Here is a 51,465-nt window from a genome sequence, read left to right on the forward strand (position 1 = left end):
GTGGTGCCGTTCGCGTCGACACGGCCGCCCCGCGCCTGACCCGACTCGACCTTGCCGATGGCGGCGAGGAGCTGCCAGGGCATGTTGCATCCGGGTTTGGAGCCGCGCAGCTCGTCCGCGGCCTTCTTGTAGGCGTCGAGGACGGTGGCGGGTATGCCCGCCTCGGTCCCGCCCGGCGAGGTGGGCGTGGGCGTGCCGGTGGTCGGCGACGGGCTGGGGTTGGGGCTGTTCAGCGGCGGCAGGTCCGTGTAGTACGGCGAGTCGCCGGTGGCGTCGCCCCCGGACGTGGCGTCCGGCGCGGTGGCGGCTCCGGCGGCTGACTGTCTGTCCGGGTTCTCGGCCGTCGCTCCTGGAGCCTGGGACGCGGACAGAGCCGCGACCGCCACCGCGGCCACGGCGGTGGTCGCCGCCCCTTTGCGCAGCCGACTGCCGAAATGCGCCGCCATAGAGTGAACCCTCCCGTGGACGCCCGAGCGCCCGTCTCAGTCTTTCCGCTCTTTCCACTCGCCCGTTGTGACGGTTGACCCGTGACTGTGGTTGCCCCCGTTGCGCTTTTCCACTCGTGCCGTGATGTCCCGCACCGTGCGTCCCGGCACGGTGACCCAGGTGACACTACGACAACTTCCTTTCAGGGGGCACCCGGTCGTGCCCGGTTTTCACCGGTTGGCCATGTGCCGTTGGCCCGGGGTGCGCTCCCGCATACTCGGCGGCACGATCACCGGGGGAACCGCCCGGTAATGTCCGACCTGGGGGGCCGAGTTGCCGTTCACTCTCAGCCATGCGGCGGCCGTACTGCCCGCTGTCCGCGGTGACGGGTCCGGCCGGGGCCGGCTGGTGCCTGCGGCGCTGGTGGCGGGTTCGTTCTCCCCCGACATGACCTACTACGCGGCGGGGGTCCTGCCCGGGGCGATGCGCTTCGGGGCCGTCACGCACTCCTTCGCCGGTGTGGTCACCGTCGACGTGCCGGTGTCCTGGGCCCTGGTGGGGCTGTGGCTGCTTCTGCGCGAACCGCTGGTGGCGCTGCTTCCGCCCGGCCGCCGGGGACGGTGGGCGGCGCTGCTGCGGTGCGGGGCGCCACGCGCGCGTGTACGGCCCGCTTCTGCCGCCTGGTGGTACGTCTCCGCGGTGCTCGGCGCGTCGACACACGTCGTGTGGGACGCGTTCACCCACCACGACCGGTGGGGCGTGCGGCTCTTCCCCGTTCTCGCCCGGTCACTGGCGGGGGTGCCGCTGTACCAGTACCTCCAGTACGGCTGTTCCCTCGTGGGCGCACTCGTGATCGCGGCATGGGTGGGACGTGCTGCAGGCCGGGCGGCCGGCAGCGAACCTGCCGGGGTCGCGCTGTTGTCGGTGCGGGACCGCTGGTGGGCGGCCGCGGCGATCGGCGGCGGCGCGGCCGCCGGGGCCGTGCAGCGGGCACTGCGGTGGTGGGAGTACCGGGGTGCCACCGCCGGCCTCCGGCAGTGGGTGCCGACGCTGTGCTTCGGGCTGGGCGCGGGGCTGGTGGCGGGGCTGCTGCTGTACGCCGTGGCGGTCAGGGTGTGGCGCCCGGCCCGGACTCCCGGCGGGAGCGGCGGGACCGGCGCGCGGCGGGCCGGGGCGGCCACTCGGTGAGCGGCACCACGAAGACGCTCATGGTGCGCGCGGGGCGGAGCCTCGGGAGCCGCGCCAGGAGCAGTGCCAGGTGGCCGCGGCCGAGGTAGGCCGCCGCCCTGCTCGCCCGGGAGAGCCGGCCGGTGATCCGGCGTCCGAACGCCGCCGCCGTCGTGCGAACGGCCCTGGCCGGATCGGCGGGGATGCGGGCGGTGCTCGCCCCAACCGAGAACACCGGAACCAGCGGGGACGGCGTGCCCGGAGCCGCGGCGGCACCAGGCCGGTTCGGGGGCCGTGCGCGGGCCGTCCGGCGGTGGGGCGTGCGTATACCCATGACCGCATCCTGACGGGCGGGGGCGGTGGCGGCGTTCTGGCAGGACCACATGGGTGACGAGTCCCTGCCCGCGGGGCCATGAAGGGTCCTGCGGGGCTTGGGCGGGGGTTGTGCGCCGGGGCCCCGGGCCGGGCTCTTGCCGGTCCGGGACCGCCGGGACCGCGCCGTCGCGGTTGCTCGCCGTCGCCGCCGGATGCCTCCCGCCGCGACGACGAACAACCACCGCGGAAGTGGCTAGTGAGCCGCCGACTCCCAGTCCGGTCCGACGCCGACCGAGACGTCCAGAGGGGCCCGCAGCTGAACCGCCCCCGCCATTTCGCGGCGGACGATCTCCTCCGTGACCTCCCGCTCCCCCGGAGCCACCTCCAGGACGATTTCGTCGTGGACCTGCAGGAGCATGCGGGACTTCAGCTCCGCCTCGCGCAGCGCCCGGTCCACGTTCAGCATGGCGATCTTGACGATGTCCGCCGCCGTGCCCTGGATCGGCGCGTTCAGGGCCATGCGCTCGGCCGCCTCGCGCCGCTGCCGGTTGTCGCTGTTGAGGTCGGGCAGGTAACGGCGGCGCCCGAAGAGGGTCGCCGTGTAGCCCGTCGCCCGGGCCTCGTCGACCGCCCGGCGCAGGTAGTCCCGTACGCCGCCGAAGCGCTCGAAGTAGGCGTCCATCAGGGCGCGGGCCTCGGCGGCCTCGATGTTCAGCTGCTGGGACAGTCCGAAGGCCGACAGCCCGTACGCCAGACCGTACGACATCGCCTTGATCTTGCGGCGCATCTCCGCGTCCACCGCCGAGCGGTCCACCGCGAACACCTGGGAGGCGGCCGTGGTGTGCAGGTCCTCGCCCGAGGTGAACGCCTCGATCAGGCCCGTGTCCTCCGAGAGGTGGGCCATCACGCGCAGTTCGATCTGGCTGTAGTCCGCCGTCATCAGGGACTCGAAGCCCTCACCGACGACGAAACCGCGTCGGATCGCCCGGCCCTCGTCCGTACGGACCGGGATGTTCTGCAGATTCGGGTCCGTGGAGGACAGCCGGCCGGTCGCGGCCACCGTCTGGTTGAAGCTGGTGTGGATGCGGCCGTCACCCGCGATCGTCTTGATCAGGCCCTCGACCGTGACCCGCAGCTTCGCCTGCTCGCGGTGCCGGAGCATGATCACCGGCAGTTCGTTGTCGGTCTGGGTCGCCAGCCACGCCAGGGCGTCGGCGTCCGTGGTGTAGCCGGTCTTCGTCTTCTTCGTCTTCGGCAGGGCCAGCTCGCCGAAGAGAACTTCCTGGAGCTGCTTGGGCGACCCCAGGTTGAACTCGTGGCCCGCGGCCGCGTGCGCCTCCTTCACCGCCTGCTGCACCGCACCGGCGAACATCTGCTCCATGGCTTCGAGGTGGGTGCGGTCGGCCGCGATGCCGTGCCGCTCCATGCGTGCCAGGAGCGCGGAGGTGGGCAGCTCCACGTCCCGCAGGAGGTCCGCCGCGCCCACCTCCTCGAGCCGGGCCTCGAAGGCCTCGCCGAGGTCGAGGACCGCCCGGGCCTGGATCATCAGGGCTTCGGCCTCCGCGCCGTCGTCCGCGCCGAAGGCCAGCTGTCCGTCGGCCGCCGCGGCGGGGGCCAGTTCCCTGTGCAGGTACTCCAGGGACAGCGCGTCCAGGTCGAACGAGCGGCGGCCGGGCTTGACCAGGTAGGCGGCGAGCGCGGTGTCCATGGTCACGCCCTCGACGGACCAGCCGTGCTCGGCGAAGACGCGCATGGCGCCCTTGGCGTTGTGCAGGACCTTGGGGCGGTCCGCGGCGGCGAGCCAGGCCGCGAAGGCGTTCTCGTCGGCCTCGTCCAGCTCGGCGGGGTCGAACCAGGCGGCGGCGCCGTCGGCGGCGGCGGCGAGCGCGACCTCGGCGACCGAGCCCGTGCCCAGCGCCCAGGTGCCGACGGTGGCGACGCCGAGCCGCTGCGTGCCGTGCTCGGCGAGCCACTGAGCGAGCTCACCCGTGCCGAGGACCGTGCCGTCCAGCTGCACGCCGTCCGTCGCGATGGGAGTGGCCTCGGCCTCCTGGGCGCCGGGGTCGACGGCGAAGAGCCGTTCACGCAGGGACGGGTTGCGGATCTCCAGGGTGTCCAGGACCAATGTGACGGCCTTGCGGTCGTACGGTGCCCGCTCCAGGTCGCCGACCCCCTTGGGCAGCTCGACCTGCCGCTCCAGCTCGGTCAGCCGGCGGTTGAGCTTGACCGCCTCCAGGTGGTCGCGGAGGTTCTGCCCGGCCTTGCCCTTGACCTCGTCGACGCGCTCGACCAGCTCCGCGAACGAACCGAACTGGTTGATCCACTTCGCGGCGGTCTTCTCGCCCACGCCGGGGATGCCGGGCAGGTTGTCCGACGGATCGCCGCGCAGCGCCGCGAAGTCGGGGTACTGGGCGGGCGTCAATCCGTACTTCTCGAAAACCTTCTCCGGGGTGAACCGGGTGAGCTCGGAGACGCCCTTCGTGGGATACAGCACCGTCGTGTGCTCGGAGACCAGCTGGAAGGAGTCGCGGTCACCGGTGACGATCAGCACCTCGAAGCCCTCGGCCTCGGCCTGGGTGGCGAGGGTCGCGATGACGTCGTCCGCCTCGAACCCCTCCATGGCGAAACGCGGTGCGTGCATCGCGTCGAGCAGCTCGCCGATCAGCTCGACCTGGCCCTTGAACTCGTCCGGGGTCTTGGAGCGGTTCGCCTTGTACTCCGTGAACTCCTCGGAGCGCCAGGTCTTGCGGGAGACGTCGAACGCCACCGCGAAGTGCGTGGGCGCCTCGTCACGCAGGGTGTTGGCCAGCATCGACGCGAAGCCGTAGATCGCGTTCGTCGGCTGGCCGGTCGCGGTCGTGAAGTTCTCCGCGGGCAGCGCGAAGAACGCGCGGTAGGCCAGCGAGTGCCCGTCCATGAGCATCAGCCGGGGCCGGGAACCGCCGGAGGTCTTGTCGGTCGTCTTCGATGCTGTTTCTGCCACGCCCCGATCCTGCCACGCCCCACTGACAGCGGGGGATCCGCGCCCGCTCTGGCCGGGGCAGGGAGGGGGCCGGCGGGGAGCAGGCGCGAGGGAACGCGGCCGGGGACGGAGCGGGGCGGGCCACGAGCAGGAGCGACGGCCACCAGGCCCCGGAGTCGCGCGGTCCACGGAACCGGCTGCCGGGGCCCGAAGCCCGTCGTGGGCCGGCCCGGGCGGGTGCCCGGTTCCCGGGGCGTCGGTCCTGTTCGGCCCCGCCCGCCCGCAGGCGTTGTCGGCACCGCGTGCGAGGATCGGTCGGGCATGGCACATACACAGTCGAAGGGGAGGGTGCGATGGCGACGAAGCCGCCCACGGGGGATCCGGTCCAGGACGCACCTCAGGTCGAGGAGCCGAAGCACGCGGCGGCGGGGCTGCCCGCCATCGGGCACACCCTGCGCATCGCCCAGCAGCAGATGGGTGTCAGGCGCACCGCGCTGACGCTTCTGCGGGTCAACCAGAAGAACGGCTTCGACTGCCCGGGCTGTGCCTGGCCCGAGCCCGACCACCGGCACAAGGCGGAGTTCTGCGAGAACGGCGCGAAGGCGGTGGCGGAGGAGGCGACCCTGCGCCGGGTCACCCCGGAGTTCTTCGCCGGGCACCCGGTCGCCGATCTCGCCCGGCGCAGCGGCTACTGGCTCGGCCAGCAGGGCCGGCTCACGCATCCGATGTACCTCCCCGAGGGCGGGGAGCACTACGAGCCGGTCAGCTGGGAGCGCGCCTTCGACATCATCGCCGAGGAGATCACCGCTCTCGCCTCCCCCGACGAGGCCGTCTTCTACACCTCGGGCCGCACCAGCAACGAGGCGGCGTTCCTGTACCAGCTCTTCGCACGCGAGCTGGGCACCAACAACCTGCCCGACTGCTCGAACATGTGCCACGAGTCGTCGGGCTCGGCACTGAACGAGACCATCGGCATCGGCAAGGGCAGCGTCCTGCTGGAGGACCTGTACAAGGCCGACCTGATCATCGTCGCCGGCCAGAACCCCGGCACCAACCACCCCCGTATGCTCTCCGCGCTGGAGCGGGCCAAGGCGAACGGCGCGCGGATCATCAGCGTCAACCCGCTGCCCGAGGCGGGCCTGGAGCGCTTCAAGAACCCGCAGACCCCCCAGGGCATGCTCAGGGGCGCCGCCCTCACCGACCTGTTCCTGCAGATCCGCATCGGCGGCGACCAGGCCCTCTTCCGCCTCCTCAACAAGCTGATCCTTCAGACGGAGGGTGCCGTCGACGAGGCCTTCGTCCGCGAACACACCCATGGCTACGAGGAGTTCGCCGAGGCCGCCCGCGCCGCCGACTGGGACGAGACGCTCACCGCGACCGGCCTCACGCGCGCGGAGATCGAGCAGGCCCTAGGCATGGTCCTGGCCTCCGAGCGGACCATCGTCTGCTGGGCGATGGGCCTCACCCAGCACAAGCACTCCGTGCCGACCATCCGCGAGGTGGTCAACTTCCTCCTTCTGCGCGGCAACATCGGCCGCCCGGGCGCGGGCGTGTGCCCGGTCCGCGGCCACTCCAACGTGCAGGGCGACCGCACGATGGGCATCTTCGAACGGCCCGCCCCGGCCTTCCTGGACGCCCTGGAGAAGGAGTTCGGCTTCGCACCCCCGCGCGAGCACGGCTACGACGTCGTGCGTGCCATTCGCGCGCTGCGCGACGGCGAGGCGAAGGTCTTCTTCGCCATGGGCGGCAACTTCGTCTCCGCCTCCCCCGACACCGAGGTCACCGAGGCGGCCATGCGGCGGGCCCGGCTGACCGTGCACGTGTCGACGAAGCTCAACCGCTCGCACGTGGTCACGGGCGCGCGCGCCCTGATCCTGCCGACCCTCGGCCGCACCGAGCGGGACGAGCAGGCCGCCGGCGAGCAGTTCGTCACGGTCGAGGACTCCATGGGCATGGTGCACGCCTCCCGGGGCCGTCTGGAGCCGGCGAGCCGGCACCTGCTGTCCGAGCCGGCGATCGTGTGCCGTCTCGCGCGCCGTGTGCTCGGTGCGGACAGCAGGGTGCCGTGGGAGGAGTTCGAGAAGGACTACGCCGCGATCCGCGACCGCATCGCGCGCGTGGTCCCCGGCTTCGACGACTTCAACACCCGGGTGGCCCGTCCCAGCGGCTTCGCCCTGCCGCACGCGCCGCGCGACGAGCGCCGCTTCCCGACGGCGACGGGCAAGGCGAACTTCACGGCCGCCGCGGTGGAGTACCCGGCGCTGCCCGAGGGCCGGCTGCTGCTCCAGACGCTGCGCTCGCACGACCAGTACAACACCACCATCTACGGGCTCGACGACCGCTACCGGGGCATCCGCAACGGCCGCCGCGTGGTCATGATCAACCCCGAGGACGCGCGCAGGCTGGACGTGGCCGACGGGTCGTACGTCGACCTGGTCAGCGAGTGGCAGGACGGCGTGGAGCGGCGGGCGCCCGGCTTCCGGGTGGTGCACTACCCGACGGCGCGGGGCTGCGCGGCGGCCTACTACCCGGAGACCAACGTCCTGGTCCCGCTGGACGCCACCGCGGACACCAGCAACACCCCGGCCAGCAAGTCCGTCGTGGTGCGTCTGGAACAATCGACGACCGACTGAGCGTTTGCTCAGCCGACAGACAGGTTCACGACGAACGGAGCCGGCCCGATGGGCGAGCAGCAGTACGTGAAGTTCCCGCAGGAGGTCATCGACGAGTACGCGGCGCTCGGCGTCGACCTGCAGGCCCTGTTCTCCGCCGGACACCTCGGCACCCGGATGGGTGTGCAGATCACGGAGGCCTCGGCGGACCGGGTCGTGGGAACGATGCCGGTGGAGGGCAACACCCAGCCGTACGGGCTGCTGCACGGGGGCGCGTCCGCGGTACTGGCGGAAACCCTCGGCTCGGTCGGCTCGATGCTGCACGGCGGCAGCTCGAAGATCGCGGTCGGCGTCGACCTGAACTGCACGCACCACCGCGGGGCGCGCTCCGGCCTCGTCACCGGCGTGGCCACACCCGTGCACCGGGGCCGGACGACGGCGACGTACGAGATCGTGATCAGCGACGAGGAAGGCCGTCGGGTGTGCACCGCGCGGCTGACCTGTCTCCTGCGGGACGCCCCGGCGGCGGGAGAGCGCGGCGTCGGCTGAGCGATCATCCGGGCTGCTCACCGGGCGGACCGAGAATTACGCCGCACGAGAGGCCGTAGGCGCGAAGTCCGCACGCTGTGGGGCGAGTTGACGGTAACACCGGTGACCGACCCGACCAGCCGCACAGATCACCACCAAGATCCCTTTCCGGCCCCCCGACGTCCGACTGTTCGAGCATTCACCCCGAAATGCGAACCTGCCCTTTCTTGGCGTAACGCTGCGTAACGCGCGCGCAATGCAAGGACCTTGACTCCCTCCACGGCGGCACGCCGCCCCGAAAGTCTCCCGGTCTGCCCCGGCACCCCACACCGGGGCAGACCCGCCGGTCAGGGTCACGGCCAACCGGAAGTGCGCTTTCTCAACATGTGGACCCCAGGGAAACTCGGCCAAAAAGGCTGAAAAACGACCTCCGCCCACCACGCCGTCCACATCGTCATAACAAGAAAGTCACAAGCCAGCGCACACCAATGCCCAGGTCTGCACCCCGGGCTTAGAGTCACGGCCAGTCACCGCTCCACCGGGAGTTCGGTACCGGCACCGCAAACCCGTCCCCGCAGGGACGGACGTGCCTGCGGAAAGGACTGATTGTGCGACAGCGTTCTCTGGTGATTCTCACCTCCGTACTGACCACCGGGGCTCTGACTCTCACCGCCTGCGGCTCCCGCGACGACAACAGCAAGAGCGGCGACAGCGGCAACACCACCGTCGTCATCGGCGTCGACGCCCCGCTCACCGGTCAGAACTCCGCCACCGGCCTCGGCATCCAGTACGGCGCACAGATCGCCGTCGACGACGCCAACAAGAACAAGACCGTCCCCGGCGTCACCTTCAAGATCAAGGCCCTGGACGACAAGGCGGTCCCCGCCACCGGCCAGCAGAACGCCTCCCAGTTCGTCGGCGAGAAGGACGTCCTCGGCGTCGTCGGCCCCCTCAACTCCGGTGTGGCCACCCAGATGCAGCAGACCCTCGCCAGCGCCAACCTGGTCGAGATCTCCCCCTCCAACACCGCTCCCGAGCTGACCCAGGGCAAGAACTGGCAGACCAAGAAGGTCCGCCCGTTCAAGTCGTACTTCCGCACCGCCACCACCGACGCCCTCCAGGGCGCCTTCGCCGCGGACTACGCCTACAACGGCCTCAAGAAGAAGAAGGCCTTCGTCGTCGACGACAAGCAGACCTACGGCGCCGGCCTCTCCAAGATCTTCAAGGAGCAGTTCGCCAAGCAGGGCGGCAAGGTCATCGGAACCGACCACGTCAACACCGGCGACCGCGACTTCTCCACCCTGGTCACCAAGATCAAGAACTCGGGTGCCGACGTGCTCTACTACGGCGGCCAGTACGACGAGTCCGAGGTGCTGACCAAGCAGCTCAAGGCGGGCGGCGCCAACATCCCGCTGTTCGGCGGCGACGGCATGTTCACCCCGACCTACATCAAGACCGCCGGCAAGGCCGCCGAGGGCGACCTCGTCACCTCCATCGGCGTCCCCGTCGACACCCTGCCCGCCGCCAAGACCTTCGTCGACACCTACAAGGCCAAGAAGTACCCCGGCGACTACGGCACCTACGGCTCGTACGCCTACGACGCCACCACCGCCATCATCAAGGCCGTCGGCCAGGTGGCGAAGGACGGCAAGATCCCCGACGACGCCCGCGCCCAGGTCGTCGACGCCGTCCAGAAGAGCTCGTTCGACGGCATCTCCGGCAAGATCTCCTTCGACGAGTTCGGCGACACCACCAACAAGCAGCTGACCGTCTACCAGGTCAAGAACGGCGAGTGGAAGTCCGTCAAGAGCGGCGTCGCCAACCCGAAGTAGCCGAACCGAACACTCCGCATCACCAGGGCCGCGCGGCGCAGACCACCGTCACCGCGCGGCCCGCCTTCTACCCTTCCACTCTCCCCACCACATGGAGGCCATGCGGTGAACACCCTGCCGCAGCAGCTGGCCAACGGGCTGTTCCTCGGCTCGATGTACGGTCTGATCGCCATCGGCTACACGATGGTGTACGGCATCGTCCAGCTCATCAACTTCGCCCACGGCGAGATCTTCATGACCGGAGGCTTCGGCGCACTCACGGTCTTCCTCGCCCTCCCGGACGGCATATCCATGTGGATAGCGCTGCCCCTGATGCTCCTCGGCGGAGCACTGGTCTCCGTCCTCATCGCGGTCGGCGCCGAACGCTTCGCCTACCGGCCACTTCGCGGAGCACCACGCCTCGCGCCCCTCATCACCGCCATCGGCCTCTCGCTCGCCCTCCAGCAGGCGGTCTTCAACTGGTACAACTACCACGGCGACGCCAAGTCCGCCCGCGTCTTCCCCCAGCTCCCCTTCGGGCCCTACCACCTGGGCTCCATCACCATCCAGAGCGGTGACATCTTCCTGATCGTCGCCGCCCCCATCTGCATGGCCGTCCTCGCCTTCTTCGTCCGCCTCTCCCGCACGGGCCGCGCCATGCAGGCCACCGCGCAGGACCCGGACACCGCACAGCTGATGGGCATCGACACCAACCGCATCATCGTCATCGCCTTCGCCATCGGCGGCTTCTTCGCCGCCGTCGCCGGCGTCTCCTACGGCCTCAAATACGGCTCCGTCGCCTACGACATGGGCTTCATCGCCGGCCTCAAGGCCTTCACCGCAGCCGTCCTCGGCGGCATCGGCAACATCTACGGCGCGATGCTCGGCGGCATCGTCCTCGGCCTCGCCGAGGCCTTGGCCACCGCCTACATCTCCGACATCCCCGGCATGCAGCAGCTCGGCGGACAGGGCTGGGCGGCCGTATGGGCCTTCGTCCTCCTCATCCTCGTACTCCTCTTCAGGCCACAAGGCCTGCTCGGCGAACGCGTCGCGGACAGGGCGTGAGCAGCATGACCGACACCACCACGTCCCCCGCGGCAACCGAACAGGGCCCCATCCCGCTCCCCGCGTCCGCCGCCCGCCTGCTCATCGCCATCGGCGCCATCGGCACCATCGCCAGCACCTTCATGAGCTGGACCTGGACCCCCGACTTCCCCGGCGACCTCACCGTCTACGGCTACCCCGCGGGACTCCAGATCCTCGCCCTCGTCGGCGGCGCCCTCACCCTGCTCTACGGGCTGACACTGTGGAACATCCGCGGACTGCGCTGGCTCAACCCCGGGAACACCACCAGCCCCGTCCTGCTGACGACCCTGGCGGCATTCGCCGTCTGCTGGTTCACCGGCATCGCCATCGCCGTCGACCTCGGCGGCCTCGTCAACCTCGACCCCGGCGCCTACGTCGCCATGGCCGCCTCCGCACTCCCGGTGATCGGCGCACTCGCACTCCCCCACCCCGCCCCCGGCACCGGCTTCCGCGGCTACCTCACCAAGCCCGACCAGCCGCGCCCCGCACCCCTCAGCCCACTCGCCGAACGCGGTTTCATCACCGCCGGCATCGCCCTCGCACTGATCGCCTTCACCTACGGCATCGGCATCGACAACGACGCCAGCGAAACCTTCATCGGCTACCTCCTCCTCTTCGTCTTCGCCGCCTGGGGCCTCATGCACTCCGGGCTCCTGGACCGCTTCTCCACACTCGCGGCCAAGCACAAGTCCTTCGCCGCCGCCCTCGCGTTCGTCGCCGCCGTGATCTTCCCCTTCACCCAGAGCGACGACCACAACGCCAACGTCGGCGTCAACATCCTCATCTTCGCCACCGTCGCCCTCGGCCTGAACATCGTCGTCGGCCTCACCGGCCTGCTCGACCTCGGTTACGTCGCCTTCCTCGGCGTGGGCGCCTACGCCGCCGCCCTGGTCTCCGGCTCCGAGTACTCCCGGTTCTCCGGCGTGCACTTCCCCTTCTGGGCCGCCGCCCTCACCGGCATGGCCGCCTCCCTGGTCTTCGGCGTCCTCATCGGCGCCCCGACTCTGCGACTGCGCGGCGACTACCTGGCCATCGTGACACTCGGCTTCGGTGAAATCTTCCGCATCACCGTCAACAACCTCGACGGCGACTCCGGACCCAACATCACCCGAGGCCCCAACGGCATCACCCAGATCCCCGACCTCACCATCTTCGGGTTCAAACTCGGCGAACCACACGACATCGCCGGCTTCACCCTCGGCCGGTTCGCCAACTACCTGTTCCTGATGCTCATCGTCACCGCCATCGTCGTCCTCGTCTTCACCCGCGCCGCCGACTCCCGCATCGGCCGCTCCTGGATCGCCATCCGCGAAGACGAGACCGCCGCCACCGCCATGGGCATCAACGGCTTCCGGGTCAAACTCGTCGCCTTCGCCCTCGGCGCCTCCCTCGCCGGCCTCGCCGGCACCGTCATGGCGCACGTCAACTACAGCGTCAACCCCCAGCCCTACCAGTTCGCCGGCGCCGCCCCGCCCAACTCCGCCTTCCTCCTCGCCGCCGTCGTCCTCGGCGGCATGGGCACCGTCAGCGGCCCCCTGCTCGGCGCCAGCGTCCTCTACCTGGTCCCCGAAAAGCTCCAGTTCCTCCAGAACTACGAACTCTTCGCCTTCGGCCTCGCACTCATCCTGCTCATGCGCTTCCGCCCGGAAGGCATCATCGCCAACCGCCGCCGCCAACTCGAATTCCACGAGACCGGCCAGCTCGACGTACCCGAACAGAAAACACTGACCGACGAACCGGCCGCCACCAAGGCAGGGGCGTAAGAACGATGACCACCACGTCCACACCTGTACTCGAAGCCCGTGACGTCACCATGCGCTTCGGCGGCCTCACCGCCGTCCGCTCCGTCGACTTCACGGTCAACAGCGGCGAGATCGTCGGCCTCATCGGGCCCAACGGCGCCGGCAAGACCACCTTCTTCAACTGCCTCACCGGCCTCTACGTCCCCACCGAGGGAACGGTCTCCTACAAGGGCACCGTGCTGCCCCCCAAGCCCCACCTCGTGACAAAGGCGGGCATGGCCCGCACCTTCCAGAACATCCGGCTCTTCGCCAACATGACCGTCCTCGAGAACGTCCTCGTAGGACGTCACACGCGGACCAAGGAAGGCCTCTGGTCGGCACTGCTGCGCGGCCCCGGGTTCAAGAAGGCCGAGAAGGAGTCCGAAGCACGGGCCATGGAACTCCTCGAGTTCATCGGCCTCGCCCACAAGCGCGACCACCTCGCACGCAACCTCCCCTACGGCGAACAGCGCAAGCTGGAGATCGCCCGCGCACTCGCCTCCGAGCCCGGCCTGCTCCTGCTCGACGAGCCGACGGCCGGCATGAACCCGCAGGAGACCCGGGCCACCGAAGACCTCGTCTTCGCCATCCGGGACAAGGGCATCGCCGTCCTCGTCATCGAGCACGACATGCGCTTCATCTTCAACCTCTGCGACCGCGTCGCCGTCCTCGTCCAGGGCGAGAAACTCGTCGAAGGCACCTCCGACGTCGTCCAGGCCGACGAACGCGTCGTCGCCGCCTACCTCGGCGAACCCTTCGAAGGCGACCCCGGCGAAGCCGAGGCAGCCGAGGTCGAGGCCGCCGAAGCCGCCGCCGGAACAACACCGGCCGACACCCAGACCGACGCCGACGCGGAGAGCACCACCAGCACCACCAAGGGAGAAACCCAGTGACCGCACTGCTCGAGGTCGAGGACCTCAGGGTCTCCTACGGCAAGATCGAAGCCGTCAAGGGCATCTCGTTCAGCGTCGAAGCCGGCCAGGTCGTCACCCTCATCGGCACCAACGGCGCCGGCAAGACCACGACCCTGCGCACACTGTCAGGCCTGCTCAAGCCCACCTCCGGCAAGATCGTCTTCGAGGGCAAACCACTCACCGGCGTCCCCGCACACAAGATCGTCGCACTCGGACTCGCCCACTCCCCCGAAGGCCGCCACATCTTCCCGCGGCTGACCATCGCCGAGAACCTCCAGCTCGGCGCCTTCCTCCGCAAGGACAAGGACGGCATCGAGAAGGACATCCAGCGCGCCTACGACCTCTTCCCCATCCTGGGCGAACGACGCAAGCAGGCAGCAGGCACCCTCTCGGGCGGCGAACAGCAGATGCTCGCCATGGGCCGCGCCCTGATGTCCCAGCCGAAACTGCTGATGCTGGACGAACCCTCGATGGGCCTCTCCCCCATCATGATGCAGAAGATCATGGCCACCATCGCCGAGCTGAAATCCCAGGGCACGACCATCCTGCTCGTCGAACAGAACGCCCAGGCCGCACTGTCGCTCGCCGACCAGGGCCACGTCATGGAAGTCGGCAGCATCGTCCTCTCGGGCAACGGGCAGGACCTCCTGCACGACGAATCCGTCCGCAAGGCCTACCTCGGCGAGGACTGACCCGACCGAGGCACCCAGCCCGCACGCCCGTATATACGACGAGGCCCGCGCCCGATTCTCCGGGGCGCGGGCCTCGCCGCATCTCCTACGGCGACCGGTCAGCCCTTGGACGCCTTCTTCTCGTCACTGTCCGCGATGACCGCCTCCGCGACCTGCTGCATCGACATCCGGCGATCCATCGACGTCTTCTGGATCCAACGGAACGCCGCCGGCTCCGTCAGCCCGTACTCCGTCTGGAGGATCGACTTCGCCCGGTCGACCAGCTTGCGGGTCTCCAGACGCTGCGTGAGGTCGGCGACCTCCTGCTCCAGCTGCTTGAGCTCGTTGAACCGCGAAACGGCCATCTCGATCGCCGGCACGACATCGCTCTTGCTGAACGGCTTCACCAGATACGCCATCGCACCGGCGTCCCGGGCCCGCTCCACCAGATCCCGCTGGGAGAAGGCGGTGAGCATCAGCACCGGCGCGATGGACTCCTCGGCGATCTTCTCCGCCGCCGAGATGCCGTCCAGCTTCGGCATCTTCACGTCCAGGATGACCAGGTCCGGCCTGTGCTCACGGGCCAGCTCCACGGCCTGCTCACCGTCACCGGCCTCACCTACGACGGAGTAGCCCTCCTCCTCCAGCATCTCTTTCAGATCGAGCCGGATCAGGGCCTCGTCCTCGGCGATGACGACACGGGTCGTCAGCGGAGGCACGTGCGACTTGTCGTCATCGGGCACGTCTACGGGCTGGGGCGACTCGGGGGCGGTCACGGGGGCGCTCCTTGTTCCGGGGCAGGCAAGTACTGCTCCCAAGAGCCTACCTAGCTGCGTCTCCATCCGGTGACCCGGTACACTCCTGTCGGGTTGTCCAGCCGGGTTGGCGCAACTGGTTGACGCGGAGGTCTCAAACACCTCTGTCCGCAAGGACGTGTGGGTTCGAATCCCATACCCGGCACTCCGGAAGCGGAGGATCACGTTCGCGTGGTCCTCCGCCTTTTCGTGCACCGCGTCACGATCAGTGCCACAGAGTGGCCGCATGAACTTTCACGGCACAGAAGTACGAACGCGCGCCCTGTCCCTCCTTCGCGACGGCACGAAGAACGCGGACGTGGCTCGTAGGCTCGGGGTCCCGCTGGGAACGATCGGCTACTGGAAGCACCTGGACCGCGCGAAGGGCGGCGAGTATCCCGGTCGGCACGACCCCGAGTGCCCCCGGTGTGACGGGCGGGAGCTCGATGAGCCTGCCTATAGCTACCTACTGGGCCTTTATCTCGGCGATGGCCACATCAGCCACTACTCACAGCATCGCGTGCCCAACCTCATGATCACCTGCACGGAGTCGTGGCCTGGACTCATGGACGACTGCGAGGCAGCCATGCGCACCGTGTTTCCGGCAAACTCTGTGTGCCGTGTCCGCAGAACCGGCTGCCGCAATGTGAAGGTCTACTCCAAGCACCTGCACTGCCTGTTCCCGCAACACGGCCCGGGCAAGAAACACGAACGCTGTATCGCCCTCGACCCCTGGCAGCAGCGGATCGTCGACGCCCACCCGTGGCAGTTCATCCGCGGTCTCATCCACTCCGACGGTTGCCGCATCACCAACTGGACCGAGAAGGTCGTTGCCGGTGAGCGCAAGCGTTACGAATATCCCCGGTACTTCTTCTCCAACAAGTCGGACGACATCCGGAAGCTCTTCACGGACACTCTCGACAGGGTCCGCGTCGAATGGACCACCCTCGCTCGCGGCAGCGATCCTTTCAACATCTCCGTCGCCCGAAAAGCCTCCGTAGCCCTCATGGACGCCCACGTAGGCCCCAAGCACTGACCGGCGGACTACCTCGGGCTGTCGTCCTCGCCGACGTGGTGCACGCGGACCATGTTCGTGGAGCCGGAGACGCCGGGCGGGGAGCCGGCCGTGATGACCACGAGGTCGCCCTTTCGGCAGCGGCCGTAGCGGAGCAGCAGCTCGTCCACCTGGTCGACCATCGCGTCGGTGGAGCCGACGTCCGGGACGAGGAAGGTCTCGGCGCCCCAGGTGACGCTGAGCTGGGAGCTGGTGGCCGGTTCGGGGGTGAGGGCGAGGAGGGGGATGGGTGAGCGGTAGCGGGAGAGGCGGCGGGCGGTGTCGCCGGACTGGGTGAAGGCGACCAGGTACTTGGCGCCGAGGAAGTCGCCGATCTCGGCTGCCGCGCGGGCGACGGCGCCGCCGTGGGTGCGGGGCTTGTTGTTCTCGGTCAGCGGGGGGAGGCCCTTGGCGAGCATGTCCTCCTCGGCCGCTTCGACGATCCTGGCCATGGTCCGGACGGTCTCGACGGGGTAGTTTCCGACGCTGGTCTCGCCGGAGAGCATGACCGCGTCGGTGCCGTCGATGATCGCGTTGGCGACATCGGAGGCCTCGGCGCGGGTGGGGCGGGAGTTGTCGATCATGGAGTCCAGCATCTGGGTGGCGACGATGACCGGCTTGGCGTTGCGTTTGGCCAGTTTGATCGCGCGCTTCTGGACGATGGGGACCTGTTCGAGGGGCATCTCGACGCCGAGGTCGCCGCGGGCGACCATGATGCCGTCGAAGGCGGCGACGATGTCCTCGATGGCGTCGACGGCCTGCGGTTTCTCCACTTTGGCGATCACCGGGAGGTGGCGGTCCTCCTCGTCCATGATGCGGTGGACGTCGGCGACGTCCTTGCCGCTGCGGACGAAGGAGAGGGCGATGAGGTCGAAACCGGTGCGCAGCGCCCAGCGCAGGTCGGCTTCGTCTTTTTCGGAGAGGGCGGGGACGGAGACGGCGACGCCGGGGAGGTTGAGGCCTTTGTGGTCGGAGATGATGCCGCCTTCGGCGACGGTGGTGTGGATGCGGGGGCCGTCGACGGCTGTGACCTCGAGGCAGACTTTGCCGTCGTCGACGAGGATGCGTTCGCCGGGGGTGACGTCGGTGGCGAGGCCGGAGTAGGTGGTTCCGCACTGGTGGCGGTCGCCGTGGGCGTCGGGTTCGACGGTGATGGTGAAGGTGTCGCCGCGTTCAAGGAGTACGGGGCCTTCGGTGAAGCGGCCGAGTCGGATCTTCGGGCCTTGAAGGTCGGCGAGGATTCCGACGCTGCGGCCGGTCTCGTCGGAGGCCTTTCGGACGTGCTGGTAGCGCTCCTCGTGGTCGGCGTGGTCGCCGTGGCTGAGGTTGAATCGGGCGACGTCCATTCCGGCTTCGACCAGTGCCTTGATCTGGTCGTACGAGTCGGTGGCGGGTCCCAGGGTGCAGACGATTTTTGCTCGGCGCATGGTTCGAGCCTAGGCCTTACCCGCCGGTAGAGAATTCGTGGGCCGTGACTTCTCAACAACCTCTGGATGAAGGTTCGTTGACAAGTGTTGATTTGTGCGTGCGGGCGCTCTGATGAGCATTTCCTATTGCGTTCGGTCAGTTGCGGAGTGTGGGTGGTGCCATCGTGAATTGGGCGCTGACCTGGGCGCTGACGCGGAGTCGTTCGGGTTCGAGATCGAGGGGTTCGGGGGCTTGGTCGTTGCCGGCCGGGGAGGCTCGGCGGGCCCCGCGTTCGAAGGGCATGCGGGTGGGTCTGGGGTGTTCGGTGCCGGTGTCGGCGAGTTCGATGAGGGCGGCGACGGTGGTGCCGAGGGCTTGTGCGTATTCGTGGGCTCGTTGGACGGCTTCTTGTACGGCTTTTCGGCGGGCTTCGCGGTGTACGGGTGAGTCGGGGCGGAGCAGCCACCAGGGTCCGTGGACGTGGGTGAGTTCCACGTCGGCCAGGCGGGTGGTGAGTTCTGCGAGGAGGGTGAAGTCGGTGAGTTCGGCGGTGAGGTGGACGCGGCCGTGGTAGGCGTGGACGCGTTCGCCTCGGCCGTGTTCGGTGAGTTCGGGGGTGAGGGAGAAGGTGCCGGTGGAGAGGTGTTCGACGGCTTCTCCGTAGGACTTGATCAGGTCGAGGGTGGTGGTGTTGCGGCGGGTGAGGTCGGCGAGGGTGGTGCGGCGGTCGCGGCCGCGGGCGCTGAGGGTGACGCCGATGCGGGCGATCTCGGGTTCGACTTCCAGTTCGGCTTCGCCGCGGACGGTGAGGAGGGGGGCGTCCGGGGTGCCGTGGGGGGTGGTCATACGTCCTACTCTGTCACGCGTTTCCCTTCTGGGGGCTGGGAGTTGACCCGGTCAGGTCATCAGATCGCAACCTGTCGGACCTGTTGCGGTACGCCATGCACCCGTCAGAATCTACGCGCGTCGTTGACCATTTCCCGAGGAGAACGAGACATGCCGTTGAACCGCCGGAAGTTCCTGAAGAAGACCGCCGCCACCGGGGCGGGAGTGGCGGTCGCCGGCGCGGCGGCGGCTCCGTCGGCCGAGGCGGCCGAGGCGGCCGAGGCGAGGAAGCCCGTGGGGCGGCCCAGGCGGTATTCGCTGACCGTGATGGGCACGACCGACCTGCACGGGCACGTCTTCAACTGGGACTACTTCAAGGACGCGGAGTACTCCGACAAGGCGGGCAACGCGGTGGGGCTGGCGCGGGTCTCGACCCTGGTGAACCAGGTGCGTGCGGAGAAGGGCCGCTGCAACACTTTGTTGCTGGACGCGGGCGACACGATCCAGGGCACCCCGCTGACGTACTACTACGCGAAGGTGGATCCGATCACCGCCAAGGGCGGTCCGGTGCATCCGATGGCGCAGGCGATGAACGCGATGGGGTACGACGCCGCGGCGCTGGGCAACCACGAGTTCAACTACGGCATCGAGACGCTGCGGAAGTTCGAGCAGCAGCTGCACTTCCCGCTGCTCGGTGCGAACGCGCTGGACGCGAGGACGCTGAAGCCGGCGTTCCCGCCGTACTTCATCAAGAAGTTCCATGTGCCGGGTGCCCCGCCGGTGAAGGTGGCGGTCCTGGGTCTCACCAACCCGGGTATCGCGATCTGGGACAAGGCGTATGTGCAGGGGAAGCTGACCTTCCCGGGGCTGGAGGAGCAGGCCGCGAAGTGGGTGCCCAAGTTGCGGTCGATGGGTGCGGACGTGGTGGTGGTGTCGGCGCACAGTGGTACCTCGGGCACCTCCTCGTACGGTGATCAGGTGCCGTATGTGGAGAACGCGGCCGCGAACGTCGCCCGTCAGGTGCCGGGGATCGACGCGATCCTGGTGGGGCACGCGCATGTGGAGATTCCGGAGCTGAAGGTCACCAACGAGGTGACGGGCCGGACGGTCGTGCTGTCGGAGCCGTTGTGCTTCGCCGAGCGTCTGACGCTGTTCGACATCGAGCTGGCGTTCGACAGGGGTCGGTGGGAGGTGGAGTCGGTCGCGGCCTCGCTGCTGAACGCGAACTCGGTCGCCGACGACCCGAGGATCACCAAGCTGCTGACCGACGAGCACGCGAAGGTCGTGAAGTACGTCAACCAGGTCGTCGGCACCGCGACCGAGACCCTGACGACGGTCGAGGCCCGGTACAAGGACGCCGCGATCATCGACCTGATCACGAAGGTGCAGGAGGACGTGGTGAAGGCGGCGCTGGCGGGCACCGAGTACGCCTCGCTGCCGGTGATCGCGCAGGCCTCGCCGTTCTCCCGCACTTCGGAGATCCCGGCGGGCGATGTGACGATCCGGGATCTGTCGAGTCTGTACGTGTACGACAACACGCTGGTCGCGAAACTGATGACGGGGGCGCAGATCCGGGCGTATCTGGAGTACTCGGCGGAGTACTTCGTCCAGACGGCCGCGGACGCGGTGGTGGACGTGGAGAAGCTGACCAATGCGAACGGCCGCCCGGACTACAACTACGACTATGTGTCGGGGCTGCGGTACGAGATCGACATCGCCCAGCCGGCGGGTTCGCGGGTCAGGAACCTCACCTACGACGGTGCCGCGCTGGATGACGCGCGGCAGTTCGTGCTGGCGGTGAACAACTACCGGGCCAACGGTGGTGGGGCGTTCCCGTACGTGGCGTCGGCGAAGGAGTTGTGGTCGGAGTCGACGGAGATCCGGACCCGGATCGCGGAGTGGGTGACCGCGAAGGGTGTGCTGGACCCGAAGGACTTCGCGTCGGTGGACTGGAGGCTCACGCGGAACGGCACGCCCGTGTTCTGACGGCACGCCCGTGTTCTGACGGGTGGGGTGTCGTGTCGGCGGCGTCGGCGGCGGTTTTCGCGTCGGCGCCGTCGGTGTGGGGTGGTCCGTCGGCCGCCGAGGGGGTACCGGCCGTCGAGGGGTTCACCGGCCGTCGAAGGGTTCACCGGCTGTCGACGAGGGGGATGAGGGTCCGGACGGGCCGGCGGGTGTCGGGCAGGTGGTGTTGCCGGTCGAGGCCGAAGGTGGTGAAGGCGGTGCGGGTGGGGAGCGGGTAGGGGTCCTTGCCGGTGAGTGTGTTGAGGATGGTGGCGCTGCGCCAGGCGGCGAGGCCGAGGTCGGGTGCGCCGACGCCGTGGGTGTGGAGTCCGGCGCTCTGCAGGTAGACGGTGCCGGTGACGCAGGGGTCGAGGACCATGCGGAAGTGTTCGTCGACGCGGGGGCGTTCGTTGTTGTCGCGGCGCAGGTAGGGGTCGAGGCCGGCGAGGAGGCGGTCGAGGGGGCGTTCGCGGTAGCCGGTGGCGAGGACGACGGCGTTGGTGGTGAGGCGGGAGCGGGTGCCTTGCCGGGTGTGTTCGAGGTGGAGTTCGATCTTGGTGGTGGCGACGCGTCCGGCGGTGCGGACGTGGACGCCGGGGGTGAGGACCGCGTCGGGCCAGCCGCCGTGGAGGCTGCGTCGGTAGAGCTCGTCGTGGATGGCGGCGGTGGTGTCGGCGTCGATGCCTTTGTGGAGTTGCCACTGGGAGGCGACGAGTTGGTCCCGGACGGTTTCGTCGAGGGCTTGGAAGTAGCGGGTGTAGTCGGGGGTGAAGTGTTCCAGGCCGAGCTTGGAGTACTCCATGGGTGCGAAGGCTTCGGTGCGGCCGAGCCAGTGGAGTTGTTCGCGGCCGTGCGGGCGGTGGCGGAGCAGGTCGAGGAAGACTTCGGCGCCGGACTGTCCGGAGCCGACGACGGTGACGTGGCCTGCGGCGAGGACGGTGTCGCGGTGCTCGAGGTAGTCGGCTGCGTGGATGACGGGGACGCCGGGGGCTTCGACGAGGGGTGCGAGTGGTTGGGGGACGTGGGGTTCGGTGCCGAGGCCGAGGGCGACGTTCCTGGTGTAGGTGCGGCCGAGGGTGTGGGTCTGCCCGTCGGGGTCGAGTTGGGTGAAGTCGACTTCGAAGGCGTCGCGTTCGGGGTTCCAGCGGACGGCGTCGACCTGGTGGGAGAAGCGCAGTCCGGGGATGTTCTGGGACGCCCAGCGGCAGTAGGCGTCGTATTCGGTGCGCTGGATGTGGAAGCGCTCGGCGAAGTAGAAGGGGAAGAGCCGGTCGCGGGCCCGGAGGTAGTTGAGGAAGGTCCAGGGGCTGGTGGGGTCGGCGAGGGTGACGAGGTCGGCGAGGAAGGGGACCTGGATGCGGGCGCTGTCGATGAGCAGGCCGGGGTGCCAGTCGAAGCCGGGGCGTTGTTCGTAGAAGACGGTGTCGAGTTCGGCGAGTGGGTGGGCGAGGGCGGCGAGGGAGAGGTTGAACGGTCCGATGCCGATGCCGACGAGGTCGCGTGGTGGTTCGGGCTCGTCGCGTGGGGGGTTGGGCGTCGGGCTCATCGGGGGGTGGTTCCTTCCACGAGTTTCAGGAGGCGGGCCAGGTCGTCGGGTCCGGTGTGGGGGTTGAGGAGGGTGGCCTTGAGCCAGAGGCGGCCGTCCATGCGGGCCCGGCCGAGGACGGCCCGGCCGTCGTGGAGCAGGGTGCGGCGTACGTCGGCGACGGTGTCGTCGGTGGCGTCGGCGGGGCGGAACAGGACGGTGCTGATGGCCGGCCGGTCGTAGAGTTCGAAGCCGGGGTGGTCCTGGACGAGTGCGGCGAACTGCCGGGCGGTGGCGCACACCTGGTCGACGAGGGTGCCCAGGCCGGTCCGGCCGAGGGTTTTGAGGGTAACCGCGATTTTCAGGATGTCGGGGCGGCGGGTGGTGCGCAGGGAGCGGCCGAGCAGGTCGGGGTGTCCGGCTTCGGTGTCGTCGTCGGCGTTGAGGTAGTCGGTGTGCTGGTGGAGGGCGGTGAGGTCGCGGGGGCGGGCGACGGCGAGGAGTCCGGCGGCGATGGGTTGCCAGCCGAGTTTGTGCAGGTCGAGGGCGACGGTGTGGGCGGCTTCGAGTCCGGCGAGTTTTTCCCGGTGGCGTTCGCTGAAGATGAGGCTGCCGCCGTAGGCGGCGTCGATGTGGAGGCGGGCGCCGTGGGCGGCGCACAGGCCGGCGATCTCGGGGAGCGGGTCGATGAGGCCGGCGTCGGTGGTGCCCGCGGTGGCGGCGACGAGCAGGGGGCGGGGCAGGCGGGTGAGGGCTTCGTCGAGGGCGGCGGGGTCGAGGGTGCCGGCCGGGGCGGGGACGATGACCGGGTCCGGGAGGCCGAGCAGCCAGGCGGCGCGGGGCAGTGAGTGGTGGGCGTTGTCCGCGCAGACGAGTTGGACGCTGCCGCCGTGTGCTTCGCGGGCCAGGAGCAGGGCGAGTTGGTTGGCTTCGGTGCCGCCGGTGGTGACGAGGGCGTCGGCGAGGCCGATCTCGTGGGCGAGGGCGCGGGTGACGAGGGCTTCGAGGGCGGAGGCGGCGGGGGCCTGGTCCCAGGAGTCGAGGGAGGGGTTGAGGGTGCTCGCGGCGAGGTCGGCGGCGCTGGCGACGGCGAGGGGCGGGCAGTGCAGGTGGGCGGTGCACAGGGGGTCGGCGGGGTCGGCGGAGCCTTCGGCGAGGGCGTGGACGAGGGTGCGCAGGGCGTCGGGGTCGCCGTTGTGGGGCAGGACGTCGCCCACGGTGTCGGCGATGCGGGCGGCGACGGCTTCCGGGCCGCCTTCGGGCAGGGGGCCGCCGCGTGACCGGTTGCCTTCACGCAGGGCGTCGAGGACGGTGTCGAGCAGCGGTCGCAGGGCTGCGGGGCCGTCGGGTCCTGAGGCGAGGGGCGGCATGCTCATGGGCTCTCCTCCGGGCGCGGGCGAGGGTGCGTCCGCGGCTGTGGTTCCAGCTTGTACGCGGATGGGGCGGCGCGTCCGAAAAGCCCGACGATCTCAACCCGAAAGTGGGTACTCGTGTACGGGGAGAGCGTGTTGGGCGGCTGCGGGAGGGTGGGTGCTGTGCTTCGGGTGACTGGTACGTGGATGGTCGACGTGCCCGGTGAGCGGGTGGTGGTCCGGGAGCCGGTGCCGGCGGACGAGGGGCCGTTGCTGGACCTGTTCGAGGCGTGTGAGGACTGGTTCGTGGCGGCGACGGGGCTGCCGTCGGCGCCGGGTGATGTGCAGAGTCTGTTCTATGCGCTGCCGGAGGGGGCCCGTCCCGAGGACAAGGTGCTTCTGGTGGTGGAGCGGGACGGGGTGGTGACGGGTCTGGTGGACGCGGTGCTGGATCATCCTGAGCCCGGTGTCGTGTCGGTGGGGATGTTCCTGCTGGCGCCGTGGGCGCGTGGCCGGGGGCTGGGCCGGGCGGTGGCCGGTTCGCTGCTGGAGCGTGCGGAGGGTGTCACGCGGGTGCGGGCGACGGTGGCGCCCGGGTGGCGTGCGGGGGAGGGTTTCCTGCGGCGGTTGGGTTTCGTGCTGGAGGAGGAGTCGGCGGTGGGTGCCGAGGTGGGCAACCGGCGTGCGGGGCCGCGGGAGCGGAGTGTGCGGCGGGCCGAGTTGCGCGTCGGCCGGGGTTGACGCGTCCGGTAGGCACGTCCGCGGAGGGCTTCGGAGGTGGAGGGGTGCGGCGCTCTCCTCGGGGGGTGGAGCGTATGCCTGGCCGGTCGTGCTCGGGGCTGTGGTGGGCCTGGAGCGACGACCGGGCCACGGCGTCGTCGGCGGGGGGCGTGGCCTGCGGCGTCGGATTCAGGGCTTGTGGTGTGCCTGGCGTACGCGCAGTGCCCGGGCCAGGTCGTCGAGTTCGTCGGCGAGTTTGCGGCGCAGGGCGGTGACCGGGGCGGCGTCGCGCAGGCAGGCCTCGCCGAGGCTGAGGTTGTCGGCGTCGACGGCGTGGGCGGGGAAGGCCACGCGGCCGGCGGCGACGGCGATGGCGGGTCCGCGGCGGGCGGCGACGGCGACGGCGTCCTCGTAGTAGCGGGGCACGTACTCCCGTACGAGGTCGGCTTGTTCCGGCTGCCAGAAGCCCTGTGCGGTGGCCGCGAAGAGGTAGTTGGAGAGGTTGTCGCCGGTGAACATCGTCTCCCAGGCGTGGCGCTTGGTGTCCGGGTCGGGCAGGGCGGCGCGGCAGCGGGCGGCGCCTTCCTGGCCGCTGGCGGTGGGGTCGCGTTCGAGTTCGGCGGCGATGGCGGTCTCGTCGGTGGCGCCGAGGACGGCGAGCCGGCCCAGGATGCGCCAGCGCAGTTCGGGGTCGAGTTCCGGTCCGCCGGGCACGGTGCCGTCGGCGAGCCAGGCGGCGATGGTGTCGGGGTGGGCGGCGGCGTCGATGAAGTGGCGTACGGCGATCAGGCGCAGGCCGGGGTGGTCGCCGTCCTCGGTGCGGCGGATGAGGTCGCGGCACAGCGAGGTGAGGGTGGACAGGGCGGCGGGCCGTTCCTCGGGGGTCAGGTAGCGGTCGGCGATGTGGGTGTGGGCGAAGTCCAGTACGCCCTGGACGAGGGCGAGGTCGGTCTCGTGCGGGAGGTGGGCGCGGGCGGTGTCGAGGTAGGCGGTGGGCGGGAGTTCGCCGTCGCGGACCGTGTCCCTGAGGGCGTTCCACACCACGGCTCGGGTGAGCGGGTCGGGCAGGCCGGACAGGTGCTCCCTTACGGCCTGGAAGGAGTCGGGGTCGAAGCGGATCTTGGCGTAGGACAGGTCGCCGTCGTTGAGGACGAGCAGGGCGGGGCGCTTGCCGAGGGGCTGTGGGGTGGTCTGTGGGACGTCGATGTCGATGCGTTCGCGCAGGATGAGCCGGCCGTCGTCGCCGAGGTCCTGGTCGTAGAGGCCGGCGGTGATCCGGTGCGGGCGGTTGCCGGCGTGTTCGACGGTCAGGGTGCGGGTGCCGTCGGTGGTGGTGAGGCGTGGGGTGAGTGTGTCGACGCCGGTGGTGCGCAGCCAGGCGTCGGCCCAGGCGTGGACGTCGCGTTCGGTGGCGGCGGCGAGTGAGTCGATGAAGTCGGCGAGGGTGGCGTTGGCGAACCTGTGGCGGGCGAAGTGGGTGTTGATGCCGGCCAGGAAGTCCTTCTCGCCGAGCCAGGCGACGAGCTGGCGCAGGGCGGAGGCGCCCTTGGCGTAGGAGATGCCGTCGAAGTTGAGCAGGGCGGCGGCGGTGTCGTCGACGGCTTCGGGGGCGACGGGGTGGGTGGAGGGGCGCTGGTCGGCGTCGTAGCCCCAGGACTTGCGGACGACGCCGAACTCGACCCAGGGCTGGGTGAAGCGGGTCGCCTCGAGGGTGGTCTGGTAGCCCATGAACTCGGCGAAGGACTCGTTGAGCCAGATGTCGTCCCACCATTTGAGGGTGACGAGGTCGCCGAACCACATGTGGGCCATCTCGTGGGCGATGACCATGGCGCGGGTCTGGCGTTCGGTGTCGGTGACGGCGGAGCGGTAGACGAACTTGTCGGCGAAGGTGACGAGTCCGGGGTTCTCCATGGCGCCGGCGTTGAACTCGGGGACGAACGCCTGGTCGTAGGAGTCGAAGGGGTAGGGCTCGTCGAACTTCTCGTGGTAGCGGTCGAAGCAGGCGCGGGTGATGTCGAGGATCTCGTCGGCGTCGGCGTCGAGGTGGGGGGCGAGGGAGCGGCGGCAGTGGATGCCGAAGGGCAGGCCTCGGTGTTCGGTGCGCACGGAGTGGAAGGGGCCGGCGGCGACGGCGACGAGGTAGGTGGACAGCACGGGGGTGGGGGCGGCCTGCCAGCGACCGTCGTCCAGGTGTTCGGTGATGCCGTTGGCGAGGACGGTCCAGCCTTCGGGGGCCTTCACGGTCAGTTCGAAGACGGCTTTGAGGTCGGGCTGGTCGAAGGCGGCGAAGACGCGTTGTACGTCGTCCAGGAAGCCCTGGGTGTAGACGTAGGTCTCGCCGTCGGTGGGGTCGGTGAAGCGGTGCATGCCCTCGCCGGTGCGGGAGTAGCGCATCCGCGCGTCGACGCGCAGTTCGTGCTCGCCGGGAGTGAGGTCCTTCAGCGGGAGCCGGCCCTGGTCCAGGGTTTCGGGGGCGAGGGGCTGTCCGTCGAGGGTGACGGCGCGCAGCTCGGCGGGCTTGATCTCGACGAAGGTGTCCACCGTGGCGCTGTCCGACCGCACGGTGAAGCGGATGACGGTGTGCGAGCCGAAGGCCTCCTCCCCTGTGGTCAGGTCGAGGTCGATCGTGTAGTGGTGGACGTCGAGGATCTGGGCACGTGTCTGCGCTTCGTCGCGCGTCAGTACGGACATGCAGGACATGCTGCCTGATGTCGTCGGGACGGCACAGGGGCGGATCGGTACGCGGCGTATGTCCGGTCCGCTCCGGGGCGTTGGGGTGTGCGCCGGGTCAGGGCCGGTCGTGTGACGCGCCGGTGTGGTGCGCGTCGCGCCGGGGGGTCACGTCGGTGTCGGGGTGGGGTGGGGCGTGGTCCTTGGGCTGGGTGGGGCTTTGGACGAGGGCGCGCAGTTCGCGGATCTCCTGTTCGAGTGCGAGCCGGCGTTGGTGGGCGTCGTAGAGGTAGCGGACCTTGGTGCGCAGGGCCCAGGGGTCGACGGGTTTCAGGACGAGGTCGGCGACGCCCAGGGCGAAGGCGGTGGCGGTGAGTTCCTGGTCGGGGCCGAACCCGGTGAGCAGGATGACGGGTATGTGCTGGGTCTGTTCGAGGCGGCGCAGGTAGCGCACGACGTCCAGGCCGCTGACGCCGGGCATGCGCACGTCGAGCAGCAGGAGGCCTACCTGGCCGCGCAGTACCTGCTTGAGCGCTTCGTCGCCGTTGGTGGCGCAGCCGAGCCGGTAGCCCAGCGGGGCCAGTACGTTCTCCAGGGCGTACAGCGTGTCCTTGTGGTCGTCGACGATGAGGATCTTGGCATCCGACAGCATGGCCCGACGTCCCTCCCGCGTGGACATTCAGCTTACGTCCGGGTACTGACACCGGGTGCCCGCAGGTTGACGATGCGTGCACGCCGGCGGTCCGCCGGGGCCTGCGGTCGGCGGTCAGCCGGTGCTGGATGCCTGGTGGTTGACGGTGTCCTCGGCGATGCGTTCGTGGTGCCTGATGACCTCGGCGATGATGAAGTTGAGGAACTTCTCGGCGAACGCCGGGTCGAGTTTCGCGTTCTCGGCGAGGTTGCGCAGCCGGGCGATCTGCCGGGCCTCGCGGTCGGGATCGGCCGGTGGCAGCTGGTGGACGGCCTTGAGCCGGCCCACCTGCTGGGTGGCCTTGAAGCGCTCGGCGAGCATGTGGACGACGGCCGCGTCGATGTTGTCGATGCTGTCCCGCAGCCGCTCGAGCTCCTCGCGGACGGACGGGTCGACGGCACCGGTACCGGTGTTGCTGGTGGTCATGGATGCCAACCCTAAGGGTCGGGGGCGTCTTCGCCGGCGGGCGCTGTGCCGCGGGTCCCCGCATAGAGTGGAGGCAGGGCCCGAACGTCTTTGGGGGTACGGACGTGGCGAACGGCGGACCGGTCGAGCACGGCTACCCACATCTGGAGACGGTGCGGGCCGCCGTCACCGCGCTGTACAGGCGTCTGTCGTACGACACCGTCCAGACCTTCGCGACTTCGGTGGCGCCGGCCGACGTGGCTTTCTGCGACACCGACGACCTGTATCTGGGGGCGCAGCGGGTGGCCCGTGAGCTGGTGCGGCACTTCCGGCTGCCGGATGCCCGTCTGATCGTGGGCTTCCGTGAGATGACGCATGCGGCGAACGTCGAACTCGCGGCGGGGCCTGAGTACTTCGTGGAGCTGAACGACCGCTTCCGTACCCATCGCAGGGACATCGGGGCGGCGCTCGCCCATGAGGTGACGCACGTCTATCTGCACCGTCTGGACCTGTCCTTCCCCGGCACGGCGGAGAACGAGATCCTCACGGACACGGCGGCGACGTATCTGGGGGCGGGCTGGCTGCTGCTGGACGCCTACCGGGAGGATGCCGCCTCGTCCCAGAAGCTGGGTTACCTCACCCCGGAGGAGTTCGGGTACGTGCTGGCCAAGCGGGCGCTGGTGTTCCAGGAGGATCCCTCGGTGTGGTTCACCAGTCCGCAGGCGTACACGGCGTACGTCAAGGGCATGGCCCGGGCCCGCCGGGACGAGCAGCAGCCGCCGCTGACCGCCGCCGGCTGGGCGGGCCGCCGTCGCTACGCCCGGGACCGTCGCCACGGCCCGGGCGCCGAGCCCGGTCTCCCCTACACCTTCTCCCCCGACGGCGGCGGCCGGCTGCGTGTGTCCTTCCCCTGCCCGACCTGCCACCAGCGGATCCGGGTGCCGGTGCGGGGGCGGGTGCGGGCGCGGTGTTCGTTGTGCCGGACGGTCCTGGAGTGCGACACGTAGGGACGGCGGGGGCCGGACCCGTGCTCGGATCCCGCCCCCCGGTGGTCGCGCCGTACGGCGCCCTTGTCAGCCCTCGTGGCCGGCCACGGCCCGCCGGGGCAGCGCGGCGCACAGGGCGGCGCACACCAGGAACCCTCCGGTCACCCAGGGCATCGCCGCTCCGAGCGCGTCGGTCAGCCCCTGGCCGGCGTGGTCGAAGAAGACCGTTCCGACCGCCGCCGCGCCGAGCGCGCCCCCGAACTGCTGCGCCGTGGAGAAGATCCCGGACGCCCCGCCGGCGAGTTCACCAGGGACCGCGGACAGCACCACGTTCACCAGCGGCACCACCAGGAAGCCGAGCCCGGCCCCTGCGACGACCAGTCCCGGTGCCAGCGGCCAGGCGCCGGTGTGCACGGCGGCGGCACGGTCGACCGCGGCCCACACCCAGCCGAAACCGCCCGCCATGAGCAGCGCTCCGGCGCCGAGCACGCTCCGCCCGTACTTCACGGCGAGCACGTCCGCGGCGGGCGCGGTCAGGAAGCTGCCGGCGGAGAAGGCCACGGTGACCACGCCGGCCTGCATGGGTGTGTAGCCCTCGCCGCGCTGCAGCCAGATGGCGAAGACGAGGAAGAAGCCCTGCATGCCGACGGAGAAAAGCAGCTGGACCAGGACGCCCACGGAGAAGGCGGGGAGCCGGAAGACTCGTGCGGGCAGCAGCGGCACGGTCTCCGCCCGGCGGCGCCGCGCCTCGTACACCCCGAGTCCGGCGACCGCGGCCGTGCCGGCGGCGAGGCAGGCCCATCCCCACAGCGGCCAGCCGTTCTCGCGGCCCTGCACCAGCGGCAGCACGATCGCCACCAGGCCGGCGGCGAGGACCAGGCTGCCCAGTACGTCCGGGCGTCCCGCCGACCGTTCCCGGGTGGCCGGCACCAGCAGCAGTCCCGCGACGAAGGTGCCGAGCGCCACCGGTACGTTCACCAGGAACACCGACCGCCAGCCCCAGCCGAAGAGGTCGGCGTCGGTGAGCAGTCCGCCGAGCAGCAGCCCGACCGCCGAGGCGAATCCGGCGACGGCCCCGTACATCCCGAAGGCGGCGCCGCGTTCCTTGCCCTGGAACAGGGTGCGGAAGGAGCCGATCACCTGCGGCACCAGCACCGCCGCCATCACGCCCTGCACCGCCCTGGCGGCGATCAGCTGGCCGGGGGACTGTGCCGCCCCGCAGGCCAGGCTCGCCAGTCCGAAGCCTGCCGTGCCGGCGAGGAAGAGGGCCCGGCGTCCGAAGCGGTCCCCGAGGTGGCCGCAGACGATCAGGGCGGCGGCGAATCCGAGGAGGTAGGCGGAGACCAGCCACTGCAGGTCGCTCGGGGAGGCGTGCAGGTCGTGGCCGATGGACGGGATCGCGACGTTCACGATGGTCACGTCCATGAGGTCCATCAGCGCCGCGACCATCATCACGACGGCGGCGGCCCAGCGGCGGGGGTGCGGTTCCGCCATGGCGGGCGGGGATGGGGCGAGGGTTGCGGACATGGGTGTCTCCCGTTGGGTCCCGGATTTATTTCGTTCGACCTAACGAAAGACTTGCACGGGCAGAAGTGCCTCCGCAAGTACTTAGTTCGACCGAACGAAATTCTTGGTAGGCTGGCCACATGACCGGCACAGAGGACCAGGCGGACGCGCGGACCGAGGCGGACGCGCGGACCGAGGCACTGCGGCGGCTCATGGACGTGGGGCGCGCGCACAGCGCCGTCACGGTCATGTTCCATTCGGCGGTCGCCGCGAAGCAGGGGCTGAACGCCACCGAGACGAAGACCCTTGACTACCTGCAGCGCGAGGGCCCGCTCACCGCGAAGGACCTCGCGGAGCTGACCGGCCTGGCGCCCGCCTCCGTCACCGGGCTGCTGGACCGCCTGGAGAGCAAGGGCTTCGTCCGCAGGGTCAGGCACCCCACGGACAAACGCCGGGTGCTCGTCGAGCTGAACAAGGAGAAACTCACCGAACTGGCCGCGTTCTTCGAGGACTGGGCGCGCGACGTCGTCGAGGCGTGCGAGGCGTTCAGCACGGAGGAACTGAAGACCGTGATCCGCTTCCTCGGGGTCATGAGCGAGCGGCAGCAGGCGGCCGCCGCCCGGCTGACCGGCTGAGCCGCGCCACGGCCTCCTGCGCTCCCCCGCGTCTTCCGCGTTCCGCTACGCCCCGTACACCGCTCCCGGCACCTCCGCCTCCGTCAGCAGTTTCAGCGCCGCCTCCCCCGCCTCGGCCGGTGTCCACCGCGCGCCCTTGTCGGCGGTCGGGCCCGGCCGCCAGCCCTCCATGACGGTGATCCGGCCGCCCTCCGCCTCGAAGACCCGGCCGGTCACCCCGGTGCTCGCGGCCGAGCCCAGCCAGACCACCAGCGGGGAGACGTTCCCGGGGGCCATGGCGTCGAAGCCGGTGTCCGGGGCCGCCATGGTCCCGGCGAAGGTGTGCTCCGTCATGCGCGTGCGGGCCGCCGGCGCGATGGCGTTGACCTGCACCCCGTACCTGCGCAGCTCGGCCGCGGCGACCAGGGTGAGACCCACGATCCCCGCCTTGGCGGCGCTGTAGTTCCCCTGCCCGACCGAGCCGAGCAGTCCCGCGCCGCTGCTGGTGTTGACGATCCGGGCGACCGGCGTCCGCCCCGCCTTGGCCTCGGCCCGCCAGTACGCGGCGGCGTGCCGCAACGGCAGGAAGTGCCCCTTGAGATGGACGCGGAGGACGGCGTCCCAGTCGTCCTCGTCCAGGTTCACCAGCATGCGGTCGCGCAGGAAACCGGCGTTGTTGACGAGGGTGTCGAGACGGCCGTACGTCCCTACCGCGGTCCGGATCAACGAGGCCGCCCCCTCGGTGGTCGCGATGTCGCCGCCGTGGGCCACCGCCTCGCCGCCCGCCGCCCGGATCTCCTCCACGACGGCTCCGGCGGGGCTGTCCGGACCCGGCAGGCCGTCGAGGCCGACACCGAGGTCGTTGACGACGACCCGGGCCCCCTCGGCGGCGAAGGCGAGCGCGTGGGCCCGGCCGAGTCCGCGCCCGGCACCGGTGACGACGACGACCCGGCCCGTGCAGATTCCACTCATCTCAGTCCTCCTTGTTGGCGGTTGCCGCGTCGAGGAAGGCCGGCCGCTCTCCGCCGCCGTGCACCAGGAGGCTCGCCCCGCTGATGTAGCGGGCCGCGTCGGAGGCGAGGAAGACGGCGGCGGCGCCGACGTCGGACGGGGCGGCGAGACGGCCGAGCGGGACGGTGCGGGAGACGGCGTCGACCCCGTCCCGGCCGCCGTAGTGGAGGTGGGCCAGCTCGGTGCGGACCATGCCCACGACCAGGGTGTTGACCCGGACCTCCGGCGCCCACTCCACCGCCATGGACCCGGCCAGGTTCTCCAGTCCCGCCTTGGCCGCGCCGTAGGCGGCGGAGCCCGGTGAAGGACGGCTGCCGCTGACGCTGCCGATCATCACCACCGATCCCCGGCTCCTCCTCAGGTGTTCGTACGCGGCGAGGGAGGCGGTCAGCGGAGTGACGAGGTTCAGCTCGATCACCCGGGCGTGCCGCTCGGCGTCCGCGTCGGCGAGCGGCCGGTAGGGGGTGCCGCCCGCGTTGTTGACGAGCACGTCGACGCGGGGCAGGGCGTCGAAGAAGGCGCGTACGGCGGGCGGGTCGCGGAGGTCGAGCGGGGAGAACCCGACGCCGTCGAGGGGCCGTTCGGGTGGCCGACGGGCACAGGCGAGCACCTGGGCACCGGCCTCGGCGAAGGCCCGGGCGATCCCGGCCCCGACACCCCGCGTACCGCCCGTGACGACGACGGTCCGACCGTGCAGCGAGTTATCCACAGGGCCTCCCGCTTGCCGTAGCCGACTGCTAGCTTCGAAGCCTCACACCTAACAAATGTTTGGTGGAAAGGTAGCTGATGCGCCCATGAGTGTCTCCACCTCGTCCCCGGAAAACGGGATCGCGGTCGTCACGGTCGACGCCCCGCCGGTGAACGCGCTGCCGGTGCGCGGCTGGTTCGCGCTGGCGGAAGCGGTGCGCGCGGCGGGCCGCGATCCCGGGAACCGGTGCGTGGTACTGACCGCGCGGGGTCGGGGCTTCAACGCGGGCGTGGACATCAAGGAGATACAGGCGGACGGGAACGGCGCCCTGCTCGGCGCCAACCGAGGCTGCGCGGAAGCCTTCGCGGCGGTGTACGAGTGCGAGACCCCGGTGGTGGCGGCGGTGCACGGCTTCTGTCTGGGCGGGGGGATAGGCCTGGTGGGCAACGCGGACGCGATCGTGGCGAGCGAGGACGCCGTCTTCGGGCTGCCCGAGCTGGACCGGGGCGCGCTGGGCGCGGCCACCCATCTGGCCCGCCTCGTCCCGCCGCATCTGATGCGGACGCTGTACTACACCTCGCGGACGGCGAGTGCGGCCGACCTGCACGCCCACGGTTCGGTGTGGCGGGTCGTACCGCGCGGCGAACTGCACGCGGCGGCACTGGAGCTGGCGCGGGAGATCGCCGCCAAGGACGGGCGGCTGCTGCGTCTGGCCAAGGCCGCCATCAACGGGATCGACCCCGTCGATGTGCGGCGCAGCTACCGCTTCGAGCAGGGCTTCACCTTCGAGGCGGCCCTGAGCGGGGTGGCCGACCGGGTCCGCGACACGTTCGGGAAGGAGGGCGCGTAGGTGAGGGACAAGACGATGACCGCCGACGAGGTCGTCTCGCGGCTGGAGAGCGGCATGACCCTCGGCATCGGCGGCTGGGGGTCCCGGCGCAAACCGATGACGCTGGTCAGAGCTTTGATCCGGTCCGGAATCGATGACCTCACCGTCGTCTCGTACGGCGGCCCGGACGTCGGGATGCTGGCCGCCGCCGGACGGATCCGCAAGCTGGTCGCCGCCTTCGTCACGCTCGACTCCGTCCCGCTCGAACCGAACTACCGGGCGGCGCGCGAGCGGGGGGACTTCGAGCTGACGGAGGTCGACGAGGGCATGTTCATGTGGGGGCTGCGGGCGGCCGCGAACCGGCTGCCCTTCCTTCCGGTGCGGGCCGGGATCGGTTCGGACGTGATGCGGGTCAACCCCGGCCTGCGGACGGTCACGTCACCTTACGAGGACGGGGAGACGTTCGTGGCGATGCCCGCCCTGCGACTGGACGCGGCCCTGGTCCACGTCAACCGCGCCGACCGGCTGGGCAACGGGCAGTACCTGGGCCCGGACCCGTACTTCGACGACCTGTTCTGCGAGGCGGCGGACACGGCCTACGTCAGTTGCGAGCAGATCGTGGACACGGCCGAGCTGACGAAGGCGACGGCTCCGCAGTCGCTGCTGGTGAAACGGCATGTGGTGACCGGTGTCGTCGAGGCCCCGAACGGCGCGCACTTCACTTCGTGCGCCCCCGAGTACGGGCGGGACGAGGCTTTCCAGAAGGCGTACGCGGCCACGCCGTGGCCCGAGTTCGCCGAGCGGTTCCTCGGCGGGGACGAGGAGGCGTACCGGTCGGCGGTGCGCGCCTGGCAGGAGGAGCGGCGATGAGTGGGCCGACCCGCGCCGAGTACTGCGTGATCGCCTGCGCCGACGCCTGGCGCGGCTCCGGGGAGATACTGGCCAGCCCGATGGGCCTGATCCCGTCGCTGGGGGCGCGGCTGGCCCGGCTCACGTTCGCGCCCGACCTGTTGCTGACCGACGGCGAGGCACTGCTCGTCCGGCCGGACGGGACACCCGAGGGCTGGCTGCCCTACCGGCAGCACCTGACCCTGGTGGCCGGCGGCCGGCGGCACGTGATGATGGGGGCGAGTCAGATCGACCGCTTCGGCAACCAGAACATCTCGTGCATCGGGGACTGGGAGAGACCCCGGCGGCAATTGCTCGGCGTGCGCGGGGCGCCGCTCAACACTCTGAACAACCCGACGAGTTACTGGGTGCCCAGGCACTCACGCCGGGTCTTCGTGGAGAAGGTCGACATGGTGTGCGGGGTGGGGTACGACCGTGCCGCCGGGCATCCCGGCACGGCCCGCTACCACCGCATCCCACGGGTGGTCTCCGACCTCGGCGTGTTCGACTTCGCCACGCCCGACCACTCGATGCGGCTGGCCTCCGTGCACCCGGGAGTGGGCGTCGCGCAGGTCGCGGAGGCGACGGGTTTCGCGCTGGCGGTGCCGGACGAGGTGCCGGCCACGCGGGAGCCGACGGCCGAGGAACTGCGCCTGATCCGCGAGGTGCTCGATCCGGACGGCACCCGGGCCCGAGAGGTCCCCGAGGGGGTGGGGGACTGATGGAGACCGCGCTCACCCGGCTGGTCGGGGCCCGGCACCCGCTCGTGCAGACCGGGATGGGCTGGGTGGCGGGCCCGCGCCTGGTCTCGGCGGTGGCGAACGCGGGCGCGCTGGGCATCCTGGCCTCGGCGACCATGACCCTCGACCAGTTGCGTGCCGCGATACGGGAGGTCACGGCGCGCACGGAGGCACCGTTCGGGGTGAACCTCCGGGCGGACGCGGGCGACGCCGGCGACCGCGTCCGTCTGATCATCGACGAGGGGGTCCGGGTGGCGTCCTTCGCTCTCGCCCCCTCCCGTGAGCTGATCACCGAGCTGAAGGAGGCCGGTGTGGTCGTGATCCCGTCCGTCGGGGCGCGGCGGCACGCGGAGAAGGTCGCGGCCTGGGGCGCGGACGCGGTGATCGTGCAGGGCGGTGAGGGCGGCGGGCACACCGGCGAGGTGGCGACCAGTGTGCTGCTGCCCCAGGTGGTGGACGCGGTGCGGATACCGGTCGTGGCGGCGGGCGGCTTCTTCGACGGGCGGGGCCTGGTGGCGGCGCTGGCGTACGGGGCGGCGGGGGTGGCGATGGGCACGCGTTTCCTGCTGACCTCGGACTCGACGGTGCCGGATGCGGTGAAGGCGCGTTACCTGGCGGCGACGGTGAAGGACGTCACGGTCACCCGGGCCGTCGACGGGCTGCCGCACCGCATGCTGCGCACGGAGCTGGTGGACGCCCTGGAACGCTCCGGCCGTGCCCGCGCGCTGCTGCACGCCGTCCGGCACGCGGCCGGGTTCCGACGGCTGTCCGGGCTCACCTGGCGGCGGATGCTGCGCGACGGCCTCGCCCTGAAGCACGGCAAGGACCTGTCGTGGAGTCAGGTGCTGCTGGCGGCCAACACTCCGATGCTGCTGAGATCGGCGATGGTGGAGGGACGTACGGACCTCGGGGTGATGGCGTCCGGGCAGGTGGCCGGGGTGATCGAGGACCTGCCTTCGTGTGCGGAGCTGGTGGAGCGGGTGATGTCCGAAGCCGCCGCAGTCGTAGGTGAGTTGTCGGCGGGCGGTGCCGCGATGCGCGCATGAGGAGACGAGCGCGGGTCGAGCCTCGCCGGCCCGGCCGCGGTGGCCCGGCCGCGGTGGCCCGGCCGCGTGAGCTGTCGTGGAGGCGGTGGACGCCGGGCGGGGTGCTGGGTTTCTCGCCGGGGCACCGACCCGGGCCGGCCTGCCTCCTTCCTGCGGTTCTCAGAGCCGTTCGACGATCGTCACGTTGGCCTGGCCGCCGCCCTCGCACATGGTCTGCAGTCCGAAGCGGCCGCCGGTGCGCTCCAGTTCGTGCAGCAGGGTCGTCATCAGCTTGGCGCCGGTCGCGCCGAGCGGATGGCCGAGGGCGATGGCTCCGCCGTTGGCGTTGACCTTCTCCGGGTCCGCGCCGGTCTCCTTCAGCCAGGCGAGGACGACCGGTGCGAAGGCCTCGTTGATCTCGACGAGGTCGATGTCGTCGATGTTCAGGCCGGTCTTCTTCAGGGCGTGCGCGGTGGCCGGGATGGGCGCGGTGAGCATCCGGATGGGGTCCTCCCCGCGCACGGAGAGATGGTGGACGCGGGCGCGCGGGCGCAGCCCGTGCTCCCGCACCGCCCGCTCCGAGGCCAGCAGCAGGGCGGCGGCGCCGTCGGAGACCTGGGAGGAGCAGGCGGCGGTGACGGTGCCGCCCTCGATGACCGGCTTCAGCGCGGCCATCTTCTCCAGGGAGGTGTCCCGGCGCGGGCCCTCGTCGACGGTGACGTCGCCGTAGGGCACGGTCTCCCGGTCGAAGCGGCCCTCGTCGACGGCCCGCACCGCCCGGCGGTGCGAGCGGAGCGCGAACTCCTCCTGGTCCGCGCGGCTGATCCCCCACTTGGCGGCGATCATCTCGGCGCCGGCGAACTGGTTCACCGGCCGGCTGCCGTACCGGGCGCGCCAGCCCTCGCTGCCCGCGAACGGGCCCTCGGTGAACCCGAGGGGTTCGGCGGCCTGCCGGGTGGCGAAGGCGATCGGGATCTGGGACATGTTCTGCACACCGCCCGCGACCACCAGGTCCTGGGTGCCGGAGAGCACGGCCTGCGCGGCGAAGTGCACGGCCTGCTGGGAGGAGCCGCACTGCCGGTCGACGGTGACGCCGGGTACCTCCTCGGGCAGGCCGGCCGCCAGCCAGGCGGTGCGGGCGATGTCCCCGGCCTGCGGGCCCACCGCGTCCAGGCAGCCGAAGACGACGTCCTCGACGGCGGCCGGGTCGATGCCCGAGCGCCTGACCAGCTCGTTCAGCACATGGGCGCCGAGATCGGCCGGGTGGGCCGCGCTCAGCCCTCCCCCGCGCCGTCCGACGGGGGTGCGGACCGCTTCGACGATGTAGGCCTCGGCCATGACGACTCCCTCGCGGAAAATGGCTGTTCGCGTACGGCGATCCCGTCCAGCACCATCGACAGGTACTGCCGGGCGATCTCCTCGGGGCTGTGCTGTCCGCCGGGCCGGTACCAGGACGCGGCGACCCACACGGTGTCGCGGACGAACCGGTAGGTGAGCCGGACGTCGAGGTCGGCCCGGAAGACACGCGCGGCTACTCCGCGCTCCAGCGTGGACAGCCACGCCTTCTCGAACTTGCGCTGCGACTCGGCGAGGAACGTGAACCGTTCCTGCGCGACGAGCTGTCTGCTCTCCTTCTGGTAGATCGCGACGGCGGCGCGGTGCCGGTCGATCTCCCGGAACGACTCGGTGACCAGCGCCTCGAGCGTCTCGCGTGGGCCGAGTCCGGCGGCCAGGACGGTGTCGTAGCCGCTCCAGAGTTCGTCGAGGAAGGTCCGCAGGATCTCCTCGAGCATCGACTCCTTGGAGTCGAAGTGGTAGTAGAGGCTGCCCGCGAGCATGCCCGCGTGGTCGGCGATCTTGCGTACGGTGGTGGCGTTGTAGCCCTGCTCGGCGAAGACCTCGGCGGCGGTGCCCAGGAGTTCGCGGCGACGGTCGTGGGCGGCGGCAGCCGCGGGCTTGCTCACGGCGGTCACCTGGGGCTTCTTCTTGGTCGGCACGGCACCATTGTCGTCCCGGACCGTGTCGTCCTAGGCATGCCGGCTGCTCACGGAGACGACCTCTCCCGTCATGTACGAGGAATAGCCGGACGCCAGGAACACGATCACGTTGGCGACCTCCCAGGGTTCCGCGTACCGCCCGAAGGCCTCGCGGGCGGTCAGTTCCGCCAGCAGTTCGGGCGTGGTCACCTTCACCAGGTGCGGATGCATGGCGAGGCTCGGTGCCACCGCGTTGACCCGCACCCCGTAGGCGGCGGCCTCCAGGGCCGCGCACCGGGTCAGCGCCATCACCCCGGCCTTCGCGGCGGCGTAGTGCGCCTGCCCGGCCTGGGCGCGCCAGCCGACCACGGAGGCGTTGTTGACGATCACGCCGCTCCCGGTGTCCTTCATGGCGCGCAGGGCCGCCCGGGTGCACCGGAAGGTGCCGTTCAGCGTCACGTCCAGAACGCGGGACCACTGCTCGTCGGTCATGTCGACGAGGTCCGAGGTGCCGCCGAGACCGGCGTTGTTGACGACGACGTCCAGCTGCCCGTGTTCGCTCACGGCGGTGTCGAACAGGGCCCGCACCTGGGACTCGTCGGTGACGTCACAGGGCACGGCCGTCACCGCCCCCGGGAACTCGCGGCTCAGCTCGGCCTCGTACTCCCCCAGCCGCCGTATGTGGGCGTCGCTGATCAGGACGCGTGCGCCCTCTTCCAGGAAGCGGCGCGCGGTCGCCCCGCCGATCCCGGCTCCGGCCGCCGCGGTGACGACGGCGGTGCGGCCCTCCAGCAGCCCGTGCCCGGGCTCGTACGCCGGGCTCTCGACGCCTGTCATAGGGCCACGCTAACCTACCAAACACTTGTTAGGGAAGGACGGTGACCCGATCGTGGACCTCACCCACACTCCGGAGGACGAGCGGTTCCGCACCGAGGTCCGGGCCTGGCTCGAGGCCCATGTGCCCGCCGCCCCGCTGCCGTCCCTGGAGACGGCGGAGGGCTTCGCGGCCCACCGCGCGTGGGAGGCCGAACTGGCCGCGGACCGCTGGTCGGTCGTCGACTGGCCGGCTGAGTACGGCGGGCGGGACTGCGGTCTGGTCCGGTGGCTGGTCTTCGAGGAGGAGTACTGGGCGTCGGGCGCGCCGGGCCGGGTCGGGCAGAACGGGATCAGCCTGCTCGCGCCGACCCTCTTCGACCACGGCACGGCCGAGCAGCGGGCGCGCCTGCTACCGCGCATGGCGACCGGCGAGGTGGTCTGGGCACAGGCGTGGTCGGAGCCGGAGGCGGGCTCCGACCTGGCGTCGCTGCGGTCCAGGGCCGTACGCACCGACGGTGGGTGGTGCCTGAGCGGGCAGAAGACGTGGTCGTCGCGGGCCGCGTTCGCCGACCGCGCCTTCGGCCTGTTCCGCAGCGACCCGGACGCCCCGAAACCGCACCAGGGCCTGACGTACCTGATGTTCGACCTGCGCGCGCCCGGCGTCACGGTCCGCCCGATCGGCCGGCTGGACGGCAGGCCGGCCTTCGCCGAGCTGTTCCTGGACGAGGTGTTCGTGCCGGACGAGGACGTGATCGGCGAGCCCGGCCAGGGCTGGCGGATCGCGATGTCCACGGCGGGCAACGAACGCGGCCTCACCTTGCGCTCCCCCGGCCGCTTCCTCGCCGCCGCCGACCGCCTCCTCGCCCTGTGGCAGGACCGCGGCAGTCCGCACTCGGCGCGCGCCCGGGTGGCCGACGCCCTGATCGGCGCCCGCGCCCACCAGCTGTTCACCCATGCGGCCGCCTCCCGGTTCCTGGACGGCGAGCGCCTGGGCCCGGAGTCGAGTCTGAACAAGGTCTTCTGGTCCGAGTACGACCTGGCGCTGCACGAGACCGCGCTGGACCTCCTCGGCGCCGAGGGCGAGTTCACGGACTCCGCCTGGTCGGAGGGGTACGTCTTCTCCCTCGCCGGCCCCATCTACGCGGGCACGAACGAGATCCAGCGGGACATCGTCGCCGAGCGCCTGCTCGGCCTGCCGAAGGGGCGCCGCTGATGCGCTTCCTCCTCGACCCCGAGCAGCGCGCCTTCGCCGGCTCGCTGCACGCGATGCTCGCGGCCGCGGACACCCCCGCGGTGGTACGGGACTGGGGCCGCGGCGACCACGCGAGCGGGCGCGCGCTGTGGGCCCGTATCGCCGAGGCGGGGGTGTTCGCCCTGGCGGTTCCGGAAGAGTACGACGGGCTGGGCCCGCTGCCCGTGGAACTCGCGGTGGCGTTCGTGGAGTTGGGCAGGCACGCGGTGCCGGGCCCGCTGGTGGAGACGGTGACGGCCGCCGCGCTGCTCTCCGAGCCTGGCCTGGCCAGGCGGTTCCTGCCCTCGCTCACCGCGGGTACGACGATGGCCACGGTCGCCGTCACGGGGTACGCGCTGGACGGCGACGCGGCGGACCTCCGCCTCGCCCTCTCCCCCGACGGCCTGCGCCTGTCCCCCGGCTTCGGCCCGGTCCGCCCCGGCCTGGACCTCGCGCGCCGTCTCACCGCCCTCGCCCCGGGCGGCGAACTCCTCACCCCCGACCCGCCGTCGGCCCACGCCCTCACCTGGGCCCGCCTGGCCACCGCCGCCCAGGCGCTCGGCGTCGGACTCGCGCTCCTCGACACCACCGTCGCCTACGTCGGGCAGCGCACCCAGTTCGGCGTCCCCATAGGCTCCTTCCAGGCGGTGAAGCACCGGCTGGCCGACGCGAAGATCGCCCTGGAGTTCGCCCGCCCCCTCGTCCTCGGCGCCGCGGTGACGATGGACCCGGCCGATGTGGCCGCCGCCAAACTGAGGGCGTGCGAGGCGGCCTGCACCACGGCCCGCACCGCGCTCCAGCTGCATGGCGCGATCGGCTACACGGCGGAGTACGACCTGTCGCTCTGGCTGACCCGGGCCCGTGCGCTGCGCACCGCCTGGGGCGGGCCGGACGAGTGCCGGGACCTGGTGCTCAGCCGGGCCGGCGGCCGCCGGTGAGCCTACGTCAGCCCGGTACGATGCCCGCCGCCCGTGCGGCCGCCAGCCACTTGGGGAACTCGCCCACGAGACGGTCGTACAGCTCGGCGTCGGGCACGGCCCGCGGGTCCGTACCCGCGTGGAAGAAACCGGCGTTGTCGACGGCCCGCTTGCCGGGCACCGCCAGTTCGTCCAGCCTGCGCAGGAACTGGAACTGTTTGCTGCCCGGATCACCGAAGCCGATGAACTGCCAGAACAGCGGCAGCTTCGCCGCCTTGCAGAGGTAGCGCTCGGCGGCGAGCTTGTTGACCGGCCCGCCGTCGGTCTGGAAGACGACCAGGGCGGGGTCGGTGGAGCCGCTGTCGAGGTAGTGGTCGATGACGGCGTCCATCGCCAGGTGGTAGCTGGTCCTGCCCATGTGCCCGAGTCCGGCCGCGATCCGCTCGACGCGGCCCTGGTAGTCGGTCAGCGAGATGTCGGTGACGGCGTCGACGTCGGTGGAGAAGAACACCACGGGCACCCGGCCGTCGTCGTCGAGGTGGGCGGACAGACCCAGCACCCGGTCGGCGAGCGCCTGCACGCTGCCGTCGTCGTAGAACGGCTTCATGGAACCCGAGTAGTCGACCACGAGGTAGACGGCGGCCCGCAGCCCCTCCAGCCCGTGCTCGGCGAGCGACACCCCGGCGCTCTTGTACAGGCTGACCAGCGCGGGCGCGGTCTGCTCCACTTTGCTGAGACTGATCGAGGCCATGGCCCCACCTTCCCACCCCGGCCTCGTTGTTCGCTATTTTGTTCGCCGCCGTCCCCACCGGCTCATCCGTCCCACCCTTCCCGAGGAGCCGGCCGTGGCGCCCGAGTCACCCGAGTCCACCCAGTCCGCCGAGCCGAGCGCACCCGCCGCGCCCGCCGTCACCACCTGCTACCGCCACCCGAAGGTGGAGTCCCACGTCCGCTGCACCCGCTGCGACCGCTATATCTGCCCGAGCTGCATGCGGGAGGCCGCCGTCGGCCACCAGTGCGTGGAGTGCGTGAAGGAGGGCGCGCGGTCGGTGCGACAGGCACGGACGGCGTTCGGCGGCCGGATCACTGCGGTGCCGCTGGTGACATACGTCCTGATCGGGCTCAATGTGCTCGCCTACCTCGCGGAGCTGGTCCGGCCGTCGGTCGTGGACCGGTTCGGCATGCTGGGCACCGTGGCGGCGGGCCACTACCCGGAGGGTGTCGCGCACGGCGAGTGGTACCGCCTCCTGACCGGCGCGTTCCTGCACAGCCCGCCCACCGACGGCACGTTCGGGATCCTGCACATCGTGATGAACATGGTCGCGCTGTGGAACATCGGCCGGGTGGTGGAGACCCAGCTCGGCCGGGTTCGCTGTCTCGCCCTGTACTTCCTCTCCGCGCTCGGCGGCTCGGTCCTGGTCCTGCTCATCGCCCCGGAGGACCTCGTGGTCGGCGCGTCCGGCGCCGTCTTCGGGCTCGGCGCCGCCTACTACGTCATGGCCCGCCGCCTCGGCGCCGACATGTCCGCCGTCAACCGCTTCATGGGCGGCCTGCTGCTGTGGCTGCTGATCTCCGCCGGCCTCACCTCCTGGCAGGCCCACCTCGGCGGTCTGCTGGCGGGCGGCGTGGTGACGCTGGCGTACGCGTACGCACCCCGTGACGGCCGGCGGACGCTGGTACAGGCGGGGGTGTGCGCGGGGCTGCTGGCGCTGCTGCTGGTGCTGACCTGGGCGAAGGTCTCCGCGCTGACCTGAGAAAGGCGGCGGCGCCTGCCCAACGTCCGGTCGGGGACTGGGGCAGGCGCCGTCTGTGTTCCGTACGCCTTTGTACGGGACGTCTCTTGGGGAGTTCCCCCGTGGCCGTCAGACCATCAGTGCGCGGTCCGTCGGGCGGATGGGGGCCGGCAGGTCGCTGGTTCCGGCGAGGAAGCGGTCCACGCCGCGGGCGGCCGAGCGGCCCTCCGCGATGGCCCAGACGATGAGGGACTGGCCGCGGCCGGCGTCGCCGGCGACGAACACGCCCGGCACGTTGGTCTGGAAGTCGGCGTCGCGGGCGATGTTGCCGCGCTCGTCGAGGTCCAGGCCGAACTGCTCGACCAGGCCGTTCTCACGGTCGGTGCCGGTGAAGCCCATGGCGAGGGTGACCAGCTGGGCGGGGATCTTGCGCTCCGTGCCCGGCTTCTGGGTCAGCTTGCCGTCTACGAACTCGACCTCGGCGAGGTGCAGCCACTGCACGTTGCCGTCCTCGTCGCCCTCGAAGTGGGTGGTGGACGCCGCGTAGATGCGCTCGCCGCCCTCCTCGTGGGCCGAGGTGACCTTGTAGAGGATCGGGAAGGTCGGCCAGGGCTGGTTCGTCGGGTGCCGCTCGTCGTTCGGGCGGGGCATGATCTCCAGCTGGGTGACGGAGGCCGCGCCCTGGCGGTGGGCGGTGCCCACGCAGTCCGCGCCGGTGTCGCCGCCGCCGATGACGACGACGTGCTTGCCCTCGGCCGAGATCGGGGCGGTGACGTAGTCGCCCTCCTGGACCTTGTTGGACAGCGGCAGGTACTCCATCGCCTGGTAGATGCCCTTGAGCTCGCGGCCGGGCACGGGAAGGTCGCGGGCGGTGGTGGCACCGACGGCCAGGACCACCGCGTCGTACCGCTTCTTCAGGTCGGTCGCCTTGAGGTCGCGGCCGATCTCGATACCGGTACGGAAGCGGGTGCCCTCCGCGCGCATCTGCTCGATGCGGCGGTTGATGTGCCGCTTCTCCATCTTGAACTCGGGGATGCCGTAGCGCAGGAGGCCGCCGACGCGGTCCGCGCGCTCGTACACCGCGACCGTGTGACCGGCCCGGGTCAGCTGCTGGGCGGCGGCCAGACCGGCCGGGCCCGAGCCGACGACGGCGACGGTCTTGCCGGACAGTCGCTCGGGCGCCTGCGGGGCGACGTCCCCGGTCTCCCACGCCTTGTCGATGATCGAGACCTCGACGTTCTTGATGGTGACCGGCGGCTGGTTGATGCCCAGCACGCACGCCGACTCGCAGGGGGCCGGGCAGAGACGACCGGTGAACTCCGGGAAGTTGTTGGTCGCGTGCAGCCGCTCGGAGGCGGCCGCCCAGTCCTCGCGGTAGGCGTAGTCGTTCCACTCGGGGATCAGGTTCCCCAGCGGACAGCCGTTGTGGCAGAACGGGATGCCGCAGTCCATGCACCGGCTGGCCTGCTTGCTGATGATCGGCAGCAGGGAACCGGGGACGTAGACCTCGTTCCAGTCCTTGACGCGCTCGTCGACGGGGCGGGTCTTGGCGACCTCACGGCCGTGGTTCAGGAAGCCCTTCGGGTCAGCCATTGATCGCCGCCTCCATCATCTTCTCGTGGGTCTCGGTCTCGGTGAGACCGGCTCGCTCGGCGGCGTCCTTGGCGGCGAGCACTGCCTTGTACGTGCTGGGGATGATCTTGGTGAAACGTGTGACGGCCTGGTCCCAGTCGGCCAGCAGCTTGTCGGCGACCGTGGACCCGGTCTCCTCGGCGTGGCGGCGCACCACGTCGTGCAGCCACTGCTTGTCCGTGTCGTCGAGCGCCTCGATCGAGTCGATGTTGCCGACGTTGACGTTGTCGCGGTCGAGGTCGATCACGTAGGCGATGCCGCCCGACATGCCGGCCGCGAAGTTGCGGCCCGTCTCGCCGAGGACCACCGCGTGACCGCCGGTCATGTACTCGCAGCCGTGGTCGCCCACGCCCTCGGAGACCACCAGCGCGCCGGAGTTGCGGACGCAGAACCGCTCGCCGGTCCGACCGCGCAGGAACAGCTCGCCGCCGGTCGCGCCGTAGGCGATGGTGTTGCCCGCGATCGTCGAGTACTCGGCGAGGTGGTCGGCACCCCGGTCAGGACGGACGATCACCCGGCCGCCGGAGAGGCCCTTGCCGACGTAGTCGTTGGCGTCGCCCTCCAGGCGCAGCGTGACACCGCGCGGCAGGAAGGCTCCGAAGGACTGGCCGGCGGAGCCGGTGAAGGTGATGTCGATGGTGTCGTCGGGCAGGCCCGCGCCGCCGAACCGCTTCGTCACCTCGTGGCCGAGCATGGTGCCGACCGTGCGGTTGATGTTGCGGATGGTGACCTGGGCGCGCACCGGCTGGGCGTCGGTCGCCGAGTCGGCGGCCAGCGCGTCGGCGGCGAGCTTGATCAGCTCGTTGTCCAGCGCCTTCTCCAGGCCGTGGTCCTGGGCGACGATCCGGTGGCGCACGGCGCCCTCGGCCAGCTCGGGCACGTGGAACAGCGGCTCCAGGTCCAGGCCCTGCGCCTTCCAGTGGTCGACGGCACGCGTGACGTCGAGCGCCTCGGCGTGGCCGACGGCCTCCTCGATGGAGCGGAAGCCCAGTTCGGCGAGGATCTCGCGGACCTCCTCGGCGATGTACTGGAAGAAGTTCACGACGTACTCGGCCTTGCCGGTGAAGCGCTCGCGCAGCACCGGGTTCTGGGTGGCGACGCCGACCGGGCAGGTGTCCAGGTGGCAGACGCGCATCATGATGCAGCCGGAGACCACCAGCGGGGCGGTGGCGAAGCCGAACTCCTCGGCGCCGAGCAGCGCGGCGATGACCACGTCACGGCCGGTCTTCAGCTGGCCGTCGGTCTGGACGACGATGCGGTCGCGCAGGCCGTTGAGCAGCAGCGTCTGCTGGGTCTCGGCGAGGCCGAGCTCCCAGGGGCCGCCCGCGTGCTTCAGCGAGGTCAGCGGGGAGGCGCCGGTACCGCCGTCGTGGCCGGAGATGAGCACCACGTCCGCGTGCGCCTTCGACACACCCGCCGCGACCGTGCCGACACCGACCTCGGAGACCAGCTTGACGTGGATCCGCGCCTGCGGATTCGCGTTCTTCAGGTCGTGGATCAGCTGGGCCAGGTCCTCGATGGAGTAGATGTCGTGGTGCGGCGGCGGGGAGATCAGGCCGACGCCCGGGGTCGAGTGACGGGTCTTGGCCACCCACGGGTAGACCTTGTGGCCGGGCAGCTGGCCGCCCTCACCGGGCTTGGCGCCCTGGGCCATCTTGATCTGGATGTCGTCCGCGTTGACCAGGTACTCGGAGGTCACGCCGAAGCGGCCGGAGGCGACCTGCTTGATGGCGGACCGGCGCGCCGGGTCGTACAGCCGCTCCGGGTCCTCGCCGCCCTCACCGGTGTTGGACTTGCCGCCCAGCTGGTTCATGGCGATGGCGAGGGTCTCGTGCGCCTCCCGGGAGATGGAGCCGTACGACATGGCGCCGGTGGAGAAGCGCTTGACGATCTCGCTGACCGGCTCGACCTCGTCGATCGGGATCGAGGGGCGGTCCGACTTGAAGCCGAACAGGCCGCGCAGCGTCATCAGGCGCTCGGACTGCTCGTTCACACGGTCCGTGTACTTCTTGAAGATGTCGTACCGGCCGGTGCGCGTGGAGTGCTGGAGGCGGAAGACCGTCTCCGGGTCGAACAGGTGCGGCTCGCCCTCGCGGCGCCACTGGTACTCGCCGCCGATGTCCAGCGCGCGGTGCGCGGGAGCGATGCCGGAGGCGGGGTAGGCCTTGGCGTGGCGGGCGGCGACCTCCTTGGCGACGACGTCGATGCCGACGCCGCCGATCTTGGTCGTGGTGCCGCTGAAGTACTTCTCGACGAAGGCCTCGTCGAGACCGACGGCCTCGAAGACCTGGGCGCCGCGGTAGGAGGCGACGGTCGAGATGCCCATCTTGGACATGACCTTCAGCACGCCCTTGCCGAGGGCGTAGATCAGGTTGCGGATGGCCTGCTCGGCCTCCATGCCCGGCAGGAAGGTGCCCGCGCGGACGAGGTCCTCGACCGACTCCATCGCCAGGTAGGGGTTGACCGCGGCGGCGCCGTAGCCGATGAGCAGGGCGACGTGGTGGACCTCGCGGACGTCCCCGGCCTCGACCAGCAGGCCCACCTGGGTGCGCTGCTTGGTGCGGATGAGGTGGTGGTGGACGGCCGCGGTGAGCAGCAGCGACGGGATCGGCGCGTGCTCGGCGTCCGAGTGCCGGTCGGACAGGACGATCAGACGGGCGCCGTTCTCGATCGCGGCGTCGGCCTCGGCGCAGATCTCGTCGAGGCGCGCGGCGAGCGCGTCACCACCGCCGGAGACCCGGTACAGGCCGGAGAGGGTCGCGGCCTTGAAGCCGGGCATGTCGCCGTCGGCGTTGATGTGGATGAGCTTGGCCAGCTCGTCGTTGTCGATCACCGGGAAGGGCAGTACGACGGACCGGCAGGAGGCCGCGGAGGGCTCCAGCAGGTTGCCCTCCGGGCCCAGCGAGGAGCGCAGGGAGGTGACCAGTTCCTCGCGGATCGCGTCCAGCGGCGGGTTGGTGACCTGCGCGAACAGCTGGGTGAAGTAGTCGAAGAGCAGCCGCGGACGCTCGGAGAGGGCGGCGATCGGCGAGTCGGTGCCCATGGAGCCGATCGGCTCGGCGCCGGCCTTGGCCATCGGGGCGAGGATGACGCGCAGCTCCTCCTCGGTGTAGCCGAAGGTCTGCTGGCGGCGGGTGACGGAGGCGTGGGTGTGCACGATGTGCTCGCGCTCGGGCAGGTCGCCCAGCTCGATCTCGCCGGCCTCGAGCCACTCCGCGTAGGGGTGCTCGGCGGCGAGCTGCGCCTTGATCTCGTCGTCCTCGATGATGCGGTGCTCGGCGGTGTCCACGAGGAACATGCGGCCGGGCTGGAGGCGGCCCTTGCGGACGACCTTGGCGGGGTCGATGTCGAGGACGCCGACCTCGGAGCTGAGCACGACGAGACCCTCGTCGGTGACCCAGTAGCGGCCGGGGCGCAGACCGTTGCGGTCGAGCACGGCGCCGACCTGGGTGCCGTCGGTGAAGGTGACGCAGGCGGGGCCGTCCCAGGGCTCCATCATCGTGGAGTGGTACTGGTAGAACGCGCGCCGGGCCGGGTCCATGGAGTCGTGGTTCTCCCACGCCTCCGGGATCATCATCAGCACGGAGTGCGGCAGGGAGCGGCCGCCGAGGTGCAGCAGTTCGAGCACCTCGTCGAAGGACGCCGAGTCGGAGGCGTCGGGCGTGCACACCGGGAAGACGCGCTCGAGGGCCTGGTCGTCCGATCCGAACAGGTCCGAGACCAGCTGGGACTCGCGGGCGACCATCCAGTTGCGGTTGCCCTTGACGGTGTTGATCTCACCGTTGTGCGCGACGAAGCGGTACGGGTGCGCGAGCGGCCAGCTCGGGAAGGTGTTGGTGGAGAACCGGGAGTGCACGAGCGCGATCGCGGAGGCGAAGCGGCGGTCGGACAGGTCCGGGAAGAAGGGCTCGAGCTGGCCGGTGGTCAGCATGCCCTTGTAGACGATCGTGCGGGCCGACAGGGAGGGGAAGTAGACGTCCGCCTCGCGCTCGGCGCGCTTGCGCAGCACGAAGGCCTTGCGGTCCAGCGCGATGCCCTCGCTGGCGCCTCCCCCAGACTCCGTCCGGGAGGTGCCCCCAGTAACGAAGACCTGCCGGAAGGCCGGCATGGTGGAGCGGGCGGTGGCGCCCAGCAGCTCGGGGGCGACGGGGACCTCGCGCCAGCCGAGGACGGTGAGGCCCTCTTCGGCCGCGATCGTCTCGATCTTCGAGACGGCGTCCTCGGTCCCCTCCTCGGGCAGGAAGGCGATACCGACGGCGTACGAGCCGGCCGCGGGCAGATCGAATCCGGCCACCTCACGGAAGAAGGCGTCGGGCACCTGGGAGAGCAGGCCCGCGCCGTCGCCGGAGTCGGGCTCGGAGCCGGTGGCACCGCGGTGTTCGAGGTTGCGCAGAACGGTCAGCGCCTGCTCGACCAGCGCATGGCTCGCCTCGCCGGTGAGGGTGGCCACGAAGCCGACACCGCAGGCGTCGTGCTCGTCGCGGGGGTCGTACATACCCTGCGCAGCAGGGCGAGCATCCATGAACGACCAGTTCTGGCCATTCGCGGAATGCTGGGACGGCTGGCGCGGCGTACGCATCGGCTCTCCCGTCGTCGTCATCTGGCATGTGCTGGTGCCGAGGGACGACGCTGGCCCTCTGCGTGAGTGCAAAATTTCGTGCAGGTTACATGATGGAGCGGTTCTCGGGAAGCGGATACTCCGTTCCAGCATGCGGACACCGCGGTCGCGGTGGAGCACCGCGCACGGCGGTGGGAAGTATGGGGGACACAACGGGGCAGGATCGGTCGGATCGATGTCCGTCGGTCCGGGGGAACGAGGAAAGCGTCATCGCCCGTTCCATGGGTGCGCGGCAGGCGTCATTGCCCGCAGCGCTTACGGCTCATGCCCGGCGATTAAGCCTTCGAAACCAACGAGTAACGGCTACTTATACGGCCCATCGCATAAGTAGCATCCGCGCTATCCTACGGCCGTTCCGAACAGGCTGCCCAGGGCGTACGTCACACCGGCCGCGGCGCCGCCGAGCGCGAGCTGCCTCAGGCCGCTGTACCACCAGGTGCGTGCGGTCACCCTGGCCACCACGGCACCGCAGCCGAACAGTCCGGCGAGCGCGAGCAGCAGGGCCGGCCACAGCGCGGTCGCCCCCAGCAGGAACGGCAGTACGGGCAGCAGGGCGCCCAGCGCGAAGGACCCGAACGAGGAAACGGCCGCGACCAGCGGCGAGGGAAGGTCGCCCGGGTCGATGCCGAGTTCCTCGCGGGCGTGTATCTCCAGCGCCTGCTCGGGGTCCTTGGACAGTTGCCGGGCCACCTCGCGCGCCAGCTCCGGCTCGACCCCGCGCGCCTCGTAGAGCGCGGCGAGCTCGGCCTCCTCGTCCTGGGGGTGCTTGCGCAGTTCCCGGCGCTCGACGTCCAGCTCCGCCTCGACGAGCTCGCGCTGGGAGGCCACGGAGGTGTACTCGCCGGCCGCCATGGAGAAGGCCCCGGCGGCGAGGCCCGCGAGCCCGGTGATCACAATGGTGTGCTGCCCGGCCGAACCGCCCGCGACGCCGGTCAGCAGGGCCAGGTTGGAGACGAGGCCGTCCATCGCACCGAACACGGCGGGGCGCAGCCAGCCACCGTTCACGTCCCGGTGCGTGTGGTTGTCGCGGTGCGCCTCGTGCAGCACCGCCTCGGTCTCGATGATCGCCATGCGGGGTCCCCCAGGAAGCTTAGCCAAAGCTAACTTTGGACGAGTTCTACTTTTCGACAACACTGAACTTACGCCGCGCATTCCTCCCCCGCCAGCAAGGAAAGGCTGGGCTAACCTGCGGTTTTGAGTGCCGACCGGGTGACTTGACGGCTTCCGCGGCGCTACCCGGCCGCCCCGGTGGGACACCTCCGCAAAGGACTCCGCGCCCCCGGCGGAGCTCCCCGGAGGTGAGGCCCCCATGGCATCGGCCCCTGTGGCACCGGCCCCTGTGGCTTCGATCCGCGAGCGGGCGCGCGGCGCGCTGCTCGGTCTGGCCGTCGGGGACGCCCTCGGGGCACCGGCCGAGAACATGAAGCCCTCCGAGATCCGCGCCCGCTGGGGCCGCATCACCGGATACGTGACCGACAAGCCGGCCGGTACGGACGACACCGAGTACGCGATCTTCTCCGGCCTGCTGCTGGCCCGGCACGGCTCGGCGCTCACCCCGGCCCATGTCGAGGCGGCCTGGCACGAGTGGATCGCCGACGGTCACGAGGGCCCCTTCCGGGGCGCCGGCTTCAGCGAGCGCGGCACGCTGGAGAACCTCCGCCGGGGCCTGGCCGCCCCCATCTCCGCCCAGCACCGCCACGCCTGGAGCGACGGCCTGGCGATGCGGGCGGCTCCCTTCGGGGTGTTCGCGGTGGGCCGCCCCGCCGAGGCCGCCCGGCTGGTGACGATCGACGGCTCGGTCAGCCACGATGGCGAGGGCATCTACGGCGGCCAGGCGGTGGCGGCCGGGGTCGCGGCGGCGATGGCGGGCGCACCGGCCGTGGCCGTGGTGGCCGCCGCCCTCGCGGTGGTCCCGGACGACTCCTGGACCGCGCGCTCCCTGCGCCGCGCGGCGGCCGTCGCCCACCGCGGGGAACGCGCGGTCCGCTCCGCCGTCGTCATCGGCGGCTACCCCTGGACCGACCTGGCTCCCGAGGCGGTCGCCCTCGCCTTCGGGGCGTACGCCGCGGCGGACGGCGACTTCCGGGAGGCGGTGCTCACGGCCGTGAACATGGGCCGCGACGCCGACACCACGGCCGCGGTCGCGGGCGCCCTGGCCGGGGCGACCCAGGGCGTCTGCGCCATCCCGGCCGACTGGGCCGCCGCGATCGGCCCGGCCCGCGGCACCTGCCTGCCGTCCATGGCGGGCCACCACGTGCTGGACGTGGCGGAACTGCTGGTGGCGGAGGAGGGCGGCAAGTGGGGAGCGGAAGTGGTGGTGCCGGACCATCTGCCGGCGGTGGAACAGCTCCTCGGCGGCGGCCCCCTGCTGGCCACCGCCGGTGCCGGCGACCCGGACAGCGAGGTACGGCCATGACCCGCCGCATCGAGGCCCCGCAGCTCGGACCCGCCGCCACGAGGCGCCCGCCGAACGTGCCGCGCCCACCCGGCGGCAATCCCCCGCCGACCACCACGGATACCGGCGCCCCGGACAGC

Annotated in this window: 41 protein-coding genes and 1 tRNA gene (1 of these 42 cut by a window edge); 22 read left to right on the plus strand and 20 right to left on the minus strand. The window is 70.8% G+C overall.

What is annotated here, in order from left to right:
* Positions 1–446 carry the start of a lytic transglycosylase domain-containing protein gene (locus ACWC21_RS04065; RefSeq protein WP_450877888.1) on the minus strand. It extends 1,339 nt beyond the left edge of the window, so the window shows 446 of its 1,785 coding nt (coding positions 1–446); the start codon lies at positions 444–446; the stop codon falls past the left edge of the window.
* 313 nt (positions 447–759) lie between these two features.
* Between ACWC21_RS04065 and ACWC21_RS04070 the strand changes: the two genes are divergently transcribed.
* On the plus strand, positions 760–1,614 hold the full coding sequence (locus ACWC21_RS04070; RefSeq protein WP_450877890.1) for a DUF4184 family protein: 855 nt from the start codon (positions 760–762) through the stop codon (positions 1,612–1,614).
* 547 nt (positions 1,615–2,161) lie between these two features.
* On the opposite strand, the gene polA is transcribed toward ACWC21_RS04070, so the two are convergent.
* A complete protein-coding gene (gene polA, locus ACWC21_RS04075) occupies positions 2,162–4,891 on the minus strand; it encodes a DNA polymerase I (RefSeq protein WP_450877892.1) in 2,730 nt (909 codons plus the stop codon).
* A 332-nt stretch (positions 4,892–5,223) separates the two neighbouring features.
* Between polA and ACWC21_RS04080 the strand changes: the two genes are divergently transcribed.
* The 7 genes from ACWC21_RS04080 to ACWC21_RS04110 all read left to right on the plus strand — a co-directional run bounded on the left by ACWC21_RS04080 (position 5,224) and on the right by ACWC21_RS04110 (position 14,294).
* The gene (locus tag ACWC21_RS04080) at positions 5,224–7,503 is read left to right on the plus strand and encodes an FdhF/YdeP family oxidoreductase (RefSeq protein WP_450877894.1); all 2,280 of its coding nucleotides are present in this window, start codon (positions 5,224–5,226) and stop codon (positions 7,501–7,503) included.
* Positions 7,504–7,551: 48 nt separating this feature from the next.
* Positions 7,552–8,031 (plus strand): PaaI family thioesterase, encoded by a 480-nt coding sequence (locus ACWC21_RS04085; RefSeq protein WP_450877896.1) that lies wholly within the window; start codon positions 7,552–7,554, stop codon positions 8,029–8,031.
* A gap of 602 nt (positions 8,032–8,633) precedes the next feature.
* Entirely contained in the window at positions 8,634–9,842 is a 1,209-nt protein-coding gene (locus ACWC21_RS04090; protein ID WP_450878278.1) for a branched-chain amino acid ABC transporter substrate-binding protein, read from the plus strand.
* A 105-nt stretch (positions 9,843–9,947) separates the two neighbouring features.
* Complete coding sequence (locus tag ACWC21_RS04095) at positions 9,948–10,886, plus strand: branched-chain amino acid ABC transporter permease (protein WP_450877898.1); 939 nt, start codon at positions 9,948–9,950, stop codon at positions 10,884–10,886.
* A 5-nt stretch (positions 10,887–10,891) separates the two neighbouring features.
* A complete protein-coding gene (locus ACWC21_RS04100; protein ID WP_450878280.1) occupies positions 10,892–12,670 on the plus strand; it encodes a branched-chain amino acid ABC transporter permease in 1,779 nt (592 codons plus the stop codon).
* Between the two features lie 5 nt (positions 12,671–12,675).
* Complete coding sequence (locus tag ACWC21_RS04105; protein WP_450877899.1) at positions 12,676–13,581, plus strand: ABC transporter ATP-binding protein; 906 nt, start codon at positions 12,676–12,678, stop codon at positions 13,579–13,581.
* Positions 13,578–14,294, plus strand: coding sequence for an ABC transporter ATP-binding protein (locus ACWC21_RS04110; RefSeq protein ID WP_450877901.1), 717 nt, complete (start codon positions 13,578–13,580; stop codon positions 14,292–14,294). The genes ACWC21_RS04105 and ACWC21_RS04110 overlap by 4 nt, the downstream gene beginning before the upstream one ends.
* Positions 14,295–14,392: 98 nt before the next feature.
* On the opposite strand, the gene ACWC21_RS04115 is transcribed toward ACWC21_RS04110, so the two are convergent.
* Complete coding sequence (locus ACWC21_RS04115) at positions 14,393–15,049, minus strand: ANTAR domain-containing response regulator (protein WP_450877903.1); 657 nt, start codon at positions 15,047–15,049, stop codon at positions 14,393–14,395.
* A 100-nt stretch (positions 15,050–15,149) separates the two neighbouring features.
* On the opposite strand from ACWC21_RS04115, the gene ACWC21_RS04120 reads away from it, so the two are divergent.
* Positions 15,150–15,233: transfer RNA gene (locus ACWC21_RS04120), tRNA-Leu, on the plus strand.
* An 81-nt stretch (positions 15,234–15,314) separates the two neighbouring features.
* Positions 15,315–16,103 (plus strand): helix-turn-helix domain-containing protein, encoded by a 789-nt coding sequence (locus ACWC21_RS04125; protein ID WP_450877905.1) that lies wholly within the window; start codon positions 15,315–15,317, stop codon positions 16,101–16,103.
* Between the two features lie 8 nt (positions 16,104–16,111).
* Here the strand turns inward: ACWC21_RS04125 and pyk are convergent, their stop codons facing one another.
* Positions 16,112–17,548: a pyruvate kinase gene (gene pyk, locus ACWC21_RS04130; protein WP_450877906.1), complete on the minus strand. Its 1,437-nt coding sequence runs from the start codon at positions 17,546–17,548 to the stop codon at positions 16,112–16,114.
* Between the two features lie 136 nt (positions 17,549–17,684).
* Positions 17,685–18,374: an SIMPL domain-containing protein gene (locus tag ACWC21_RS04135; protein WP_450877908.1), complete on the minus strand. Its 690-nt coding sequence runs from the start codon at positions 18,372–18,374 to the stop codon at positions 17,685–17,687.
* A 150-nt stretch (positions 18,375–18,524) separates the two neighbouring features.
* On the opposite strand from ACWC21_RS04135, the gene ACWC21_RS04140 reads away from it, so the two are divergent.
* Positions 18,525–20,339 carry a bifunctional metallophosphatase/5'-nucleotidase gene (locus ACWC21_RS04140; protein WP_450877910.1) on the plus strand — a complete coding sequence of 605 codons (1,815 nt, stop codon included), beginning with the start codon at positions 18,525–18,527 and terminating at the stop codon, positions 20,337–20,339.
* Positions 20,340–20,481: 142 nt separating this feature from the next.
* Here ACWC21_RS04140 and ACWC21_RS04145 read toward each other — a convergent pair whose 3' ends face one another.
* Complete coding sequence (locus tag ACWC21_RS04145) at positions 20,482–21,903, minus strand: lysine N(6)-hydroxylase/L-ornithine N(5)-oxygenase family protein (protein ID WP_450877912.1); 1,422 nt, start codon at positions 21,901–21,903, stop codon at positions 20,482–20,484.
* Positions 21,900–23,258, minus strand: a complete 1,359-nt coding sequence (locus tag ACWC21_RS04150; RefSeq protein ID WP_450877914.1) for a pyridoxal phosphate-dependent decarboxylase family protein — start codon at positions 23,256–23,258, stop codon at positions 21,900–21,902. Before ACWC21_RS04150 ends, ACWC21_RS04145 begins: the two co-directional genes overlap by 4 nt.
* Positions 23,259–23,426: 168 nt before the next feature.
* Between ACWC21_RS04150 and ACWC21_RS04155 the strand changes: the two genes are divergently transcribed.
* Positions 23,427–23,975 carry a GNAT family N-acetyltransferase gene (locus ACWC21_RS04155; RefSeq protein WP_450877916.1) on the plus strand — a complete coding sequence of 183 codons (549 nt, stop codon included), beginning with the start codon at positions 23,427–23,429 and terminating at the stop codon, positions 23,973–23,975.
* A gap of 168 nt (positions 23,976–24,143) precedes the next feature.
* Here ACWC21_RS04155 and pepN read toward each other — a convergent pair whose 3' ends face one another.
* From pepN to ACWC21_RS04170, 3 genes are all read right to left on the minus strand, one after another.
* Entirely contained in the window at positions 24,144–26,645 is a 2,502-nt protein-coding gene (gene pepN / locus ACWC21_RS04160; RefSeq protein WP_450877918.1) for an aminopeptidase N, read from the minus strand.
* Between the two features lie 97 nt (positions 26,646–26,742).
* Complete coding sequence (locus ACWC21_RS04165; RefSeq protein WP_450877920.1) at positions 26,743–27,276, minus strand: response regulator; 534 nt, start codon at positions 27,274–27,276, stop codon at positions 26,743–26,745.
* Between the two features lie 114 nt (positions 27,277–27,390).
* Positions 27,391–27,741 carry a chorismate mutase gene (locus ACWC21_RS04170; protein WP_450877922.1) on the minus strand — a complete coding sequence of 117 codons (351 nt, stop codon included), beginning with the start codon at positions 27,739–27,741 and terminating at the stop codon, positions 27,391–27,393.
* A 104-nt stretch (positions 27,742–27,845) separates the two neighbouring features.
* Here ACWC21_RS04170 and ACWC21_RS04175 point away from each other — a divergent pair, with 104 nt between their 5' ends.
* Positions 27,846–28,727 (plus strand): hypothetical protein, encoded by an 882-nt coding sequence (locus tag ACWC21_RS04175; protein WP_450877924.1) that lies wholly within the window; start codon positions 27,846–27,848, stop codon positions 28,725–28,727.
* Positions 28,728–28,793: 66 nt separating this feature from the next.
* On the opposite strand, the gene ACWC21_RS04180 is transcribed toward ACWC21_RS04175, so the two are convergent.
* Positions 28,794–30,233 carry an MFS transporter gene (locus ACWC21_RS04180; protein WP_450877926.1) on the minus strand — a complete coding sequence of 480 codons (1,440 nt, stop codon included), beginning with the start codon at positions 30,231–30,233 and terminating at the stop codon, positions 28,794–28,796.
* A gap of 119 nt (positions 30,234–30,352) precedes the next feature.
* Between ACWC21_RS04180 and ACWC21_RS04185 the strand changes: the two genes are divergently transcribed.
* Complete coding sequence (locus ACWC21_RS04185) at positions 30,353–30,847, plus strand: MarR family winged helix-turn-helix transcriptional regulator (protein ID WP_450877927.1); 495 nt, start codon at positions 30,353–30,355, stop codon at positions 30,845–30,847.
* A gap of 45 nt (positions 30,848–30,892) precedes the next feature.
* On the opposite strand, the gene ACWC21_RS04190 is transcribed toward ACWC21_RS04185, so the two are convergent.
* Complete coding sequence (locus ACWC21_RS04190) at positions 30,893–31,798, minus strand: SDR family oxidoreductase (protein ID WP_450877929.1); 906 nt, start codon at positions 31,796–31,798, stop codon at positions 30,893–30,895.
* A 1-nt stretch (position 31,799) separates the two neighbouring features.
* Positions 31,800–32,546, minus strand: coding sequence for an SDR family oxidoreductase (locus ACWC21_RS04195; protein WP_450877931.1), 747 nt, complete (start codon positions 32,544–32,546; stop codon positions 31,800–31,802).
* Between the two features lie 85 nt (positions 32,547–32,631).
* On the opposite strand from ACWC21_RS04195, the gene ACWC21_RS04200 reads away from it, so the two are divergent.
* From ACWC21_RS04200 to ACWC21_RS04215, 4 genes are read left to right on the plus strand one after another with little or no spacing between them, the layout of a single operon-like run.
* Complete coding sequence (locus tag ACWC21_RS04200; RefSeq protein WP_450877933.1) at positions 32,632–33,375, plus strand: enoyl-CoA hydratase family protein; 744 nt, start codon at positions 32,632–32,634, stop codon at positions 33,373–33,375.
* Complete coding sequence (locus tag ACWC21_RS04205; protein WP_450877935.1) at positions 33,376–34,224, plus strand: CoA transferase subunit A; 849 nt, start codon at positions 33,376–33,378, stop codon at positions 34,222–34,224.
* The gene (locus ACWC21_RS04210) at positions 34,221–34,964 is read left to right on the plus strand and encodes a CoA-transferase subunit beta (RefSeq protein ID WP_450877937.1); all 744 of its coding nucleotides are present in this window, start codon (positions 34,221–34,223) and stop codon (positions 34,962–34,964) included. The genes ACWC21_RS04205 and ACWC21_RS04210 overlap by 4 nt, the downstream gene beginning before the upstream one ends.
* Positions 34,964–36,028 carry an NAD(P)H-dependent flavin oxidoreductase gene (locus ACWC21_RS04215; RefSeq protein ID WP_450877939.1) on the plus strand — a complete coding sequence of 355 codons (1,065 nt, stop codon included), beginning with the start codon at positions 34,964–34,966 and terminating at the stop codon, positions 36,026–36,028. The genes ACWC21_RS04210 and ACWC21_RS04215 overlap by 1 nt, the downstream gene beginning before the upstream one ends.
* A 159-nt stretch (positions 36,029–36,187) precedes the next feature.
* Here ACWC21_RS04215 and ACWC21_RS04220 read toward each other — a convergent pair whose 3' ends face one another.
* The 3 genes from ACWC21_RS04220 to ACWC21_RS04230 are packed head-to-tail and all read right to left on the minus strand — an operon-like array spanning position 36,188 to position 38,820.
* Positions 36,188–37,345: an acetyl-CoA C-acetyltransferase gene (locus ACWC21_RS04220; RefSeq protein ID WP_450877941.1), complete on the minus strand. Its 1,158-nt coding sequence runs from the start codon at positions 37,343–37,345 to the stop codon at positions 36,188–36,190.
* Entirely contained in the window at positions 37,282–38,004 is a 723-nt protein-coding gene (locus tag ACWC21_RS04225) for a TetR/AcrR family transcriptional regulator (protein WP_450877943.1), read from the minus strand. Before ACWC21_RS04225 ends, ACWC21_RS04220 begins: the two co-directional genes overlap by 64 nt.
* Positions 38,005–38,034: 30 nt before the next feature.
* Positions 38,035–38,820: an SDR family oxidoreductase gene (locus ACWC21_RS04230; protein ID WP_450877945.1), complete on the minus strand. Its 786-nt coding sequence runs from the start codon at positions 38,818–38,820 to the stop codon at positions 38,035–38,037.
* Between the two features lie 52 nt (positions 38,821–38,872).
* Between ACWC21_RS04230 and ACWC21_RS04235 the strand changes: the two genes are divergently transcribed.
* Together ACWC21_RS04235 and ACWC21_RS04240 are read left to right on the plus strand one after the other, a co-directional pair.
* Positions 38,873–40,012, plus strand: a complete 1,140-nt coding sequence (locus ACWC21_RS04235; protein WP_450877947.1) for an acyl-CoA dehydrogenase family protein — start codon at positions 38,873–38,875, stop codon at positions 40,010–40,012.
* Positions 40,012–40,968, plus strand: a complete 957-nt coding sequence (locus tag ACWC21_RS04240) for an acyl-CoA dehydrogenase family protein (protein ID WP_450877949.1) — start codon at positions 40,012–40,014, stop codon at positions 40,966–40,968. The genes ACWC21_RS04235 and ACWC21_RS04240 overlap by 1 nt, the downstream gene beginning before the upstream one ends.
* Before the next feature lie 7 nt (positions 40,969–40,975).
* On the opposite strand, the gene ACWC21_RS04245 is transcribed toward ACWC21_RS04240, so the two are convergent.
* The gene (locus ACWC21_RS04245) at positions 40,976–41,698 is read right to left on the minus strand and encodes a vWA domain-containing protein (protein ID WP_450877951.1); all 723 of its coding nucleotides are present in this window, start codon (positions 41,696–41,698) and stop codon (positions 40,976–40,978) included.
* 94 nt (positions 41,699–41,792) lie between these two features.
* Here ACWC21_RS04245 and ACWC21_RS04250 point away from each other — a divergent pair, with 94 nt between their 5' ends.
* Complete coding sequence (locus ACWC21_RS04250) at positions 41,793–42,701, plus strand: rhomboid family intramembrane serine protease (RefSeq protein ID WP_450877953.1); 909 nt, start codon at positions 41,793–41,795, stop codon at positions 42,699–42,701.
* Positions 42,702–42,809: 108 nt separating this feature from the next.
* Here the strand turns inward: ACWC21_RS04250 and ACWC21_RS04255 are convergent, their stop codons facing one another.
* The 3 genes from ACWC21_RS04255 to ACWC21_RS04265 all read right to left on the minus strand — a co-directional run bounded on the left by ACWC21_RS04255 (position 42,810) and on the right by ACWC21_RS04265 (position 50,001).
* Positions 42,810–44,273, minus strand: a complete 1,464-nt coding sequence (locus ACWC21_RS04255) for a glutamate synthase subunit beta (RefSeq protein WP_450877955.1) — start codon at positions 44,271–44,273, stop codon at positions 42,810–42,812.
* The gene (gltB, locus tag ACWC21_RS04260) at positions 44,266–48,891 is read right to left on the minus strand and encodes a glutamate synthase large subunit (RefSeq protein WP_450877957.1); all 4,626 of its coding nucleotides are present in this window, start codon (positions 48,889–48,891) and stop codon (positions 44,266–44,268) included. Before gltB ends, ACWC21_RS04255 begins: the two co-directional genes overlap by 8 nt.
* A 378-nt stretch (positions 48,892–49,269) precedes the next feature.
* The gene (locus ACWC21_RS04265) at positions 49,270–50,001 is read right to left on the minus strand and encodes a VIT1/CCC1 transporter family protein (RefSeq protein WP_450877959.1); all 732 of its coding nucleotides are present in this window, start codon (positions 49,999–50,001) and stop codon (positions 49,270–49,272) included.
* A 238-nt stretch (positions 50,002–50,239) separates the two neighbouring features.
* Between ACWC21_RS04265 and ACWC21_RS04270 the strand changes: the two genes are divergently transcribed.
* A complete protein-coding gene (locus tag ACWC21_RS04270) occupies positions 50,240–51,346 on the plus strand; it encodes an ADP-ribosylglycohydrolase family protein (protein WP_450877961.1) in 1,107 nt (368 codons plus the stop codon).
* Positions 51,347–51,465: the final 119 nt, after the last annotated feature.

This window comes from Streptomyces sp. NPDC001348 (assembly GCF_053597535.1).

What these genes read in the sequence shown, in the direction of transcription:
- ACWC21_RS04080 (WP_450877894.1), top strand. Translation starts at nt 5,224, where the DNA reads ATGGCGACGAAGCCGCCCACGGGGGATCCGGTCCAGGACGCACCTCAG.
- ACWC21_RS04085 (WP_450877896.1), top strand. Translation starts at nt 7,552, where the DNA reads ATGGGCGAGCAGCAGTACGTGAAGTTCCCGCAGGAGGTCATCGACGAG.
- ACWC21_RS04100 (WP_450878280.1), top strand. Translation starts at nt 10,892, where the DNA reads ATGACCGACACCACCACGTCCCCCGCGGCAACCGAACAGGGCCCCATC.
- ACWC21_RS04105 (WP_450877899.1), top strand. Translation starts at nt 12,676, where the DNA reads ATGACCACCACGTCCACACCTGTACTCGAAGCCCGTGACGTCACCATG.
- ACWC21_RS04125 (WP_450877905.1), top strand. Translation starts at nt 15,315, where the DNA reads ATGAACTTTCACGGCACAGAAGTACGAACGCGCGCCCTGTCCCTCCTT.
- pyk (WP_450877906.1), bottom strand. Translation starts at nt 17,548, where the DNA reads ATGCGCCGAGCAAAAATCGTCTGCACCCTGGGACCCGCCACCGACTCG.
- ACWC21_RS04135 (WP_450877908.1), bottom strand. Translation starts at nt 18,374, where the DNA reads ATGACCACCCCCCACGGCACCCCGGACGCCCCCCTCCTCACCGTCCGC.
- ACWC21_RS04140 (WP_450877910.1), top strand. Translation starts at nt 18,525, where the DNA reads ATGCCGTTGAACCGCCGGAAGTTCCTGAAGAAGACCGCCGCCACCGGG.
- ACWC21_RS04145 (WP_450877912.1), bottom strand. Translation starts at nt 21,903, where the DNA reads ATGAGCCCGACGCCCAACCCCCCACGCGACGAGCCCGAACCACCACGC.
- ACWC21_RS04150 (WP_450877914.1), bottom strand. Translation starts at nt 23,258, where the DNA reads ATGAGCATGCCGCCCCTCGCCTCAGGACCCGACGGCCCCGCAGCCCTG.
- pepN (WP_450877918.1), bottom strand. Translation starts at nt 26,645, where the DNA reads ATGTCCGTACTGACGCGCGACGAAGCGCAGACACGTGCCCAGATCCTC.
- ACWC21_RS04165 (WP_450877920.1), bottom strand. Translation starts at nt 27,276, where the DNA reads ATGCTGTCGGATGCCAAGATCCTCATCGTCGACGACCACAAGGACACG.
- ACWC21_RS04170 (WP_450877922.1), bottom strand. Translation starts at nt 27,741, where the DNA reads ATGACCACCAGCAACACCGGTACCGGTGCCGTCGACCCGTCCGTCCGC.
- ACWC21_RS04180 (WP_450877926.1), bottom strand. Translation starts at nt 30,233, where the DNA reads ATGTCCGCAACCCTCGCCCCATCCCCGCCCGCCATGGCGGAACCGCAC.
- ACWC21_RS04185 (WP_450877927.1), top strand. Translation starts at nt 30,353, where the DNA reads ATGACCGGCACAGAGGACCAGGCGGACGCGCGGACCGAGGCGGACGCG.
- ACWC21_RS04190 (WP_450877929.1), bottom strand. Translation starts at nt 31,798, where the DNA reads ATGAGTGGAATCTGCACGGGCCGGGTCGTCGTCGTCACCGGTGCCGGG.
- ACWC21_RS04200 (WP_450877933.1), top strand. Translation starts at nt 32,632, where the DNA reads ATGAGTGTCTCCACCTCGTCCCCGGAAAACGGGATCGCGGTCGTCACG.
- ACWC21_RS04210 (WP_450877937.1), top strand. Translation starts at nt 34,221, where the DNA reads ATGAGTGGGCCGACCCGCGCCGAGTACTGCGTGATCGCCTGCGCCGAC.
- ACWC21_RS04215 (WP_450877939.1), top strand. Translation starts at nt 34,964, where the DNA reads ATGGAGACCGCGCTCACCCGGCTGGTCGGGGCCCGGCACCCGCTCGTG.
- ACWC21_RS04220 (WP_450877941.1), bottom strand. Translation starts at nt 37,345, where the DNA reads ATGGCCGAGGCCTACATCGTCGAAGCGGTCCGCACCCCCGTCGGACGG.
- ACWC21_RS04230 (WP_450877945.1), bottom strand. Translation starts at nt 38,820, where the DNA reads ATGACAGGCGTCGAGAGCCCGGCGTACGAGCCCGGGCACGGGCTGCTG.
- ACWC21_RS04240 (WP_450877949.1), top strand. Translation starts at nt 40,012, where the DNA reads ATGCGCTTCCTCCTCGACCCCGAGCAGCGCGCCTTCGCCGGCTCGCTG.
- ACWC21_RS04245 (WP_450877951.1), bottom strand. Translation starts at nt 41,698, where the DNA reads ATGGCCTCGATCAGTCTCAGCAAAGTGGAGCAGACCGCGCCCGCGCTG.
- ACWC21_RS04255 (WP_450877955.1), bottom strand. Translation starts at nt 44,273, where the DNA reads ATGGCTGACCCGAAGGGCTTCCTGAACCACGGCCGTGAGGTCGCCAAG.
- gltB (WP_450877957.1), bottom strand. Translation starts at nt 48,891, where the DNA reads ATGCGTACGCCGCGCCAGCCGTCCCAGCATTCCGCGAATGGCCAGAAC.
- ACWC21_RS04265 (WP_450877959.1), bottom strand. Translation starts at nt 50,001, where the DNA reads ATGGCGATCATCGAGACCGAGGCGGTGCTGCACGAGGCGCACCGCGAC.
- ACWC21_RS04270 (WP_450877961.1), top strand. Translation starts at nt 50,240, where the DNA reads ATGGCATCGGCCCCTGTGGCACCGGCCCCTGTGGCTTCGATCCGCGAG.